At 53.9% G+C, this 57,671-nt stretch carries 41 protein-coding genes and 1 pseudogene (1 of these 42 running past the window's edge); 30 read left to right on the forward strand and 12 right to left on the reverse strand.

Features of this window, described 5'->3' with window-relative positions:
- The first annotated feature begins 343 nt into the window (after positions 1–343).
- The 29 genes and pseudogenes from JKV55_RS10450 to hepT all read left to right on the forward strand — a co-directional run bounded on the left by JKV55_RS10450 (position 344) and on the right by hepT (position 41,954).
- A complete protein-coding gene (locus JKV55_RS10450; protein WP_202084979.1) occupies positions 344–2,062 on the forward strand; it encodes a polysaccharide biosynthesis/export family protein in 1,719 nt (572 codons plus the stop codon).
- A gap of 56 nt (positions 2,063–2,118) precedes the next feature.
- Entirely contained in the window at positions 2,119–2,859 is a 741-nt protein-coding gene (locus JKV55_RS10455) for an ABC transporter permease (RefSeq protein ID WP_255511268.1), read from the forward strand.
- Positions 2,781–3,530, forward strand: a complete 750-nt coding sequence (locus JKV55_RS10460; RefSeq protein ID WP_237332811.1) for an ABC transporter ATP-binding protein — start codon at positions 2,781–2,783, stop codon at positions 3,528–3,530. Before JKV55_RS10455 ends, JKV55_RS10460 begins: the two co-directional genes overlap by 79 nt.
- A 342-nt stretch (positions 3,531–3,872) precedes the next feature.
- A complete protein-coding gene (locus JKV55_RS10465; RefSeq protein WP_202084983.1) occupies positions 3,873–4,955 on the forward strand; it encodes a KpsE/RkpR family capsule polysaccharide export protein in 1,083 nt (360 codons plus the stop codon).
- Positions 4,956–4,968: 13 nt separating this feature from the next.
- Positions 4,969–5,883, forward strand: a complete 915-nt coding sequence (gene galU, locus JKV55_RS10470; protein ID WP_202084985.1) for a UTP--glucose-1-phosphate uridylyltransferase GalU — start codon at positions 4,969–4,971, stop codon at positions 5,881–5,883.
- A 140-nt stretch (positions 5,884–6,023) separates the two neighbouring features.
- Positions 6,024–8,018 carry a coiled-coil domain-containing protein gene (locus tag JKV55_RS10475; RefSeq protein WP_202084987.1) on the forward strand — a complete coding sequence of 665 codons (1,995 nt, stop codon included), beginning with the start codon at positions 6,024–6,026 and terminating at the stop codon, positions 8,016–8,018.
- 20 nt (positions 8,019–8,038) lie between these two features.
- The gene (locus JKV55_RS10480; RefSeq protein ID WP_202084989.1) at positions 8,039–8,347 is read left to right on the forward strand and encodes a hypothetical protein; all 309 of its coding nucleotides are present in this window, start codon (positions 8,039–8,041) and stop codon (positions 8,345–8,347) included.
- Between the two features lie 16 nt (positions 8,348–8,363).
- Positions 8,364–9,476 carry a non-hydrolyzing UDP-N-acetylglucosamine 2-epimerase gene (gene wecB / locus JKV55_RS10485; RefSeq protein WP_202084991.1) on the forward strand — a complete coding sequence of 371 codons (1,113 nt, stop codon included), beginning with the start codon at positions 8,364–8,366 and terminating at the stop codon, positions 9,474–9,476.
- A gap of 176 nt (positions 9,477–9,652) precedes the next feature.
- The gene (gene wecC, locus JKV55_RS10490; RefSeq protein ID WP_202084993.1) at positions 9,653–10,933 is read left to right on the forward strand and encodes a UDP-N-acetyl-D-mannosamine dehydrogenase; all 1,281 of its coding nucleotides are present in this window, start codon (positions 9,653–9,655) and stop codon (positions 10,931–10,933) included.
- A gap of 187 nt (positions 10,934–11,120) precedes the next feature.
- Positions 11,121–14,222 (forward strand): glycosyltransferase, encoded by a 3,102-nt coding sequence (locus JKV55_RS10495; RefSeq protein ID WP_202084995.1) that lies wholly within the window; start codon positions 11,121–11,123, stop codon positions 14,220–14,222.
- Between the two features lie 23 nt (positions 14,223–14,245).
- Positions 14,246–15,751, forward strand: a complete 1,506-nt coding sequence (locus tag JKV55_RS10500) for a hypothetical protein (protein WP_202084997.1) — start codon at positions 14,246–14,248, stop codon at positions 15,749–15,751.
- Positions 15,748–16,935: a glycosyltransferase gene (locus JKV55_RS10505; RefSeq protein WP_202084999.1), complete on the forward strand. Its 1,188-nt coding sequence runs from the start codon at positions 15,748–15,750 to the stop codon at positions 16,933–16,935. The genes JKV55_RS10500 and JKV55_RS10505 overlap by 4 nt, the downstream gene beginning before the upstream one ends.
- A gap of 311 nt (positions 16,936–17,246) precedes the next feature.
- Positions 17,247–17,484: pseudogene (locus JKV55_RS10510) on the forward strand (transposase family protein); the annotation flags it as partial.
- 240 nt (positions 17,485–17,724) lie between these two features.
- A complete protein-coding gene (locus tag JKV55_RS10515; protein WP_202085001.1) occupies positions 17,725–20,259 on the forward strand; it encodes a heparinase II/III domain-containing protein in 2,535 nt (844 codons plus the stop codon).
- A 269-nt stretch (positions 20,260–20,528) separates the two neighbouring features.
- Complete coding sequence (gene glmM, locus JKV55_RS10520) at positions 20,529–21,851, forward strand: phosphoglucosamine mutase (protein ID WP_202085002.1); 1,323 nt, start codon at positions 20,529–20,531, stop codon at positions 21,849–21,851.
- Between the two features lie 79 nt (positions 21,852–21,930).
- On the forward strand, positions 21,931–24,009 hold the full coding sequence (locus JKV55_RS10525; protein ID WP_202085004.1) for a glycosyltransferase family 2 protein: 2,079 nt from the start codon (positions 21,931–21,933) through the stop codon (positions 24,007–24,009).
- Entirely contained in the window at positions 24,006–25,031 is a 1,026-nt protein-coding gene (locus tag JKV55_RS10530) for an ATP-grasp fold amidoligase family protein (protein ID WP_202085006.1), read from the forward strand. The genes JKV55_RS10525 and JKV55_RS10530 overlap by 4 nt, the downstream gene beginning before the upstream one ends.
- A 2-nt stretch (positions 25,032–25,033) precedes the next feature.
- The gene (locus tag JKV55_RS10535) at positions 25,034–26,065 is read left to right on the forward strand and encodes an SGNH/GDSL hydrolase family protein (RefSeq protein ID WP_202085008.1); all 1,032 of its coding nucleotides are present in this window, start codon (positions 25,034–25,036) and stop codon (positions 26,063–26,065) included.
- A gap of 15 nt (positions 26,066–26,080) precedes the next feature.
- Positions 26,081–26,641, forward strand: a complete 561-nt coding sequence (locus tag JKV55_RS10540; RefSeq protein WP_202085010.1) for a hypothetical protein — start codon at positions 26,081–26,083, stop codon at positions 26,639–26,641.
- 81 nt (positions 26,642–26,722) lie between these two features.
- Positions 26,723–29,176 carry an acylphosphatase gene (locus tag JKV55_RS10545; protein WP_202085012.1) on the forward strand — a complete coding sequence of 818 codons (2,454 nt, stop codon included), beginning with the start codon at positions 26,723–26,725 and terminating at the stop codon, positions 29,174–29,176.
- Positions 29,177–29,222: 46 nt separating this feature from the next.
- Entirely contained in the window at positions 29,223–30,017 is a 795-nt protein-coding gene (locus tag JKV55_RS20230; RefSeq protein ID WP_369409640.1) for a polysaccharide lyase, read from the forward strand.
- 29 nt (positions 30,018–30,046) lie between these two features.
- Entirely contained in the window at positions 30,047–31,213 is a 1,167-nt protein-coding gene (locus JKV55_RS10555; protein WP_202085022.1) for a nucleotide sugar dehydrogenase, read from the forward strand.
- Between the two features lie 389 nt (positions 31,214–31,602).
- Positions 31,603–33,498, forward strand: a complete 1,896-nt coding sequence (locus tag JKV55_RS10560) for a coiled-coil domain-containing protein (protein ID WP_202085025.1) — start codon at positions 31,603–31,605, stop codon at positions 33,496–33,498.
- A complete protein-coding gene (locus tag JKV55_RS10565) occupies positions 33,498–36,338 on the forward strand; it encodes a glycosyltransferase (RefSeq protein WP_202085027.1) in 2,841 nt (946 codons plus the stop codon). The genes JKV55_RS10560 and JKV55_RS10565 overlap by 1 nt, the downstream gene beginning before the upstream one ends.
- Positions 36,339–36,348: 10 nt before the next feature.
- A complete protein-coding gene (locus JKV55_RS10570) occupies positions 36,349–37,827 on the forward strand; it encodes a class I SAM-dependent methyltransferase (protein ID WP_202085029.1) in 1,479 nt (492 codons plus the stop codon).
- A 9-nt stretch (positions 37,828–37,836) separates the two neighbouring features.
- A complete protein-coding gene (locus tag JKV55_RS20235; protein ID WP_202085031.1) occupies positions 37,837–39,924 on the forward strand; it encodes a glycosyltransferase family 2 protein in 2,088 nt (695 codons plus the stop codon).
- Positions 39,925–39,989: 65 nt separating this feature from the next.
- Complete coding sequence (locus JKV55_RS10580; RefSeq protein ID WP_369409641.1) at positions 39,990–40,853, forward strand: glycosyltransferase family protein; 864 nt, start codon at positions 39,990–39,992, stop codon at positions 40,851–40,853.
- A gap of 289 nt (positions 40,854–41,142) precedes the next feature.
- Positions 41,143–41,538 carry a type VII toxin-antitoxin system MntA family adenylyltransferase antitoxin gene (gene mntA, locus JKV55_RS10585; protein ID WP_202085035.1) on the forward strand — a complete coding sequence of 132 codons (396 nt, stop codon included), beginning with the start codon at positions 41,143–41,145 and terminating at the stop codon, positions 41,536–41,538.
- Positions 41,535–41,954, forward strand: a complete 420-nt coding sequence (hepT, locus tag JKV55_RS10590; protein WP_202085037.1) for a type VII toxin-antitoxin system HepT family RNase toxin — start codon at positions 41,535–41,537, stop codon at positions 41,952–41,954. Before mntA ends, hepT begins: the two co-directional genes overlap by 4 nt.
- A gap of 185 nt (positions 41,955–42,139) precedes the next feature.
- On the opposite strand, the gene JKV55_RS10595 is transcribed toward hepT, so the two are convergent.
- From JKV55_RS10595 to JKV55_RS10635, 9 genes are all read right to left on the reverse strand, one after another.
- A complete protein-coding gene (locus JKV55_RS10595) occupies positions 42,140–42,460 on the reverse strand; it encodes a helix-turn-helix domain-containing protein (RefSeq protein ID WP_202085039.1) in 321 nt (106 codons plus the stop codon).
- Entirely contained in the window at positions 42,460–43,815 is a 1,356-nt protein-coding gene (locus JKV55_RS10600; protein WP_202085041.1) for a type II toxin-antitoxin system HipA family toxin, read from the reverse strand. Before JKV55_RS10600 ends, JKV55_RS10595 begins: the two co-directional genes overlap by 1 nt.
- A 388-nt stretch (positions 43,816–44,203) precedes the next feature.
- Positions 44,204–45,883: a glycoside hydrolase family 13 protein gene (locus tag JKV55_RS10605; protein WP_202085043.1), complete on the reverse strand. Its 1,680-nt coding sequence runs from the start codon at positions 45,881–45,883 to the stop codon at positions 44,204–44,206.
- A 214-nt stretch (positions 45,884–46,097) separates the two neighbouring features.
- Positions 46,098–47,768: a glycoside hydrolase family 13 protein gene (locus tag JKV55_RS10610; RefSeq protein ID WP_202085045.1), complete on the reverse strand. Its 1,671-nt coding sequence runs from the start codon at positions 47,766–47,768 to the stop codon at positions 46,098–46,100.
- A gap of 30 nt (positions 47,769–47,798) precedes the next feature.
- The gene (locus tag JKV55_RS10615) at positions 47,799–48,911 is read right to left on the reverse strand and encodes an ABC transporter ATP-binding protein (RefSeq protein ID WP_202085046.1); all 1,113 of its coding nucleotides are present in this window, start codon (positions 48,909–48,911) and stop codon (positions 47,799–47,801) included.
- A 230-nt stretch (positions 48,912–49,141) separates the two neighbouring features.
- Complete coding sequence (locus JKV55_RS10620) at positions 49,142–50,503, reverse strand: family 4 glycosyl hydrolase (RefSeq protein WP_202085048.1); 1,362 nt, start codon at positions 50,501–50,503, stop codon at positions 49,142–49,144.
- A gap of 37 nt (positions 50,504–50,540) precedes the next feature.
- Complete coding sequence (locus JKV55_RS10625) at positions 50,541–51,386, reverse strand: carbohydrate ABC transporter permease (protein ID WP_096779310.1); 846 nt, start codon at positions 51,384–51,386, stop codon at positions 50,541–50,543.
- Complete coding sequence (locus JKV55_RS10630) at positions 51,383–52,384, reverse strand: carbohydrate ABC transporter permease (RefSeq protein WP_202085050.1); 1,002 nt, start codon at positions 52,382–52,384, stop codon at positions 51,383–51,385. The genes JKV55_RS10625 and JKV55_RS10630 overlap by 4 nt, the downstream gene beginning before the upstream one ends.
- Before the next feature lie 61 nt (positions 52,385–52,445).
- Entirely contained in the window at positions 52,446–53,711 is a 1,266-nt protein-coding gene (locus JKV55_RS10635; RefSeq protein ID WP_202085052.1) for an ABC transporter substrate-binding protein, read from the reverse strand.
- A gap of 320 nt (positions 53,712–54,031) precedes the next feature.
- On the opposite strand from JKV55_RS10635, the gene JKV55_RS10640 reads away from it, so the two are divergent.
- Complete coding sequence (locus JKV55_RS10640) at positions 54,032–55,015, forward strand: LysR family transcriptional regulator (RefSeq protein WP_237332813.1); 984 nt, start codon at positions 54,032–54,034, stop codon at positions 55,013–55,015.
- 235 nt (positions 55,016–55,250) lie between these two features.
- Here the strand turns inward: JKV55_RS10640 and JKV55_RS10645 are convergent, their stop codons facing one another.
- The 3 genes from JKV55_RS10645 to JKV55_RS10655 all read right to left on the reverse strand — a co-directional run.
- On the reverse strand, positions 55,251–55,529 hold the full coding sequence (locus JKV55_RS10645; RefSeq protein WP_202085054.1) for a PTS sugar transporter subunit IIB: 279 nt from the start codon (positions 55,527–55,529) through the stop codon (positions 55,251–55,253).
- Between the two features lie 120 nt (positions 55,530–55,649).
- Complete coding sequence (locus tag JKV55_RS10650) at positions 55,650–56,630, reverse strand: alpha-E domain-containing protein (RefSeq protein ID WP_202085056.1); 981 nt, start codon at positions 56,628–56,630, stop codon at positions 55,650–55,652.
- Positions 56,631–56,632: 2 nt separating this feature from the next.
- Positions 56,633–57,671 carry the 3' portion of a circularly permuted type 2 ATP-grasp protein gene (locus JKV55_RS10655; protein WP_237332814.1) on the reverse strand. Its footprint extends 416 nt past the window's final position, so only the last 1,039 of its 1,455 coding nucleotides appear in the window; the start codon falls outside the window, past its right edge — the gene reads right to left on this strand; its stop codon occupies positions 56,633–56,635.

A 57,671-nucleotide genomic window follows, 5' to 3' on the forward strand; every position in this document is an offset into this window, starting at 1 on the left:
CCTACGGAGACCCCCTACACCGGGCCAACCGTAGGGTCCATTTCAATGGACCAATCCGCCAACGGCGCCATGGTTCGGTCGAATAAATTCGACCCTACGGAAACCCCCTACACCGGGCCAACCGTAGGGTCCACTTTAGTGGACCAATCCGCCAACGGCGCCGTGGTTCGGTCGAATAAATTCGACCCTACGGAAACCCCCTACACCGGGCCAACCGTAGGGTCCACTTTAGTGGACCAATCCGCCAACGGCGCCATGGTTCGGTCGAATAAATTCGACCCTGCGGGCCCCACCCCGGCAGCGTGTTTACCCTGAACAATCAAAAATTCGAGAAAAAATGCCCATGTCACTAAAAAAACTGGCTGTTCACACCGGCCTGTTCGCCCTGCTCACCCTGGCCACCCAGGCCCAGGCCCAGCTGATTGGCGCCGGTGCCGGCGAACTGCCGGCCGAGCAGCAAAGCCGCTTTAACGCCCCGTCCGAGGCCGACCAGGCCAGCACCAACCAAAGCACCAACTGGCAAAGCGGCCGCTACGGCCCGCCCCAGGCCAAACCCGGCCAGGCCCTGCCCGCCCAGGCCATTCCCAGCTTTGGCGCCCACCTGTTTACCGGCGGCTTTCGCGGCATAAGGGCGGACGGGCTCAACCCGGATTACGTGATCACCCCCGGTGACCAGGTCACCCTGCGGGTGTGGGGCGCGGTAGACATAGACCGGGTGCTGCCGGTGGATGCCCAGGGCAATATCTTTATTCCCGGCGTGGGCCCCATCAAGGTGCAGGGCATTCGCCACGGCGAGCTGGACGGCCGGGTACGCGCCGCCGTTAACTCCATCTATTCCAACAACGTACAGGTATACACCAACCTGCAGGGCGTGCAGCCGGTCTCCGTGTTCGTTACCGGCTATGTACAAAATCCCGGCCGCTTTGCCGGCACCCCCAACGACTCGCTGCTGTATTTTCTGGACCAGGCCGGCGGCATAGACGACGCCGTGGGCAGCTACCGCAAGGTGCGGGTGGTACGCAACGGCAGCACCATCGCCAGCGCCGACCTGTACGACTTTTTAATTAACGGCAACCTGCCCCGCCCGCAATTCCGGGACGGCGACACCCTGGTGGTGGAAGAGCGCGGCCCCACCGTAACCGTGGAAGGCGACGTGGCCCGCCCCTACCGCTACGAACTGACCCCGGGCGCCATGAGCGGCCAGGATCTGCTGCAACTGGCCCGGTTGCAATCCAACGTTACCCATGTGCTGCTGCGCGGCGCCCGCAGCCAGGGCCCCGTTTCCAGCTACCTGGACCTGGCCGACTTTTACCAGCAACCGCTGCAAAGCGGCGATCAGGTGCTGTTCAGCAGCGACCTGCGCGACGACACCATAGTGGTGACGCTTGAAGGCAGCTACTACGGCCCCTCCCGCTTCGCCCTGCCGCGCGACACCCGGCTGCACGAACTGCTGGACGCCGTGGCCGTGCCGGCGGACATGACCGACGTAACCAGCATCTCGCTCAAGCGGCAAAGCGTGGCCGAGCGGCAACGGCAGGCGCTGGAAGAAAGCCTGAACCGGCTGGAAACCACCTACCTGGGCGCCTCTTCCGCCACCAACGAAGAAGCCCAGATCCGGGTGCGCGAAGCCGAGCTTATCAGCCAGTTCATCGAACGCGCGCGCCAGGTGGAGCCCAACGGCCGCCTGGTGCTGGCCAACAACGGCCAAATCAGCAACATCCGCCTGCAAGACGGCGACGTGATCACCATTCCGGAAAAATCCGATGCGCTCTTGATCAGCGGCGAAGTGCTGGTGCCCCAGTCGGTGGTGTTTGCTCCCGGCCGCAGCGCCCAGGACTATATAACAGGCGCCGGCGGCTTTACCGACCGGGCCGATAAAAAACGCATACTGGTGGTGCGCCAAAACGGCGAAGTGCGCGAAGCGGCAGACGTAACCCTGAGCCCGGGCGACGAAATTCTGGTGCTGCCGGCCGCACCCACCAAAAACCTGCAGCTGGCCAGCACCCTCACCCAAATCCTTTACCATATAGCCATTGCCGCCAAAGTGGCGATAGACCTGTAATGAGCGCAACCCAACCCCGCACCAACTGGCAGGTAACCCGCAGCGTATGGTTTGCCATGTTTATGCGGGAGGCTGTGTCCCGCACCATGAAAGATCGTATGGGCTGGTTCTGGATGATCTTCGAGCCGGTGGCAATGGTTACTATCGTAATCCTTGTACGTACCCAAATACGGGGAACAAACCGGTTAATTATTGGTGCCGACTTTATCCCCTGGATGATAGTGGGCATGATGGGTTTTTTTTTGGTGCGGGAAGGGCTAAACCGCAGCCAAGGCGCCATTGACGCCAGCCGGGCCCTGTTTGCCTATCGTCAGGTACAACCGGTAGACACTGTGCTGGTGCGCGGCTTTGTAGACGGCATGCTCCGCACCTTTGTATTTATGCTGTTTATTGTGGGGGGCCTGGGCCTGGGGTTGAAGATTTTCCCCGATAACGGCATTTACGCCTTGTTCGGTTGGATTACCGTATGGGCCCTGGGCCTGGGCTTGGGACTGGTGATATCGGTAACGGGCACCCTGGTGCCTGAAATTAACCGCATCATCAGAATGCTGAGCCTGCCACTGATGATCCTCTCCGGGGTGCTGATCCCCATCAATACCCTGCCCCATGCCGCGCTTGAGCTGTTAATGCTCAACCCCATAGTGCATGCCCTGGAGCTGCTGCGCCTGGGCTTTTTTGAAAACTACCGGGTAGTGGCCGGCACCAGCGCCGTTTATTTATGGCTTTGGATCCTGGCGCTGAACGCCCTAGGGCTGCTGATGCACTTGCGTTACCGAGACCAGTTGAAAGCAAAATGATCCATATTCAAAACCTTTACAAGCGCTACAACAACCGCGATGGCCGCGAAAGCCCCTGGGTGCTGACCGACATCAATCTTACCATTCCCAAGGGGGTAAGCGTGGGGCTGATTGGCCAGAACGGCGCCGGCAAATCCACCATGCTGCGGCTGATAGCGGGCATGGACAACCCCGAACGCGGCAAAATAGAACGCTTTTGCCGGGTATCCTGGCCTATCGGCCTTTCCGGCGGTTTTCAAAGCAGCATGACAGGGCGGCAAAACGTAAAGTTTGTAGCCCGGGTGCATGGCGGCGGCCTTAACGTGCAGCGCATTATCGACTATGTAGAAGACTTTGCCGAACTGGGCAGCGCCTTCGACCGGCCGCTAAAAACCTATTCCTCCGGCATGCGTGCCCGGCTGAATTTTGGCTTGTCTCTGGCCTTTGACTTTGATGTATACCTTTCGGACGAGGCCACGGCGGTAGGCGACCGCAACTTCAAGGCCAAGGCCAGCAAAGCCTTTAAAGACAAGGTAGGCCAATCCAGCCTGATTATGGTTTCGCATGGAGAGGGTATATTAAAAGAGCTATGCCAAGCCGGCATTTACCTTAAAAAAGGCCACGCTACCTGGTATGACGACATCAACGACGCCATTGCCGCCTACCACCAGGATGCCGGCACCCGCGCGTAACCCAAACCACAACACCGATGCCGAAGCGCCTCGTAGGGTCGAATTTATTCGACCAAACCACAACACCTATGCCGAAACACCTCGTAGGGTCGAATTTATTCGACCAAACCACAACACCGATGCCGGAACACCTCGTAGGGTCGAATTTATTCGACCACACCACAACACCAATGCCGAAACACCTCGTAGGGTCGAATTTACTCGACCAAACCACAACACCGATGCCGAAACACCTCGTAGGGTCGAATTTATTCGACCAAACCACAACACTGATGCCGAAACACCTCGTAGGGTCGAATTTATTCGACCAAAAATGACTCTTTCATACTTGGCAATTAAACAATGAACCGCTTTATCAAACAACACCCCCACTGGGCACTGGCACTAGCAGCCATTATCGCCGTTGCCTTTTACTGGTTTGCCTGGGCCGAAGACCGCTATGTTTCCCGCGCTACCGTGGTGCTGGAAAGCCCGCAAATCGCCCCGGCCGAATTCAACTTTTCCAGCCTGCTCAAAAGTGGCGGCGGCAATGGTGATCTACTGCTGCTGCGCGAACACCTGCTTTCGGTGGATATGCTGAAAAAAGTGCAGCAGGAGCTGCCCTTTCGCCAGCACTACAGCGAGAACGGCGACCTTTTCGCCCGGATGTGGGATGCCGACGCCCCTATAGAAGAAGTGCACAAATACTTTAAAAAACGGATAAAGGTAGAGCTGGACGAATACGCCGGTGTACTCAATATAGAGGTACAGGCCTTTACCCCGGACTTTGCCCATGTAATGGCGCAACTGTTGCTGCAAAGCGGCGAGGCCCATATGAACAACATGGGCCAGCGCCTGGCGGAAGAGCAGGTGCGCTTTTTGGAACGCCAGCTGGAGCGGCTGGAGCACAGGCTGGACGACGCCCGCGCCGACCTGCTGACCTACCAGAATGAGCACGGCTTGATCTCCCCCCTGCAAACAGTAGAAAGCCTTAACCAGGTAGTGGGCACGCTGGAAGGCGAACTGGCCCGCATGCAGGCCAGGCTGAGCGCCGCCCAAAGCTACCAGAGCACCCGCTCCGCCGAAATGGTGCAAATAAAAAACGAAATCAATGCCCTGCAAACCCAGATAGAGCGCGAGCGCAACCGCCTGGCGCAAGAAACCGGCAATGCCCTTAACCGCATTTCCGCCGACTATCAAACCCTGGAGCTTAAGGCCCAGTTTGCCCAGCAAACCTACTCCAGTGCCCTGGCCGCGCTGGAAAACACCCGCATAGAGGCCGCCCGCAAACTCAAGCAGGTAAGCGTGCTGCAAAGCCCGTTGCAACCCGAATATGCCACTCAACCCGAGCGGCTATACAACACCAGTGTATTTGCCATTATTGCGCTGTTTATCGCCTTTATAATCAATATGCTGCTGCTAATAATAAAAGATCACAGAGACTAAGCAGGGAAAAAACATGAAAGCCATAATCCCCGTTGCCGGCTTGGGCACACGCATGCTGCCCGCCACCAAGGCCATCCCCAAAGAAATGCTGCCGATTGTAGATAAACCACTTATCCAGTATGTGGTTAACGAAGCAGTAGCCGCCGGTATCAAAGAGATTGTACTGGTCACCCACTCCAGTAAAAACGCCATAGAAAACCATTTTGATACCAGCTTTGAGCTAGAGGCCACCCTGGAAAAGCGGGTAAAACGACAGTTGCTGGCCGAGATACAATCCATTTGCCCTAGTGACGTAACCATTATGCATGTGCGCCAAGGCGTGGCCAAAGGATTGGGTCATGCCATTCTTTGTGCTCGCCCGCTAGTGGGTGATAACCCCTGTGTGGTAATGCTGCCCGATGTACTGATTGATGAAGCCGCCAGTGATAGCACCAGGGACAACCTGGCACAAATGCTGGCTCGCTTTAATGAAAAGCAGGTCAGTCAGATCATGGTTGAACCGGTAGATCTTGAGCAGGTGCACCAATACGGCATTGCCGACTGCATGGGCCACCAAGTGGGAACAGGCCACAGCAAGCCAATAACGGCCATAGTAGAAAAACCCAAACGAGAAGAAGCCCCTTCCAACCTCGCGGTGGTTGGCCGCTATGTACTAAGCCGGGCCATTTGGCCGCTGCTGGAAAAAATACCGCCCGGCGCCGGCGATGAAATTCAGCTTACCGATGCCATTGCCGCACTGATGCAGCAAGAGCAAGTAGAAGCATACCGCATGGTAGGAAAAAGCCATGATTGCGGCAGCAAACTGGGCTATATGCAGGCTAATGTAGAATACGCTTTGCGCCACCCCGAACTGGCCCAAGACTTTGCTCGCTATCTGGCCAACCTTGATAATCTGAACGAAAACAACATCAAATTATCCGGTAGTTAGTACTGCCAGACTAAATGGCTATTTCTAGTAAAGATTGACGCATCCCAACGGGTCTCTTGACTTAGCCGCTGCTATAACTATGCATTAGCCCGGCACCAATCATATATGTATGCCAACACCACGGGCAAAAAGGAAATGGAATGACCAGCAATAACGTGCACACCCTGGTACACATAGGTGCCGGCAGCCAGTTGCCGGATTACCAGCATCTGCAACCACAACGGCTAATACTGATAGAGCCGCTGCCCGCTCAAGCCGAAGAATTGTGCCGGCTTGCCGCCGATATGGCCAATACCGAGGTATGGGAGCTGGCAGTTAGCTGCGAGGGCAATAACCAAGGCTCCCGCTTTACCGAATATAACCTTGTCGACTACAGCAGCCTGCATCCGGCAGAAGGTTTGGCCACCCTTTATCCCGGTATCAAAGCGATACGCGAGCATCAGGTGGCCACCCTTACTCCCGCTTCTCTTATGGAGCAAGTACAATTGCCCGATAATGAGCAGCACTGGTTGGTGGTGGAAGCCAATGGTGAAGAAACAGCTATTATCCAAGCATTATTGCAGCAGCAGCAACTTCAACAATTCAGCCGGGTTCAGATCAGCCTGCCCACCCACCAGTTGTATCAAGGAGCCTATAACCCCGAACAACTGGCAAGTGAACTGCGCTCCCAAAGCTTTGAGCTGGTGCAAAACAACACCGACGATCCCGACATATCGGTGCTGGTTTGGCAGCTAAACCCATTAAAAATAAAGATAGATAACCTTAACCAGTGCATTACTGAGCTGGAGCAAAAACTGGCCGAAAGCCAAACTACCTGTAGCGCACAACAATCCAGACTGGCCGAGCAAGACAACCTGGCCAAGAAGCAGCAAGAAAAACTAGCCCAGGCCCAGCAACAGAACAAAAATCTGGAAGAGCAAGTCAACAGTCTTACCAGCACCCATACAGAGTGCACAACCAAGATTGCCCAGCAGGAACAACAACTGGCCGAAAGCCAAGCCTCCAACACCAAGCTAAAGAAACAACTGGCCGATGCCCTGGCGCAACAGGAACTACAAGCAAAACAGCGTCAGCAATACCAGCAAGAGTTGGCAGCAGTTCAAGAACAGCTAAACACCAGCCAAGAAGACTTGGCAAAATACAAAAACTACTTTGCCAACAGAAAACAGCAACACGAGGCCGCGGAAAAGCGCATTGAAGAGTTAAATCAAAGCCTGGCAGAAAACACAGCTCAGTTGGCCACAGTGCGCGAGCAGTTGCAAAACCAGCAGCACAGCGCCAGCAAGTTCAATCAACTGGAGCAAAAAATGGAGCAATTGTTTGCCAACCAGGCCGAGCAAATGCTTCAAAACACCAATGCTCTGGGACAGCACGTAACCAAAATGCAGACCAACAGCAACCGCCAGTGGCAGGCCACCCTGGCGGTACAACATAGCCTGCACCATGGCGAGCTGCCTCTGCAATACGGTGATGCCAGCATCAGCCCAGAGCTTGCACAACAACTGGTCAGCCTGGTGCAGCGCAACAACTATGATCTGATCATCGAGTTTGGCAGCGGGACATCCACACTTTTGCTGGCTCAGGCCCTGTTAAGCCGGACCCGGTTATGGCAACAAAACACCCGGGCCATTGCCCATAAAAACAAGGGTAGCAACCAGGAACTGCCCAGCGAACAAGACCTGCCCAAGCGCATCATCAGCTTTGAGCACAACAAGCAGTACTACCGGCAAACCCAGCAAGACATTCAACAGCAGGGCCTGAGCGAAGTAGTGGATTTGGTGCTCTCCCCCTTGGTTGACTACCCGGACCCGGCACAGCCTTCACTGTTTTATGACTGCAGAACCAGGCTGGAGCAACTGGCCACAATATTCAGTGGCCAGGAAAAACACATACTGGTGCTGGTAGACGGCCCCTCAGCCAGCCACGAGCAGGTGAGCCGTTACCCTGCCCTGCCGCTACTGCTGAACCATTTGGCGGCTCACCGGCTGGATGTGATACTGGACGACTATCACCGCCCAGATGAACAAAACAGTGCAGAGCAATGGCGCCAGCAGCTGACCCAACGCAGCCTTGACTTTAGCGAGCGCGAATGGGCCGGGGATAAAAGTGCCCTGTTTATTTCAATCAACGCATAACCCGTTTAAACCAACTCATTATGAAAAATCAATCCACGAAGAACCAATCTACCTGGGTGGCACAAGCGGCACAACACTACCGCCAGGGCGACTTTGAACAAGCCTTGCACTGTTACCAGCAGGCAGCCGATAAATATGGCCAGCATCTATTTAAAGCCAATTTGCAACTGTGCCAGCAAAAATTGGATGGCCGTAATACATCAGCATCCATACCTATGTTGCCAAACAGTGAAAACAATATCGCACTGCAGCTAAAACATACCCAGCAACTGCTTGAACACTATTACAACCGTACCCAAGAGCTGGAGTACCAGCTACTGGATCGCTAACCGCACAGGATAAAATATGAAAGTTTTAACCGTTTTTGGCACCCGCCCCGAGGCCATAAAAATGGCACCTCTGGCCCTGCAGCTGGCCGCGGATGAACGCTTTGACGCCAAAGTGTGTGTTACCGCCCAACACCGGGAAATGCTGGACCAGGTGCTGGAGCTATTTGAACTCAAGCCCGAATTCGACCTTAACCTGATGAAACCCGGGCAGGATTTGACCGACGTTACCGCCGGCATTCTGCAAGGCATGAAAGGGGTATTCAGCGAATTCCGGCCCGACATTGTGCTGGTGCACGGCGACACCGCCACCACCTTTGCCACCACCCTGGCCGCCTATTACCAGCAAATTCCGGTAGGCCATGTAGAAGCAGGCCTGCGCACCGGCAACATCTACTCCCCCTGGCCGGAAGAAGCCAACCGCAAGCTGACCGGCGCCATTGCCGCCAAGCACTTTGCCCCCACCCAAACCTCCCGGCAAAACCTGCTGCGCGAAGGGGTGGATGACACCGCCATTTTTGTAACCGGCAATACCGTGATAGATGCCCTGCTCGATGTGGTGAGAAAGCTGGACACCAACCAGCCCCTGGCCACCGAGCTGGCCGCCCGCTTCGATTTTTTGGATGCCAGCAAAAAAATCATCCTGGTTACCGGGCACCGCAGAGAAAGCTTTGGCGGCGGTTTTGAACGCATTTGCCAGGCCCTGGCCAACACCGCCAAGCAACACCCGGACGTGCAGATAGTTTACCCGGTGCACCTTAACCCCAATGTGCGCGAGCCGGTAAACCGTTTGCTTTCCGAGGTGAACAATATTCACCTGATAGAGCCGCTGGACTACCTGCCCTTTGTATACCTGATGAACCGCGCTCATATCATCCTTACCGACTCGGGCGGCATACAGGAAGAGGCGCCCTCGCTGGGCAAACCCGTGCTGGTGATGCGCGACACCACAGAGCGCCCCGAAGCGGTGGAAGCCGGCACCGTAAAACTGGTGGGCACCCAGATAGAGGCGATCACCCAGGCGCTGCATACCCTGCTGACCGACAAAGCCGCCTACCAGGCCATGAGCTTTGCCCACAACCCCTACGGCGACGGCAAAGCCTGCCAGCGCATAATGGACGCACTGCTCTAAAAACAAAACGCCAAAGGTCCGTTGTAGGGTCGACTTCCGTCGACCAAAACAACCTCGCAGGGGCTGCTGTAGGGTCGACTTCAGTCGACCAAAACAACCACACAGGTCCACCGTAGGGTCCACTTCAGTCGACCAAAAACAACTTTCATTAAAAATAAAAACTTCAGGACAACCACATGAGCTTTAACACCATCTCCGTTATCGGCCTGGGCTACATAGGCCTGCCCACCGCCGCCGTGTTTGCCTCGCGCAAGAAAAAAGTGATTGGCGTAGACGTAAACCAGCACGCGGTAGACACCATCAACAAGGGTGAAATTCACATAGTAGAGCCGGAGCTGGACATTGTAGTGCATGCCGCGGTAACCGAAGGCTACCTGCGCGCCACCACCAAACCCGAGCCGGCCGACGCCTATTTGATTGCCGTGCCCACCCCCTTCTACCATGACGAAACCGGCAGCAGCCACAAGGCGGACCTGAGCTATATCGAAGCAGCCAGCAAAGCCGTAGCCCCGGTGCTGAAGGCCGGCGACCTGGTGGTGCTGGAATCCACCTCTCCGGTGGGCGCCACCGAGCAAATGGCCGCCTGGCTGGCGGAAGCCCGGCCTGACCTGACCTTCCCCCAAACCCATGGGGAAGACTCGGACATTCGCATTGCCCACTGCCCCGAGCGGGTATTGCCCGGCCACGTGATCCGCGAACTGGTGGAAAACGACCGCGTGATTGGCGGCATGACCCCCAAGTGCAGCCAGGCCGCCAAGGCCCTGTACAAAATTTTTGTGGAAGGCGAGTGTGTGATCACCAACGCCCGCACCGCTGAAATGGCCAAGCTCACCGAAAACAGCTTTCGCGATGTAAACATTGCCTTTGCCAACGAGCTTTCTGTTATTTGCGACAAGCTCGACATTAACGTATGGGAGCTGATCGCCCTGGCCAACCGCCACCCGCGGGTAAACATTCTGCAACCCGGTGCCGGCGTGGGCGGCCACTGCATAGCGGTAGACCCCTGGTTTATAGTGGACAGCTGCCCGGAAGAGGCCAAGCTGATCCACACCGCCCGCCTGGTGAACGACGGCAAACCCCAATGGGTGCTGGAGCAAATCCGCAAACAGCTTGATGCCGTTCACTGCACCCACCCCGGCAAAACCCGCAGCGATATTACCGTGGCCTGCTTAGGGGTAGCCTTTAAGCCGGACATAGACGACCTGCGCGAAAGCCCCGCACTGGGGATTGCCCAGCAGGTGGCAACGCTTGGCTGCAAGGTACAGATTGTAGAGCCGAACATCGAGGCACTGCCCGCCAAACTGCAGGCCAGCAATGTAGCCCTGACCCCCCTGCACCAGGCCCTGACCCAAGCGGATGTGGTGTGTGTGCTGGTTAAACACAAGCCCTTTATCGAGCATGCCGACCAGGTACGCGAAAGCAAACACCTGGTAGACGCCGTAGGCCTGCTGGGCTAACACGGTTGTCATTCCCGCCTTCCCTTCGTCATTCCCGCCTTTCCTTCGTCATTCCCGCGAAGGCGGGAATCCATGGAATAACGCAGGAATTCCAGCCAAAGGCAACCACAACAAACAACACCGTCACTCCCACATAGCCGGGAGTCTTTATATAAAACGCAGCCAACAACCAGTAAAAGCGACGGACATGGACCAACTAATAGAACACGCCATCAGCCTTGCCAACCAACCTGCAATACCCCTGCTTGCCCCCATAAAAAACCGTATTGCCTATGTGGTTAGCCATGGTCAGAGCTACGCCAGTAACGGCTACGCTATTCGCACCCAGGGTGTAGCCAAGGCGCTTAACGGACAAGGCTTTGAAACCCTCTGTTTCGTACGGCCAGGCCGCCCTTGGGATCTAGGAGTTGAGAAAGGCAGTATACAACCTGAGATGCAGGTTGACGGGGTCCGCTACATTCATAGCCGCTGGCTGCAAGATAAACGTCCAAAGGGTAAGATAAATTTATTCAATGCCACTGTTGACCGGCTAGTACACCTGCTGCGATTGTATCGGCCATCCGTTGTATTGGCAGCCTCCAATCATGAGATTGGCCTTCCTGCCTGGGCCGCGGCTAAGCAGCTTGGCCTTCCATTCCATTACGAAGTACGTGGTTTTTGGGAAGTATCCCGTGCGTCACGTCAACCAGGTTGGGAAAAAACCGACGAATACCAGCAACACTACACACACGAAAGTTTTCTTGCGCAGCATGCTGACCAGCTTTATACCCTCAACTCGCACATGCAACGGGAATTGGTCCAGCGTGGTGCAAAGCCTGGCAGCATTCATCTAGTGCCAAACAGTGTCAGTGAGCTACCCCGTACACACACAACAAATAGCTCTTCAACAAGAAAGCAGTTGGGGATTCCAGAAAATGCGTTTGTGCTAGGATACATTGGCGCCATTACCGAGTATGAAGGACTGGAGCAACTGCTGGAGGCACTGGCCGAACTCAAGAAAACACCAGTAACACAGCCGGTACATGCTTTAATTGTTGGCGGTTACAGTCCAGTCAATCAGCAGGCGCAGCCTGAAAAAGCAAGCATCCTTGATGAGTTGAAAACCAGAGCAAAACAACTGGGGGTTTCGTCACAAATAACCTGGACTGGTCGGGTAGAGCATGGACAGTTACCAGCATATTTTGCAGCCGTGAATGCTACTGTGATACCGCGCAAACCCTTGCCTGTATGTGAACTGGTCAGCGCCATCAAACCTCTAGAATACCTATCCTACGGCAAACCTATCATTGCATCCAATGTGGCACCTCAAGCAGAGCTTCTACAACAGGGTAAACTGGGCTGGCTGTACCAGAAAGGTGATGCTAAGGCGCTCGCTGCCATGGTTCTCCAAGTTCAGCGAGCCAATAAGGAAGAGATTAAAGTTAAAACTGAAGCGGGTATTATTGCCATAAAATCATATTATTTATGGCACCAAAGCATTCAGCCACTGGTAGCCGGACTCAACATGGCCCAAGCGCCTCGACAGGAAGAACTATCAGAACTAAAAAAACAAGAACTATCGGTAGGAAGTGTCGAAAAAACCATACCAGATGACCAGCCATCCAGTTTATGTGTACAGCCAATACCTTTGCCGCCTGGTAAAAACACAGTGACAGCTGAGCAAAAGCTATTGCTTGATGAAAAGTTAAAGATAGTTTATCAAGCTGATGGATTTAAGGGCGTACATGAATTCATTAAAATGCAAACCGCGGGAAGAAATGAAAAATTTTTAGCATTCTGTCAGGTGAAAGGCGCAAATGTAGTGCTAGCTGGAGGAGATGCCGAACAAGCTTGCTTACTGGCTGAGCAAGCACTAAAAACGGATCTATCAGCCACAACATTACGCAGCGCGGCAAGAGTATTTTATAATGCAGCAAAAATTAAGAGAGCAATAGAACTTGTAGATAAATTAGAGAGCTCCCTTGGCAAAGCTAATGACAATGATGCCAAATTTATATCGGAAGTACGGGGTAGAGCAAAGCTTATCGAGTGGGCAGAGATGCCAGCATCCAAAAGAGTCCAACCAAAGATAAAGCAACGGGTGCTCAATGTACTTGCATTTAGCCTCCCTTACACCTCCGTTGGCTATGCTACTCGTTCACATGGTTTAGCAAGAGGCATTAAGAGGGGAAACTGGGATGTACGCCCTTATACTCGCCCTGGGTTTCCATATGACTTCAAACCTGAACTTGTTGGCAACATTTTACCAGAAAAAGATGATATTGATGATATTACTTATCACCGCATCTTAGAAAATTCTCGCACAGAAAAAAATGAAGTTGAATATTTAATTGACTCAATATCATATTGGGAAAAAATCATAGATTCAGAGCAACCTGAAATCATCCACGCTGCATCAAATTATGTAACAGCCCTACCTGCATTAATCGCAGCACGCCGCAAAGGTGTACCATTTATTTATGAGATCCGAGGATTCTGGGAAGTGACTCGTTCCTCGAGAGATAGCAGCTTTGCCAACACAGCAAAGTACCGATACATGCAGCTTTTTGAGAGGTTGGTTGTAAACCAATCAGACCGAATAATAACAATAACAACAGCTATGAAAGAGCTATTAGTTAAGAATGGTGCGAAAGAAGATAAAATCGCTATTGCTTTTAATAGTGTTGATCCTGATCGTTTTTTGCCACGAGCACCAAATAAAACTCTAGCTAGCAAGATAGGAATCCCAGAAAATATTCCTGTAATAGGATACATTGGTTCTTTTGTTGACTATGAAGGACTAGATGATCTGATTGAAGCTGTATCTTTTTTAAGAGATGATGGAGTAGAATGTCGCTTACTCTTGGTCGGTGACGGTGCAATCACGGAATCATTGAAGCATAAAATTATTGATTTAAAATTGCATGACATTGTTTTAATGACCGGAAGAGTTCCTCATGACGAGGTAGAAGATTACTACTCACTGATAGATATTGCACCATTTCCAAGAAAACCATGGGAAGTTTGCGAGCTTGTTTCCCCACTCAAACCATTTGAAGCGATGGCACTGCAAAAAGCAGTAGTGGTGTCAAATACCCGCGCACTGAATGAAATCGTCAAAGATGGGTATAATGGGATAGTTTTCAATAAAGGTTGCTCTATCAGCTTAAAAAATTCTCTCCTGACGTTAATCAAAAACAAGGCTTTGCGAGCTGAAATTGGAGAAAACGCACGTAATTGGATTATTGATGAACGGAGCTGGAATGTGGCAGGAAAAGCCTGCATTGAAGAATACTCAAAGCTGATTTAATTACTAACTATAGAAATAATACTATGAACCTACAAGAAGTATACGAATTAGTCATGAATGAGCTTTCAACCTTTCATGAACCATCAAGGCTAGTAATCTACTCTGAAAAGAAATATCATTTTTTTGATAAAAGTTTTAACCTTGAAGATCTCAATGGGTTAAATATAAGCTTACTTAATGCAAAATATAAAATACAAATAATCGAGCATGGTAAATTCGTTGACGCAACAAAATATAAATGGCTTACCCATCAAGGAACAGCATTAGGGAAGTTCACTCCATTAGATTTAGAAAATACTGACAAAATAAGAACAATAGAGTCCCTCTATTTGCTAAACGAAGACAAAAGTATAAATTCGTACTTTAAGCAGTTTTTTTATTTTTACTTTAGAAACTCTCTTCCGAAAGAGAATAGCGTTTTATCATTAAGTATAACGAACCATCTAGAAGCATTAATTAAATCAAGACTTAAAGGTTATGATAAGTTAGATTTTTTTTACAGCTATAACTATTGCATGTCAAACCTAATTGATAGAAATAACGCTTCATATTTCCCTTTGGATTCGTCGAAATTTAACAATATTGCTAAGGATTTAGGAAGTAGGGTTGCGGACAAAAAGATATCAGATTCCGTAGTTTCATTTTTTTATGGGCTTTATTACTCAGGGCAAGCCAAAAGAGAAAACGCTGTGCAATGCTTTAATGTTGCAAAAAGTCTTGCTGGAGATTTATATAACTTTTATGGGGTTGACACAGGAATAAATACTTATCTAAATGAAGATGAAATTGAAGATGAAATTGAAGTGCATAAATTTTGTAATACCGAAAAATACTTAATAGAAACAAAGAAAAAAAACAATATATGCTTAGTGCTTTCAGTGGATGAAAGATTCTTGCGTATATATGGCTCTCAAATCGTCAACTATATATCAAACTTACGCGAATATGACTTCCACATTGTTGTAATTTGCCCATCAAGCTCAGTGGAATCAGTTTACCAAAACTTTTTTGATTACTGCTGTGCATATGAAAAATTCACTCAAACGACTGTATTAGACAGAGTGTCATTCTCTTATTTCCCCCCTCACAGCTCCTTTAGTGACATAAAAACTTTTTATGCAACAGCTAGATTTTTCTCTGTTGTGAAGCTTCTTGAAGAATATAACTATGTTTATGTCATGGATGCAGACCTAACCATAGAAAAAGATCCTCACAATTACTTATCCAGTCTAACATCCAAAGATTTATCTCTCAGTTTTACTAAAGGATTAATGTCGATATTTCCTTGGAGGAAATATTTAGCAGGAAATGTAATGTTCTCTCGGAAATCATTACCACTAGCTATTAAGTTATGTAGGTACATACTAGCTGGATTAAAACTTAAAAACTCATGGATGCTAGACCAAAATGCTTTTGAGTACATAATAGATGGCTCACCTAATCTTTATGATATTTATGATAACTACAAAAGCGACAAGCCATTCACACAAATTCAATTCAGACAGATAATGGAAAGAAACCAAAAATGAACGCACGCATAAATTTAAACAGCAACAGCTTCGATTTCTTTATATTCACTCGTTTTGGCATTGATGTAGAAGATCTGGAGTGGTTCGAGAACAGGTTCAGAATATTCGAAGCCATCACATTATCTTCAATGAAGAACCAAACTGACACAAATTTCACATGGATAATATTTATTGGCGAAAAATTCATTGACAGTATCAATGCACGCTTAACTGACCTTTTGGCTGGAAGCCAATTTAAGTATGAAATTGTTAAAGATAGACAATGCAATGAAACAATAAAAAATGCAATAGCGAAGCACGCCACAAATGATTACATTATTTCCGGACGTATTGATGATGATGACGCCTGGTCTATTAACCACATTAATGAAATAAAGCAAACCTGTCTTTCTCTTATAAAAAAAGGGAAAGAAAACTTTGGTTTTTCTTATGAAGATGGTGTTGAATGGCTCTACACCGACCTTATAGATATAACAAAACTACATAATGATGGACAAAGAATAGTGAGGAAGGAAGGTTGTTATCCATACAACTGCCCCTTCCATTCAATGTCTTCATTTGTTTTAGTAAAAAAAGGTACTGAGTTTCCATTTTTCAATAGAATACACGGAACCAGGGGGGATATTCTCTTAGAGTATAACTTTGGTAAATATACTTTCAAAACTGAAAAGCCTTCATGGTTATACTTCAGACACCAACAAACAAACTCATCCACTCACAAAGCTCACAAAATGCCCAAGCTAGATATTAGCTTACAATCATTATGCTCAACATTTGGTTTAAATCTTGAAAAAGTTGAAGATTTAATTTCAGATGCAAGTAACATAAAATACCCAATGAAGAAAAGACGTCATGGTGACGAGAACAAAGGAAACATTCTTCTTGATATATCGATGGGACAGAATTCTGGGAGTGATGCCATGCCCATCATTACTTACACCACTGCTGGCTCAGTGATGTCTTTCAAAATTGAAAACATCAAATTTAGTGGTGAGTCTCGTGCATGCATATACGACCGTGAGAATAAAGTTTATGTTCATTTCACACCTTTTACTGGTGACACTATAACTTCATCCTTTATCCTAGAAGGAAAGCCTTCACGTTACATGCTCAAAATCCAGGTGAAGGAGGATAGAAAATGGAAAGATAAATTATTCTCAGGTAAAAAATTCATTGAAATATAGCTTATTCCAATAAAGTTTCTTTGTAGACCCTCTTTTACCTTGAAAGTTTATCGCCTCTTTAATTAAAAAATATTTCCACTTCACGCTATTAACCCGACTTGCACCTAGGTCACATTGAAACTCAATACTCTCAATATCTTACATTTATAAAAGTGAACCTATTTGAGATCCGGATTAATAGCACCGTGCAGAATGCCGGTTGTATATCGGAACACGTATTTTTTGAAGAAAAATCTAGATATTGAAGGATCGCTTTGACGATCAATGCCAGCTGTGATCATATGCTGTCTTTTCAACGACAGATGATCGCCATGAACGGACTCGGCTTCTTGCAGCACCTCTCCATCATCAGTGACCCGCGCCAGCAATGGAAAGTGGAGCACAAGCTCTCGGTCATCCTTTTCCTCACCATCGTGGCCGTGATCGGCGGCGCCGAAGGGTGGGAGGAAATCGAGGATTTCGGTGTCGATCATCTCGACTGGCTGCGCCAGTATGGCGACTTCGAGAACGGCGTGCCGGTGCACGATACCATCGCCCGGGTGATGGGCATGCTCTCGGCCACGCAGTTGCAAAACTGGCAGCTTGACGTGGGCATGCGGGAAGATGACTGCCGTGAACAGGCTGGCGAGAATACGGCCACGATTCGGCATATTGCGTTCAATGCATTGAAGGGAGACACCAGCTTCAAGGCCAGAATGAAACGCAATCAACAAGGCCTACCGTTCTGGAATACCCTGCAACTTAAAAACCAAAATATATTTCAATCTAAAATGATAGGTTTACACCCAAATGCTCCCATATGAAGATTTATCAAATGTTGACATTGAGAAATCAATTATTGCAGCAAACAATACACTCACAATCGGTTGGAGCAGAAGAGGCTATGATAGAATATTCATCAACCAAATCCCATGGGAATTAAAAGATCCAAAGGAAAGATCTTGGAACTTCTTAATACATTGCTGGGATATGTTAGATAGTTTATTCAAAGCCTATCAAGAAACTCAGAATGAATTATATATAAGAAACTGCCTGTCCGTTGCACTAGACTGGACTAATTATGTACATAGCACACCTCAGCACAGTATATCGCCAATGGTCTGGTATGATATGGCTGTTGGCATAAGGAGCTATAGACTAGCTTATCTGATTGATGTATTATCAGAAAAAAAATTAGTCTCCGAAGATATACTCGCAAGCTTGTGGGATGTCCTTGAGCAGCATAGACTTTACCTTGAGAATGATGAGAATATAATTTTCCATAACAACCACGGCCTTTATCAAGCTGCAGGGCAAATTGCAATGGGCCGAAGATTTTGTCAAAAATCAGTAAACATGGAAAAAGCGTATACTCAAGGGAAAAAACGCTTAAGATTCATGTTAATGCAGCAATTTTGCACTGACGGTATACATAAAGAGCACTCACCTGACTATCATAGAATGGTATATGAAACCATCAAAGCTCTTATTGATGCCGGCTTAGTTGATGACCAAGAAACGATAATTTTTTCAAGGGTAATAGAAGAATCACTGTCATGGTTTATTTTACCTGACCAACATATTACTAACTTTGGTGACTCTGATTATCGCCTAATGAGCAGAAAGCCAGATGAAGCAATTAGGAAGTGGAATACACCTGAAATGCAGTATGTCGTTTCAGGCGGAATGATAGGTAAAAAACCATCTAAATCATCGTCAAACTTTAGTGAAGGCGGCTATTACGTTGTAAAATCCCCATCTAAATATAATCCAGATAGCTTTTCTCAAACAAGTTATCTCGCTCAAATAGCGGCATTTCATTCGCGTGCACATAAGCATGCTGATGACTTAAGCTTTATATGGTCAGACAGGGGCTTTAATCTTTTAGTTGATGCAGGCCGGTACGGTTATATTGGAAAAGCAGAACAAGGTTCGGAGCTATGGCTTGATGGCTACTGGTATTCAGATGTGAACCGTGTTTATTGTGAATCGACAAGGGCACATAACACTCTTGAGTTTAACGATAAAAATTTTCCTAGAAAAACTGCAAAACCGTATGGCAGTGCAATAAGACGCGTTATTGAGTTAGAACAAGATATCTATGCAATCGAAACTGAATGCAAACACTTCAAATCAATAAGACATGCACGTTTAATTATTTATAAGCCTGCTCAATGGTTATTGGTTTTTGACTGGTTTCATGATAATGCCAATGAAACTCACCAAGTAAAGCAATGGTTCCATATAGATAAAAAACTACAAGCAAATATTTGCGAAAACGGATACACTATTCCTTTGTCACCCCATAGCGAACCATTACAAATTGCAAGCCTACTCAAAGGTCCAACTCCGTCTAAGATATATATTGGAGAAGAAGACCCTATAATGCAAGGATGGTGGTCTGGACAGGAAAGAGAAATTGAAGAGAACCCTGCCTTCTATTTTGAACTAGAAAACGCTGCAACAGGAAATTTTGCTACACTTTTTACGTTTTCTAACTTATTACACCCTGACAAACAATGGTCAAAATCTAACACATCTGGACGTAAAGGACAATTCAGATGGATTGATGAATGTGGCACTCACGAACTCTACTTTGAACGTCCAAAATCTGGCAACATAAGCATTGACTACAAACTAACAAACTTAACAGAAAAAAACATAACACTATTTCAAAATGACCAGCTGAATGATTTATCAAAAAAAATAACTCGCATATCATCACACCCCCCATCATCAATGGATCTTTTATTACGCCTATATGTATCTTGCACAAGAAAAAAACCTAATTTAGTTGTTGTATTAGGCGGTGGATTACCTGTGCTATCTATTGCAACAGCCTTGAAAACAAACAATTTTGGCAAGTTGATTTCTTTTTCACGCTCCGAAAATGAAGAGTTGACAACCAGAGAAATGTTGTTGTCTGAAGACCTATCATCTTGGGTAGAGTCACACCTGTTAAAACCAGCCCCAAAAAACATTGATATTAAAAAAAACAAAGAAGATCATTTTGAACTTACAGTCAACTCAACTCTAAAAAACGAACCAAAAGTTGACATAATTTTACTAGACACTCCATACTGCATAAATATCAAAGAAAATCTAAATAGTTTCATAAAAAACCTAACCTCCGGCTCACAAATATGGGTGCGGAAATTTATAAACCAAGATGAGCTAGATGGTTTCAGAACACTACTAAAACACTATAAGTTTGATTTTACTTGCTCAAATCTAGAAAGTGAAGGTTGTATATTTGTGTTAGAATCAGGAAAAACCTCGCTAACAGAGACAAAAAACAGAAAAGCAAAATTTAACTTTTCCATCGATGATAAATATCAAGGTTAATCTTCGGCAGACTAACCTTTCGCATTATTTTTACGGCAAACAACATAAAAGCAAATAATTCATAAGCAAAAATATCAAAAAGCAGAAATCAACTACAGTTCATCTACATTCTACATAGCAATGTTATGATTCACACACCTATCTGTGACTTGCTATTAACCCAGCTCGAATCTATACCACATTGACATTCAACAATATCAAAATTTTATATTGGAAAAAGTTAACCTATTTGAGAGCCGGATTAGTATTTACATAATGGATAATGCTATATGACCAGAAAACACTTCGGCACCGACGGCGTTCGCGGCAAGGTCGGTCAATTTCCTATTACACCCGATTTTGTAATGAAGCTGGGCTGGGCCGCCGGCAAGGTGCTGTCGCAAACCGGCACCAAAACCGTGTTGATCGGCAAAGACACCCGTATTTCCGGCTATATGCTGGAGTCGGCGCTGGAAGCCGGGCTTTCCGCCGCCGGGCTTAACGCCGCCCTGCTGGGCCCCATGCCCACCCCGGCCATTGCCTACCTTACCCGCACCTTCCGGGCCGAGGCCGGCATTGTGATCAGCGCCTCGCACAACCCCTATTACGATAACGGCATCAAGTTTTTCTCCCACAACGGCACCAAGCTGCCGGACGAGGTAGAGCTGGCCATAGAGGCCATGCTGGAGCAGCCCATGGACTGTGTGGCCTCCAATGCGCTGGGCAAGGCCCGCCGCATTACCGATGCCGCCGGCCGTTATATCGAGTTTTGCAAAAGCACCTTTCCGTCCGAACTCAGCCTGGAGGGCCTGCGCATTGTGCTGGATTGCGCCCACGGCGCCACCTACCACATTGCCCCGGCGGTATTCCAGGAGCTGGGCGCCGAGGTCATCACCATCGGCGCCAGCCCGGACGGCCTGAACATCAACGCTCAGGTCGGCTCCACCGCCCCCGCCGCCCTTATCGCCGCCGTTAAGCAATACCGGGCCGATATCGGCATCGCCTTCGACGGCGACGGCGATCGCCTGGCCATGGTGGACCACAGCGGCCAACTGCTGGATGGGGACGAAATCCTGTTTATTCTGGCGCAACACGCCAGCCGCCTGGGCACCCTGGGCGGCGGCGTGGTGGGCACGCTCATGACCAACATGGCGCTGGAGCTGGCCCTGGCCGAGCGGAACATTCCCTTTGTGCGCGCCAAGGTGGGCGACCGCTATGTGATGGAGCAGTTGCAGCAGCACGGCTGGAAGCTGGGCGGCGAAAATTCCGGCCACATCATCAGCCTGGATCACAACAGCACCGGAGACGGCATTATCGCCGCCCTGCAGGTGCTGCGTGCCGCCGTAGGCCAGGGGCTGAGCTTAAAGGAGCTGCGTACCGGCCTTGCCCTGTTCCCCCAGCGGCTGGTGAACGTGCGCTTTGCCGCCGGCAGCAATCCGCTGGAAAGCCAGGCTGTTCAACAGCGCGTAACCGAGGCGGAAGGTAAACTGGCCGGCAACGGCCGGGTGCTGCTGCGCAAATCCGGTACCGAGCCGTTAATCCGCGTGATGGTGGAAGGTGCCGAAGTCCAGCAGGTGAATACCCTGGCCGAATATATTGCCGAGGCCATTTGACTAACCACTCGGGCTGAATATTCCGCAGCCCGGTTGCTCCCTTTTATCTCCACTTCATTTTACTGATCAAGGAACTGCAATGAATCATGCTGTAACTTTTCCATCGGACTTTGCTAAAGGCAACGCCTTGTTGCGCCGGGGTAAGTTATCTGGTGCAATCGATGCCTTTCTTAAAGCAATCGATAGCAATCCGGGCTTTGTACACTATTATCTGAACCTTTCCTGGGCACTGTTACCCGGCGATATTCAGGCTAAGGATGTCAACGACGTATTGCGTAGCGTTACAGCTCATGGCAAACCGCTGGTGTCTTCAAACACTTATAAGCTTGTGCAGCAGTCCCAAATGGTAAACGGTAAGTGGTATGTAACGGAGTACCGCCACTGGCTCCCAGAGGGAGTCGATCCTATTCTCCACTATCTTATTTTAGGCTGGCGATTGGGCTTAAACCCCTGCAAACGGTTCGATACCCAGTTTTATCTGCGCGCACATGCCAGCGAACTGGCAGAGCGCGAAAACCCACTGCTGCACTATTTACGGGTCGGCCAAAAAAAGGGCAACCCCATCAAAAGTCAGTCACTAAAAACTCATGTGGCGGTTAACCTGTGGGGCGGACATTCAGTCTCTGCCCTAAAGGAGCTTTCAACCATCTACACGGATGAAAGCGTCGACAAGGCACAACGCTGGTGGGCACTTTGGCACACTGCCCGCTGGCGTTATTTTTGCGGAGAATTTGAGGAAGCAGAGCGCTTGTCCAAAGAAATGGACCTGATGGGCAGCATCTATCAGAAACTCAAAGAAAGCGTATACCTGCGCTATTTCTGCCAGCTACTGCAAGGCCGGCATCAAGATGCACGCAGCACTATGGAAGCCTACCTGCAGCGGGCGCCTAAAGATGCAGATGCGCTCCTGGCTTACAGCAACAGCCTGCAAAGCGACGATAAACGCCTGGCGGTAATCAATCAGGCTTATGCCTTACATGACCTGGCCGGTATGCAAAGGCTGGATACCAGCAAGCCTCTCGCTATTGATAACATCAAAAGCCAGCCCGTAAAGGCCTGCCAGGAAAATATTAAAGTTTCAATCATCATGCCCATCTATCAGGCAGAAGATCAGGTAGAAATTGCTATTCGCTCGCTGCTTTCTCAAAGTTACCGGAATATCGAAATCATCGCGGTGGATGACTGTTCGCCCGACGGCACTTTTTCTGTGTTAAAACGCCTGGCCAAGCAAGATGCGCGGATCAAGGCCGTGCAGCCTCCCCAAAACGGTGGTGCCTACGCGGCTCGCAACTATGGCCTGGGCTTCGCCACTGGTGATTTAGTCACCACCCACGACAGTGATGACTGGTCGCACCCACAAAAAATTGAAATCCAGGTACGCTATCTGCAAGCTCATCCAAAGGTCAAGGGCTGTGCCGTTCACTGGATCCGCGCTCAGCAGGACTTGCGTTTCACTCAAAACTGGCGCCCCAACAACGTGCTCACTCATTGGAGCCAGTCCTCTTTCATGTTCAGACGCGAGATTTTGGATGCCATCGGCAACTGGGATCATGTCCGCATTGGTGGCGATACCGAGTACATTTGGCGTATGCAGGCCCACTATGGCAAGGCTTCTTTTGCCAAAATACTGCCCGAGATCCCGCTGGCATTCGCACTGGATGAAGAGTCATCTCTTACCCGAACCAAGGCCACCCATGTACGTACTGTCTACTATGGTCTGCGGCATATTTACCGTGAGTCTTGTGCCTGGTGGCATAGTACCGGCAAGAACCTGCATGTATCCGATGCCAGTCAAAAGCGTACCTTCCCAGCTCCTCGCAGTATGTTCGAGCGGAGCGATCAGCCGTTGCACTACAACATTCTAATAGCCGGTGACTTCTCCCGCTTGGAAGACTGTAAAAAAATTGCCAAAAAAGTGCGGCAGCAAGGTAACCAAAATCAGCGTGTTTGCTTGTTCCACTGGCCGGATTTCAATAAAAAACCCGAACCATTGTGCAATCTTTACTTTGAGCTGCTCAAGCAAAACCGTGTTGAGCCTGTTGTAATGGGCCAGGTAGTTACCTGTAAAGAATACTTGATCACCGATATGGCGTTACTTCAGTACCCTCTGGATGGTTATCCGGAAATGCAGGAATTTGACAATTGGAAAGCACTATGAGCTTGAACAGTCAAGAAAGCATCGAGATGCTTCTGGATAGCATCAAGAATGAAGAGTTAAAAATAAAGGATCTTCAGGCCTATAAAGCGCGGCTCACGGAAAAATTGCTAAAAGAGCTCAACGGTCACGGTAAAGAGCATAAAACAGACACTTTAAAAAAACTCTCAGCACTGCTATCCGTTGACGAGCTGACGGAACCCGTTACTCGGCTGTTCAGTCAATCAAAGGTACCTCTTTACCAAGCGGCTTCATTTAAAAGACTATTGGTACAAGCAACTCGCAAACGGCAGCTGTATAATTTTCAACCAGAATGGAAACTTAACAACAAACGCTATGCTTATGAGTTTATTGATAAACTAGGCATCAAACGCCCTGAAACATATACACAGAAAGCATCATTGGCATCAATTACACTTCAACCTGGTAGTGTTTTGAAGCCAGAAAACGGGGCATCCAGCATTGGCGTTTTTATTATTGGTCATAATAATAAGGCGCAAGAGGTTCGCACCGGCGAACTGATGGATCTGGATCTAGTCATAGAAAAGGCTCGCCACTATCTCGACAAAAAAATGGTACAGAGTGATCAGTGGATACTGGAGGAGTTTGTTGGCGACTTTGAAGATGGGTCTCCGCTGCCGGCTCGCGATCTGAAATTCTATTGTTTTTATGGCGAAATTGGCTTTGTGCTTGAAGTTGATAGAACCAACAAAGCACGTTATTGCGAATGGATGCCCGATGGCACCCTGGCAGACACGGGCCGTTATGCTAGCAAGCGCTTTGATGGAAATGGCTTTTCACCTGAAGAAAAACACCTGGCCGAAAACATCAGCAAACAAATTCCCACACCTTTTATAAGAATAGATTTTTTAAAGAACAGCAACAGATTTGTATTCGGTGAATTCACCCCTCGCCCAGGGCAATTTTCGTCCTTTAGCCAAGATTTTGACCGGTATCTTGGCGAGTGTTATTTAAAGGCAGAGAGCAAATTAATGCAATCCATCCTGGACAACACAAAGAGATAACAATGAACGTATTATTTGTTGGCGGGAGCAATCTGGTTATTAAAAACGGCCTTTCGACCATTATCCCAAAAATATTAAGAGATAGTGGATTAGATATTGAAAATACTTACAATATCTCTGTCGGAGCAACCACGACTTTATTTGGATTGGAAAGCCTATCTTTATTTATAAAGAAAGACGTTGATTTGATTTTCATTGAATATGGAATCAACGACTTACCTCTATTTGTAAATGACAAAGCACTCTGGGATGCAGCGTTCACCTCACTACTTTCATTGGTCGCCAAGAAATATCCATCTGCACATATCGTAACCATCCTACTTGGAAGGCAGAAGGACAGATTCTGGAACAGCCAGAAAAAAATGCACCAAAGAATGAGGGAGATATCAAATAACTTCAATGCCTTGATAGTTGACATTGATTCACATTTAAAAAACAAAAGAGAATCTCTTTCCAACTTTTCAGACTTTTACCTTGATGAAAGTCATTATAAGTCCCCATCGGTAACTGGCTACATCTCCCAAACAATTGTATCAGACTACCTTCTAAACAAAGAACTGGGCTACTTTCGTGCGCCCCCCAGCAGAAACACATCAGAAAGCTTATCTGTTTATGGCATTTCGGGTGCGGTTAGTAGCTTCGAGAACTCCCGATTTCATAAGCAAACAACTATTCTTGAAAAAGAGAATTCTGTTGAAGTTTTTGTGAAAGGTAACCCTGTTGGAATCTCTTTCATATCCGCTTCAGATTCTTGCTCGTTACTTATTGAAAGTGAAGGCTTAAAGAAAATAATAAACACCAAAAGAAAAAAATCCACAGCAGGAAAATTCAGCTTTATATTAAAGCAAATACCCTTATATGGATTTTATAAAAAAGACACCAGTAAAAAAGATGTGAGAAAAATAAAACTCACCGCTTTAGATAACGGCTCCAAACTTTGGGACGCCGATGCGGTGCAGCGTACATATGGAATGGAACCCGCAAGTAAAGATAGTAAAGGCAGTGTCTACATATCTCACATATCATCATTCTAAAGAGAAGTTTAAGCTATGTCATGGTCTCTTAAGTTTATTGATGAAGCACGTTCTTTCGAAAGATGGGGCGTATTAAAACAAGAAATTATTACTCTTGAAGAGTTTGAGAAAAGAGATGGGTTGAAAAGTGGAATTTATTCAATTTATGCAAATGGCGCTCTTGTTGATATAAACATTGATATAGTTGAGAGTCTGCCATTGATCGTTTTCTTCAACGGCGCTCAAAAAAGAACTCCCGAGGTCACACTGCCTGTATTCTCTGGTCTGAATGTCACCCCCAAAGGCATGACAAGTAGGCTGTCAATCAATGACCCATCTCTTTACATGGGTGATGATATGTTAATGTCTTGGTATGCGGGTTCAAGATTTGTGCCTTTGCAAAAAGAAATCATCCCACGAATCATTTCTAAAGTAGTGCAATCAATAGATGCTAGCCGATTGATTTTCTCTGGTGGTTCGGCCGGAGGCTTTGCCAGCCTTTATTATTCAAAACATTTCAAAGATGCCATTTGCATCACTTCCAACCCTCAGACTTCCATAAGCACCAAGAGAGTTCTGGAGCAAGCTCATATATAACGTTGTTACCCATCATTCAATTGATGAGCTATTCTCCAGTCAATCCGCATCAGAGCTATTTGTCTAGAACAGAGAATAAGAATGAATATTTTAAGACAACCTGAGACACGACTTTTCGAAAGAATAAAGAACGAAAAAATTAACAGCTCATCCCTTTGCTGCCATGCAATCATGCTGAGCGCATTGAGTCGAGGGCTATCAGTTACAATATTATCCTCCCAGGAGATCTCGAATAGGTGCGAATTTCACGGCTTAAAATATCGCAACACCTATCATCAGGTTGGCCATGTATTCGAAATATCAGACGGAAAGAAAAATCACCTGTTGAACAAGAGCAAATTTTTTCATGATGACACAGGATTCAACTTTTCAAAAAAGAACATAAAGGATGATTCTGCTAAAGAAAAGATGAACTCTCCGAAAGGAGTTTCTTTCAAGAAAACGGATTTCAACTCAAAGTTTTTATCTTCACTTGAACTCACTTACCCTCTTGTACTTAAGCCTTTGTTCGGCAGCATGGGGCGAGGCGTATACACAAACATCAAAACACCAGAAGAACTGGAAAATATCGTACTATCTTCAGACGCAAAGGACTTGCTTGTAGAAGAGCATATTATTGGAGATGAATACCGCATATATATGGTTGCCGGAAAATTATATGGTTCTGTAAGGCGTAATCCGGTTCACGTAATTGGAAATGGAAAAGACGATGTAGAGTCGTTAATAAACAAAAAGAATAAGTCGAAAAAAAGCAAAAAAAGACCCCTTATTAACACACTAAAAGCTGAAGCATACCTTTCTTCAGTCAGTCGTTCAAAGCATGATATACCGCCAAAAGGAGAGCTCATAAAGCTAAGCGATATAATGGGCCGTTCTTCCGGCGGTGATATCACTGACACTTCAGACTCTCTCCCCGAGTATATTATTGAACGTGTTGACTGTTATGCAGATATGTTCAGTAAAAACCTTTGCATTGGTTTGGATGTCATTGGCAATGGCGAAGAAGCATTTATCTTGGAAGTAAATCGTCGGCCACAACTAAGTTCACTGCTAACACCGGACAATGGAGTAGGAAAAAACATTGCCGACGCTATTGTGGAACATCTATACCCTAATTCACGATTAGCTTACTTTTGCAAAGATGATATAGCAATCATCAAGAATGCAATTTCTCGAGCAAAGAGAAAAAATCAAAATGTCACGATAAATAACACAACACGTAAAAATAGAGTTATTGATTACATATGTAATGATGAGCACTACATTTACTATAAGTCGCCGCTAAACATTAACAGACTGATGTTGTATAGAGAGGCTAATGAGAGAGGCTTTTCTATAACTTCTTGGAAAAATAAATCTGGAAGTACTCGATGGTCCATAACCGGCAGCAAGAAAAGCATCACTTTCCGGGAAAACATGCCATCTATTACAACACATGCGACACGTCACCTGACAAACAACAAGGAAAAAACAAAAAATAAATTAATACAAAATGGAATTAAATGCCCTAACGGCATCATTATAAATCCATCCCAAACCGGCAAGGCGTTAGAATGGTTTGAATCTCAAGCAATAGACAGCAACTTTATGGCTGTGGTCAAACCTTTTAACGGCTCAGGAGGCCGGGGAGTCATATCAAAAATATCAGACAAAGCAACTCTTAAAAAAGCCATAAAGTCTCTCCCCGATGATAATATAATCATAGAAGAGCACATGAAAGGGAGTGACCATAGGCTATTTGTTGTTAACGGAAAATTTCATTTTGCAATAAAACGCCACCCAGCACATATTGTAGGCGACGGCGTATCCTCCATTGAGGATTTGGTCAAAATAAAGAACAAAGCACGGACATGCAATCCATACACAGGAAAATACCCAATCATCCTGGATGAGTCAACGCTCCAGCGCCTACAAGAAATCGGGTATAATGCAAGTGCCATTTTAAATTCTGGAGAAAAAGTTTATCTTCAGACCATTGCCAACATAGGTGCTGGTGGCGACAGCGAAGATATTACTGAAATAGTCCACCCAGAGTTCATAAAAATTGCGGAAGCAGTCCACAAGTCTTTCGAAGGTCTCGCTTTCTGCGGTATCGACTTGATTACTGACGATATCAGCCAGCCAGCTCAAAGCCAACAATATGCAGTTATTGAAGTAAACGCAAACTGTGATCTGGCCATGCATCATTTCCCAACTTACGGTTCTCCCAGGAACGCTGCCGGGGCTATCATTGACAGTTTATCATTAGGGGCTCAAGACCTTTCCATTCTGGCTAGGAAAATAACTATTTATGGAAAAGTACAAGGTGTCGGATTCAGACGATGGATGCTTAACAAAGCCAAGCAAAAGAGCATCAGAGGCTATGTAAAAAATCTTTCAGATGGTCGTGTAGAGGCTGTTGTTTTTGGCACAAACCTTGCCGTCAATGAAATAATCAGAGATTGTCACCAGGGTTGCACAGGTTCTTCGGTCAGTTACATATCGATTGAGGATTTTAATGAGGAAACAACCTTTGATAAATTCAACATCAGATAACACTTATTATTATATAACTGTGCCCGCCTCTCTGTAGTGATATGCAATGAAAATAGTATGGGTAACCCTGCCAATATTATTGTTCATACTGACCATATTTGAACCACCTTCGAGTCCAACCAATAAGGATTCATCGGTAGTTTATTCGGAGTCATTTGATGCAGCCTCCCTCACACCACAGGGACGTGCTATCACTGAGCATGCCCTTGCTCACCTCGTAGCAGATGAAGGGGTAGGAGGAAGCACTGCTCTTAGGGTAGACTACGTAGGCTATGAACGAGGTAGCCGCCGAGTGACTGTTTCTCCCCGCATTTCGTCCGCACCACGCTACAAAATTTCCTTTTGGGTTCGCTTTTGTGATGGATTCGATTTTTCCCGTGGAGGTAAGCTTCACGGCCTGGGACCATACAAACCCGTTACAGGGGGCGATATGTTAACCCCTGAAGGCTGGAGTGCGCGGCTGATGTTCCGGCGGAATGGCGGGCTTCAATCCTATGTTTACCATCAGAATCAAGCAGGTCGCTTTGGTGACACCACAATCGCGGATGGCTTTGCCTTTGAGCCCAATCGTTACCACCACCTTGTGATGCAGGTAGTGCTGAACACGCCTGCATCGGCAAACAATGGAAGCGTACTCGTTTGGGTCGATAGCAAACTGCTCATTGAGCATAATGGGCTACGTTTTCGCAGCAAGGAAACCCCTGCCAGTGAGATCCAGCGTCTGTTATTCAACACGTTTCATGGTGGAAGTAGCCCCGATTGGGCACCAAGGCATGCCGATGGCAGCTACAAGACCGATTGTGCATTTTTTGACAATCTTGAACTGACACAGAATTTTTGAAGAAAAATACAAATTGGAGATAAACCAGAATGAAGATTGCAGTTGCAGGAACAGGATACGTCGGTCTATCAAACGCCATGCTGCTGGCTCAGCACCATGAGGTTGTGGCGGTGGATATAATTCCAGAAAAAGTATCCATGCTGAATAACCGCATTTCTCCGATTGAGGATGCGGAAATCACAGCCTTCCTGACTCGCGAGGATCTGCACTTTAGCGCAACATTAGATGCCCAAGCTGCTTATGCTGGAGCGCAATTTGTTATTATTGCGACTCCAACGGATTATGATCCTGAAACCAACTATTTCAATACCAAAAGTGTTGAGGCAGTCATTCAGCAGGTAATCCAAATCAACCCGGATGCAGTGATGGTGATTAAATCCACCGTACCCGTGGGTTATACGGATGAAGTAAGCAAACGCTTGGGCACGCAGAATATTATCTTCTCTCCTGAATTTTTACGGGAAGGCAAAGCACTGCATGATAACCTTTATCCATCACGAATTATTGTGGGTGAGCGCTCTGCCCGGGCAGCTACTTTTGCAGAGATTATCAAGCAGGGGGCAGTAAAGCAGGATGTTCCCGTACTGTTTACCAACAGTACAGAAGCCGAGGCGATCAAGCTTTTTGCCAATACCTATCTGGCGATGCGGGTTTCCTACTTCAACGAACTGGATACCTACGCCGAAACCCATGGTCTGGATACCCGCCAGATCATTGAAGGCGTGGGCTTGGATCCTCGTATTGGCAACCACTATCACAACCCAAGTTTCGGCTATGGTGGTTACTGTCTGCCCAAGGATACCAAACAGCTGCTGGCCAACTATCGGGATGTACCCAACAACCTGATCCAGGCTATTGTGGAAGCCAACCGGACACGTAAGGATTTTATTGCCGACTCTGTTCTCAAACGTAACCCCAAGGTCGTTGGTGTATATCGGCTGATCATGAAAGCGGGCTCCGATAATTTTCGTGCCAGTGCCATGCAAGGTGTGATGAAGCGCATCAAAGCCAAGGGCGTGGAAGTTATCGTTTATGAGCCGGCACTGGACACAGACGAATTTTTCCATTCCAGGGTGATAAAAGACCTGGCAGCGTTCAAAAATGAAGCAGATGTGATCCTTGCAAACCGGCTAACGGATAACCTGAAAGATGTTTGCGAGAAGGTCTATACCCGTGACTTGTTTGGTAGCGACTAACGCCCAAAGCTCAACCAGCATCAGGTTTGTAGTTGATTTCGAGAACTGAAAGCCTTTTTCAGTGCAACGAAGTCAGCGGCATGGTCAACGGATTGCCACTGGCAATCCGTGCCTGTCATCTTCGATGCCAAGTGGTGGAAAATAAACCTGGCTCTTGCATGGCACTGTTCAGCTGATACGCAACCTGTATGAATAGTGATTATCCAGAGTAGGGCTAACTCAGAGCCACGAAACGAATAAAAAATGAGCGACCATATTCTCAGCTTGGGCAGCTGCCAATTTACAAGGCTACTCAAACACGGTATACACCCAGGGTCTTTTCAGCCAAGACCTAGTACAATGCCCCCGGTGGGACAATGCATAAAGACGTTAATTTTTCAGGAGCATACATGACTTTGACTATTGCTGCCGCGGCATTCTGTAACTGGCGCCAAGCAGAACCAATATGGCAACAACTGGGCCTAGGATCGTCTCAAGCGGCTATCGAGCTGGACACTGAGGCCGCCATGCAGCAGCTGGCCCAGTCACTTTCCTCCCCCGATAACGTCGCCATCGTGCTGTATGCTCCGCTGGATTTGGCTCTGGAACAAGCGGCTGTCACCGGCGTTGAGCCATCCCAGGCCATTACTCTGTGGCAACTCAACACCACTCAGCTGGTTCATTTTTGCAAGCAACAACGCGGTAAGGCTTTACTGTTCAATTTGGCAGATCTGCTTGCCGCCCCCCAGGTGTTCCAGGTTTTTTGTGCACAACACTGGCCGGATCTTGGCCTTGAGCATGGCCCAGTGCCCGCCAGCCAGCACCGGACACCCGTGCTTTATCGTTTATTGGCACAATTTTTACTTTCTAGTACACCTTCACTACGAGCACAGTCCCAACAGCTGGAAGCCTTGGCACAACCATTGATGCAGGAACCCACTCCCCCTGCTCTCGCTGAGCTCAACCAGCTCGTTACCGACCACCACGCCGGGACAGAGGCGCTGGCTCAACTGAGTGATATTAAGCAAGAAAGTACCCTGCTGCTTGACCAACTGCATCAGGTTCAGGGGGCCTTAGAGTCAGCCTTGCAAGAAAGCACCAAACAAAAGGCTGAATTCAAGGCAGAACAAAAGTGTGTTAAAGAACAACAAGCCAAGATACGCTCTTTGCAGCAGCAACTGCTGCTACTCACTCAAGAACATGATGTTGCTCTACAATTAGCCGGCACCAATTCCGATCTTCAGCAAGAAAATACCTTGCTTCTTGATCAGCTCCATCAGGTTCAGGAAGCCTTGGAATCAGCTTTGCAAGAGATTGCCAAACAACAGGCTGATCATAAAAAATCACAAAACCTGGCTAAAGAGTATCAAGCCAAGGCGCACACACTGCAGCAAGAAAAGACGCTGCTACTTGACGAATTGCAACAGGCTCAAAAAAAGCTGGCCTCAACTTTAAAGGAAAACACCCAACAGAAAACCGAAATCGAGAAAACACAAAAAAGCGTAAAAGACCAACAGGACAAGGTACACTCGCAACAGCAAGAAATCGCTCTGTTGATTGAGCAATTGCACCATGCCCAGGAAGAGCTGGGCTCAACCCTGCAGAGTAATAAAAATCAACAAACCGAACTCAAAGCAGAAAAAAATAACATCAAAAACCAACAGACCAAGATACACTCACTGCAGCAAGAAATGGCTCTGTTGTTTGAACAGTTGCACCATGCCCAGGAAGAGCTGGATTCAACCCTGCAGAGTAATAAAAAGCAACAAACCGAGCTCAAAGCAGCAAAAAATAACATCAAAAATCAACAGACCAAGATACACTCTCTGCAGCAAGAAATGGCTCTGTTGTTTGAGCAATTGCACCATGCCCAAGAAGCACTTGAAGCCAATTTGCTAGCGCAGAGTAAGGTGCCAGAGGCTGTTGTTGATACCTCTGCGTCAGGCCAAAATAATGCCGCCCTTGATTCAGTTCCGGCAGTAAGTACCTCTCTGCTAAAACAAAAGCTACAAAAACGAGCCGCGCAAAAGAGGCTCCAGCGTAAAGCTGCTGAGCTGTACAAATCGCCACTATTTGATGCCAAGTGGTACCTTGCACAGTATCCGGATGTAGCCGCCGATAAAGCGTTTAGCAAAAACCCGGCCTTGCATTACCTCAAATGTGGTGGCTTTGAAGGGCGTAATCCCGGTCCAGATTTCAACAGCCGGGCTTATCTGAACGCTAATCCGGACGTGGCTGCCGCAGGCTTTAATCCGCTTTATCACTATCTGCGTTTTGGCAAGGTAGAGAACAGGGCGCTGGGTTAATGAAGGCTAGTTTGTCAAATGGCGCAATAGATGAGCCATCCTATCGCGCTTTGTTCAATGCAGGCTGGTACCTTAGTCACTATCAGGATGTGGCCGCTGCCGGCATGGACCCTTGGCAGCATTTTATGCGTCATGGCATTGATGAGCAGCGGTCACCCTGCCCGGTGGAGGCTCTGTCTTTGGAAGAGCAGCTGTGGCGGGGGAATTCAGCCGTTCTTGGGCAATTGCAATCCCTGGCCGTGCAGCAGAGCCTGGAAGGCGCCGTGGCCGGTTGGGTACTGGCCCGCTGGCATGCATCTCATGGTAACCACGCTCAGGCAGAGCCTTTGCTTCGGCACTTTTTTTCCGATCCGGCAGCCCGCCTGCTGGTGCGCCACTCTGGCCCCTGGTTGTTGCTGTTCTCCGTACTCTGGCACCAGAGCAAGATGGACGAAGCGAAGGCTTGGTTGAATCATGCACACTGGCCACAAGTACCTGATCTAGACCTGGCTCGGTTTATGCTGCCCCAGCATCACCAGTTGGCCATGCTAAACGGCTTCTTTCAGGCCCAGGGTTTATGCCCGGTGGTGCTGCAACACCCTGCTGATGGAGTGCTGTTGGATAACCTTGCCGCGCCTTCCTTACCGGCTACTGTTCGCCGTTGGTGGCAGCGCCGGCCCCTGGTAAGCGTGATCATGCCTTGCTACAACGCCGAGGCCACCATTGCCACCGCTTTGCGCAGCCTGCAGCAACAAACTTGGCGAAACCTTGAGATTCTGGTGGTGGACGATGCATCAACAGACAACACCGCCGCAATCGTGGCCGGCCTGGCCGCGCAAGACAAGCGTATAACCCTATTGCGGCAAGATGTTAACAAGGGCGCCTATAGCGCACGCAACACCGCGCTGGCGGTGGCCAAGGGCCGCCTTATTACCACCCACGATTGTGACGACTGGTCTCATCCGCAAAAAATTGAGCGCCAGGCAAGCAAGCTGTTGTCATCGCGCCATGCCGTGGCCAGTATCAGTCATTGGGCTCGTTGCACCTCTGAACTGAACTTTACTTCATGGAGACAGACGGAAAGCTGGGTTTACCGAAACGTATCGTCGCTTATGTTTCGCCGCTTGGTATTGCGTAAGCTTGGCTTTTGGGACAACGTTTCGGTCAACGCCGATACCGAATATTACTACCGTATTATCAAACGCTTCGGTAACAAGGCTATTGCCGAAGTCATGCCGGGCATTCCGCTAGCGTTTGGCCGGTTTGATGAGCAATCACTTACTCAACAAAGCCAAACCCACTTGCGAACCCAGCTTCTTGAAAATGGCCTCCGCCGCCGTTATCACCAGGCTGCGCTGCAATGGCACAGTGCAGCAAGCGCCCGCGAACTGTATTTGCCGCAAACTCCCGTCCGGCGGCCCTTTGCGGTGCCTGCCGCCATGTGCCGGGGCAATATGCAGCAACAGGCGCACAACCTGGCGTTGCTGGCCGGCCAAAGCGGCCTGTTCAATGCCGGCTGGTATCTGCGCCGCTACCCGGACGTGGCTACCGCCGGCATGAAGGCCTGGCACCATTATCTGCATTATGGGTATGCCGAAGGGCGCGACCCCGGCCCCCGCTTCAGCACCTCCGGTTACTACTATCAGGTGCCGGAGGCGCGCGGGCAAAATCCACTGCAGCATCTTTTGCATGCCGATCATGCGGTGGATTATGCCTTGCCGGACCATCAAGGGCAGCTCGAATGGCAGGCCGGCAAGCCGGTGCTGCTGATGTGCGCCCACCAGGTAAGCGAACAGAACTACGGGGCCGAGCGCAGCTTTTTGGAGGTAATGCGGGCCGCGGCGGCGTTGTCTTTCAACCTGGTGGTGGCCTTGCCGTCGGCACAGTCGCAGGACTATGTAGAGCAAGTGCGGCAATGCTGCCATCAGTTGGTGATACTACCCTATGCCTGGTGGCATGGCCGCCGCCAGGCAGAAGCCGACACCCAGGCCGAGTTTGTGCGCATTATCGAGCGTTTTAAGGTTTCGCTGGTGTATTGCAACACCCTCGCCCTGTACGAGCCGCTGCTGGCGGCCCGCCAGGCCGGTGTTGCTTGCGTTACCCATGTGCGCGAACTGCCGGAGCACGACGCTCCCCTCTGTGCCGATATGCAAGCCGGCCCGCAGCAAATTCGTCAGCACCTGCTTGAGCATTCCGACTGCTTTATTGCCAACTCGCAGGTGGTGGCGGATTTTTTGAACGCGCCGGGGCGCGTGCACCTGGTGCCCAATACCCTGAATGCCGCTCAGTTCGAGCTGCCCTTTCCTGCCGGGCCCCGGCTGCAACTGGCCATGATCAGCAGCAACCTGCCCAAAAAGGGCCTGGATGACTTTGTAAGGCTGGCGGCGTTGCTGCATGAAAAAGCATTGCCGGTAGACTGCCTGCTGGTGGGGCCGGAGAACAAGCATACCCAGGCCCTGCAACAGTCGGCCATGCCGCCCAATTTAATCATGACGGGATACCTTTCCTCTTCGGCCGCCGCCATCGCCCAGGCCGATGTGGTGGTGAATTTGTCTCGGTTTCAGGAGTCGTTCGGCCGCACCGTGCTGGAGGCCATGGCCGCCGCCCGCCCCGTTATCTGTTACCGCTGGGGGGCATTGCCCGAGGTGGTAAGGCACCAGGAAACGGGTTTTCTGGTGCCCTTGGGGGATATTGACGCGGTGGCCGGCCATGTGGCCCAACTGCTGGAAGATAACGCCCTGCGCCAGCGCATGGGCCAGGCCGGGCGGGCCTGGGTTAAGCAGCATTTCAGCCCGGATGTGATGCAAACCGCACTGGCCAAGGCCTTGGCCCGCATTACGGACACCCATATTCAACAATGAGTAACAATAGATGCAATACCAGTCGTTCCCCGATGTAAGGGGTGGTTCAGAATCGTTACAGAAACTGTCTTCTCTGCGTTTGCCGCCGCTGGCGGGCAAGCGCTTTCTCGATGTGGGTTGCAACGAAGGCTTTTTTTGCGGCTACGCCCTGTTCGACGGCGCCGCGCACGTGGTGGGCATAGATAAATCGGCGGAGGCCCTCTCCCGGGCCAGGCTGCGCTTTGCTGCCGCGGAGTTTCTTAACCAGTCTTGGGATTGCCTGCCCGAAGGCCCCTTCGATGTGATTACCCTGCTTTCGGCCCTGCACTATGCCGAGGATCAGGCCGAGCTTATCCACCGGCTGATGGAGCGCCTGTCGGACAACGGCCTGCTGGTGCTGGAGATCAGCATGGCCCCGGGCCACCAGGATGAATGGATAAAGGTCAAGCGCGCCATCGACGAGCGCTACTTCCCCACCCGTATCAAGCTGGGCAAGGTGTTGAAAGACTATGCCTGGAAGGTGATAGGCCACAGTGTGAACCAGGCGGGGGACCCGCTGCAGCGCTATGTGGTGCATGTGCGCAAGCTCAAGCCCTATGCCTGGTTGCTGATGCAGCAGCCGGGCACCGGCAAGTCCACCATCAGCCGGCGCATTTTCAGCGGCAAGCCCAAGGTGCCCGTGGTGTCGGGTGATCGTACCTATCTGCAAATTACCCAGGGCAAGTTCGACATTTCCGCCGGGCTCCGGGAGGCGGTGAGCCAGGGTTTTACCACCGCCACCATAGACAAAACCACCCGCAGGGTTCTGGAGCAGGGGCTGGCGGCGGAGCTGGTGGAATTGTGGACCCGGCAGGCCGGGTACCGCGACTTTATACTGGACTCGTATGTGCCGGCAGAATTCCACCAACACATCAGAGACCAGCTGCATGCCTTGGGGTACTTCCCGGTGGATATCAGTTGGGATACCCCCTCCCCCCTGGTCCAGGCACGAGACGCCATCGGCAAGGCCAACAGTTACGAGGCCCATCTTAAAAAAACCGCGGTCGAGGCAACGGCCGGCCGGATCAGCATCCGCAAGTTATTGAAGCCGGGGCTAAAGTCGCTGGTGCGCTGGCACCTGGACTCGCCCACCCCGGGCCAGCTGCATGCCGGACCCAACGCCCTCAGGCTGTCGGGCTGGGCGCTGGGAAGCGAACGTTACCAGAGCGACTACCAGATTTACGTGAGTGGCCCCCAGGGCCGGCTGTTGTTCAGCCCCCGTAAGGTCCGCCAGGACGTGCTGACCACCTTGTTCGGCCAGGAGCAGGCCGCGCCGGAGTTTTGGCGCACCATGCCTTGCGGCTTTTCGTTCGAGCTGCCCCCCGCCTGGCTGGAAAACGCCTTTGAACTGGGCGTGCAGTTCAACGGCGAGCAGGTTCCCCTTGCCCGGGTATCCACAGATTCGGCCGAGTCTTCGTCCGGGTTTGGTACCCAGCTGTTGCGCAACCTCAAACGATACAGCGGCAAGTAAGGGGATTTTGTGACGGTATCGCCTTTAAAAAACGGGCATGTACAGTGCTTTGAGTTAACCCCGGCCCGGGGCCGGCTAAGCTCGGGCTGGGTGCTGATCACCGCCTTGCTGGAACACCAGGGCGCAACCCTGCAAGGTACCCTGGTAACGGAAACCAAAGCGGGTGAGCGCCGCTTTTCCCCCTTGCCCATTACGCTGAAGGGGCGCCTGCACGAGCTGGCCCGCCTTCCCGCCGGGGTGCGCAGCGCCTGGGTGGAGCTGGCCAGTTCGCTGCCGGTGCAGTGCAAGGTTCCTTTTCAGGTTCAGCCTATTGGTACCCTCGCCAGCCGGTATGTGATTTATCGCCGTATTGTGCATACCCCGGCATCACAGCGCCGCGCCCTGGGCATTACCATGGGCATGCAGCTTTTTCGGCCCTACCGGGCATACCGGCTGGCCGCCAACACCCGCTATTACATGGCATCGCCCACCTATGCCGAATGGATAGCCTTGTACGAGCGCTTTACCCCGGCCGATTTGAGCCGGCTGCAACGCGCCGTTAAAGGCCCCAGGCTGCGGGAGGTTGCTTTCGAGGTGGTCATCGACGCCTGGGAGCATGCCGATGCCAACGCCATTGCCAACAGCCTGCGCAGCCTTGAACGGCAGCATGCCTTTTCCTGCCGGGCCTGCATTCTGGTGGACGACAATGGGGCTGCAACGCTGCCGCCCTCTCTGCAAGAGCGGGCCCCGGTGGTCAACATGGCCGGGCTTGAAGCCCGGCTTGCCGCGGCCGGGCACACCTGGGTGTTTACCCTGCAGCCGGGCACCGAGCTGGCCCCCTGGGCCCTGGCCTGGATGGCGGTTGAGGCCGCCAAGGAAGAGACCCAGCTAATCTATTCCGACCATGATTATCTGCTGGCAGGCCAGCGGCAGGATCCCGTGTTTAAACCAGACTGGTCGGAAGAGCTGGCTCGCGCCTCGGGCTATGTGGGCACGGCCTTTGCCTTGCGCAGCGAGCTGCTGCTTAAGGTGTTGCGGCAGTCCGGCTTTGCCAGCGCCTACCAGCTGATGCTGGATGCCGCCGCCCTGGCCGGCGCCGGCGGGGTTTGCCATATTCCCGCCGTGCTGTGCCATCATGCCCGGCCGCTGCAACCGGTGCGGCCACAGCGGCATACGCTGGAGCAGCACCTGAGCCGGCAAGGAGTAACCGCCGGGGTGGAAGCGGTGGGCGATTACCTCCGGGTACGCTACCCCTTGCCAGCGCCCTTGCCCAGGGTGAGCATTGTGGTGCCCACGCGGGATGCGCTGAATTACCTGCAAACCTGTGTTGAAAGCGTGCTGGAAAAAACCACCTGGCCCCATTACGAGCTGTTGATAGTCGATAACCAAAGCAGCGATCCGGCCACCCTGGCCTACTTTGACCAGGTTTCGCAGGATGAGCGCATCCGGGTAGTGCCCTACGACCAGCCTTTTAATTTTTCCGCCATCAATAACTTTGCGGTGCAGCAGGCCAGGGGCGAGGTGATCTGCCTCTTGAACAACGACACCGAAGTGATCAGCCCGAACTGGCTGGAAGAAATGGTGTCCCGCCTGTTGCAGCCCGGGGTGGGCGTGGTGGGAGCCCGGCTGTATTTCGGTGATGGCCGGGTGCAGCACGCCGGTGACGTGCTGGGGCCGGGGGGCTGTGCCTCGCACCTGCACGGCATTTTGGAGGGGGATGATCCGGGCTATATGCACCGCGCGGTATTGGCGCAGGATCTGTCGGCGGTAACCGCCGCCTGTTTTGTTACCCGGCGGGCACTGTTCGAACAGCTGGGCGGGCTGGATGCCGACCACCTGTCGGTGGCCTTTAACGACGTGGATTACTGCCTGCGGGTAAGGGAAGCGGGCTGGCGGGTGATCTACACTCCTTACGCCGAGCTGTATCACCACGAGTCGGTTTCTCGCGGCAAGGACGATTCGCCGGAAAAACAGGCCAGGGCCAAGAGCGAGGCGGACTATATGCGCGCCCGCTGGGGCCATGTGATTGAGCGGGACCCTTTCTATAACCCCAATCTCAACTATTCGCAGCCGGATTTTAAACTGGGCAAAATTCCGCGGGTGGGCTGGCCTTGGTAGTGCCAGCCCCCCCTTCCCGCGCCCTTGTTGTCGAGCAGGGAGCCAACCCCAGCACGGATTTTTTTGTGCGCCCCCGGCTGCGTGCCAGCGGGGATGAGGTGCTGGCCCTGGGGCTTAACGCCACGCCGCCGGAAACGGGAACCCGCTTTGGCACCCTGGTGTTTGTGCGCTACTTAACCCCGGCCTGGCGCCGCTGGGTGGAGCAGAACCGGGCCGGGCTGGGCCGCCTGGTGTTTTTTATGGACGACGATCTGTTCGACCTGCGCGCCCATGCCGGCCTGCCCTGGCGCTATCGCTGCAAGCTTTGGCACCAGGCCTGGCGGCACCAGGCCTGGCTGAAAAAAATGGGGGCCGAATTGTGGGTGTCCACCCCCTGGCTGGCGGAAAAATACGCCCACTGGTCGCCGCTGGTGTTGCCGCCCGGCTGCCCCTATGGCAACGCCCGGCCGATGAACACCCTGTTCTACCACGGCTCGGCCTCGCACCAGGATGAAATTCGCTGGCTTTATCCCGTGGTGGAAGCGGCGCTAAGCCAGGATCCGACGCTGTGTTTTGAAATCATCGGCAACGCCCGGGTGCGGGCGCAGTTTGCGGCCTTGCCCCGGGTGCACGTGCTGCACCCCATGAAATGGCCGGCCTACCGGGCGCTGCTGGGCCGCCCCGGCCGCACCATTGGCCTGGCCCCCCTGCTGGCAGGCCCCTTTAACGCCGCCCGCTCCTGCACCAAGTTTTTTGACATTACCCGGGCCGGCGCCGTGGGCATTTATGCCGACCACCCGGTTTACCGCCCCGTGGTACGCCATAGGCAAAACGGCCTGCTGCTGCCCATGGACCAGCAAGCCTGGGTGGACGCCATTCTGCGGCTAAACGCCGGCGAGGAAGAAAGACGGGCGATGCTGTACCATGCCCAAGCCACGGTAACCGGTTAACAACCGCCGGCCGTAGGGTCGAATTTATTCGACCAAACCCCCGCGCCGTTGGTGGGACGGTCCGTTGAAACGGACCCTACAACAGAACCCCGGGGCCGACCGTAGGGTCGAATTTATTCGACCAAACTACCGCGCCGTGGGTGGGATGGTCCGTTGAAACGGACCCTACGGCAGGCCCTGGTGTAACCCCTTCCGCCTTGATGATGCCCCTTCTCATACAAAGCCTGCTGCCCGAACTTCAATTCGATATACTGTTTCACATCACGCCTTAAGCGGAAAAGAGATCGGCATGGAGCAACTTGCAAAGATTGTTGAGCTGGCGCGCCAGCGGCCGGATATTGCCGCGCTGTGGCTTTATGGCTCGCGGGCAAGAGGGGATCACCATGCCGCCAGCGACTACGATTTGGCGGTGGTGTTTACCAGTTGGCTGCCGGATGCGCTCTCCCGCCGCCTCAGGCCGGAGGAAGTGGCGATAGACTGGCAACATCGGCTTGCCATGCCGGAAGGCTCCATCAGCGTGGTGGATCTGGCCATTGCCCCCATCCCCCTTGGCTGGAGTGTGCTGGATCAGGGCAAGTTGCTGCTGGATCCCTCCCCTGCCCACCGCATGCGGGCGGAGCAGCGCATTTATTCCATGTGGGAGCTGGACTATGTTCACGCCAACAAAACCGGAGGACTGGCATGAGTAACCACGGGCCCAATGCCTATTTGAATGCGCAAAAAGAGCATGTCGACCAGTGTGAGCTGGATCTGGCCGAGCTTCAACGACGGCTGCAACAGGGGCCCTGGAGCCGGTTTGAGCAAAGAGCGGCCGAGCGGACGCTTCAGGTACTTATTGAGTCTTGCATTGGCCTGGCCAAGCACTGGGCCAAAAAAGAAACCGGCATGGCCAGCAACGAAGCGCTCACCGCGTTCAACCGGCTGGCTGAAAAAGGGGCGATCGACAAAAACACGCCCTGGCGCAAGGTGATTGGCCTGAGGAATGCGCTGGTGCACGATTACCTCGAGGTCGACCCCGCCATAGTGCACGATGTGGTGTTATCCGGCTATCACCAGGCCTTGCTCGACTTTGCCCGCCAAGGCATCAAGGCTTTGGGTTAATCCCACCCTCTGAGGGGTTCGTAATCTTGCCCTGGGGACGGTCCGTTGAAACGGACCCTGCGGCAGGCCAGGCGTAGCCGGCGACCGTAGGGTCGAATTTATTCGACCGAACCCCGGCGCCGTGGGCGGGATGGTCCGTTGAAACGGACCCTACGGCAGGCCCGGCGCCGGCCGTAGGGTCGAATTTATTCGACCACCCCCGGCATCTCGCCGGCCAGCATTTTTTTCATCAGGGTCGGGCTGCGGGGCAACAGGCCGGCCCTGAGGCCGAAGGGTTTGAAAATGGCGTTAAGCACCGCCAGCGTTGGGCTGCCGGTGTCCCGCTCCACGTCCGACAGGGTCCGCCGGCTCACGCCCACCAGGGCTGCGTATTCGGTTTGCGACATGTTCAGCAGCTCTTTTCTCAGGGTACGCAGCAGTTTTCCTTCGGTGATCTCGCCGCTGAACAGTTGGGTAAGCAGGGCTATCAGCAAGGCTTCCCGTTCGGTAGGGCTCGGCTTTTTCATCAAAGTAATTTCCAGCTTTCCAGTTTGGCATCCAGGTAATCAAACCCCATCACCGGCATCTTGATGATGCTGTCGGGCACGCCCCGGTTTTGCAGGCGCGGCTTGAGCCCGACCAGTTTTCGGGCCAGTTCGCCCAACTCATCCAGCAGCTGCGCCGGTTCAACCAAATCCGCCAGCTCTTCGGCAATGGCCTGCCAGTGGAAATGGCCGCCTTCTTCCAGCGGGCTGCCCCAGGTGGTGGCCCTGGGCACCGTTTCCGGGTCGGCCTTCATGGGTGCAAAGTCGTACACCGGCGAGAGCCAGATCCCTTCGGGCCTTTTCAGCAGGGCGGTGTTGCGGCCGTGGTTGTCCGAATTGCCAAAGGCCACGTTCAACAGATCCCGCTTTACCCACTCAATCACAAATGCCTGCCGCTTAAACTTTTCACCCAGCTCCGTTACCCGGTGTTGCTTTTCCAGCAGCGTAACCAAACTCCGCAGTACATCCTGGTGCTTTAAATAGCTCCCCGGTGCCTTGTTGAACACAGAGTAAACGGATTCCAGCCCGTAGCGGATCTGGCGGCTGTTTTCCATGGCCACATCAAAGCGGGGCAGCCACAGGGAAGGAAAGCGCTCGCCTTCCAACAGCCGCATGCCTTTGGTGCTGATGGTGTTCACGCCCAGGCTGTGCAGCTCCTGGTAATAGTGATATTCGGCGCGCAGAATGTCGCAATCGATGGGGCCGCGGTTGTTGCGCGGAAATTTAACCAGGTAGTGGCCATCCGGGTTGTGCGAGTCGTCCTGAAAGGTGTCTATCCACACTTCATCGTTGCTTGAACAACGCAGCAGCAGCTTGGGCGCTTCCCCGCCGGCACCGGTGGCGCCCCCGCTGGCCGCGCCCATTTGCTGGGCATATTCCAGAAAGTCGGTGTCGCGCTCCACCACGTCCTGCACGGAAAAACGCCGCTGCTTCAGGCCGCTGCCGGCGGGCAGCTCGGGCAGGGCTTCCTTGATGCGCAGGTTGCCAACCGGCGCTATGGTGCCCTGGCGCAGCAGCTCGGTGTCCTGCCGTTCCGGCGGCATATTGCCCAGCCCCAGTTGGTTCACCCAATATCGGCGGGCCGCGCCGGCGGGCATGATGTCGTCCAAAAAGCCGAACCAGGTGGGCGAGTCGTGCGGGATCATCAGCTCAACGGGCAGGGCAAGGCCGCAGGCATGCTCGTCGTCCCGGTACTGGAATTGAATGGCGTAGTCGAAGTCGTATCCCAGCCGCACCGGCCCGCCTCTGCCGAGTTGGGGCTGCGCTATGATCAGTTCGGCCGCGTCCTGCCAGTTCCCCTGCTGATAAATCTGAATGGTGAGCTTGATGGGTTCCACACCGGGTTACCTCGCAAGACGGTGAGAATTATATTGCTCAACAATAGCAAGGAAAGTCTTTATTGAGCAATAAAATACCCAAATTATGATTGCTCAGCTTATTTTGAGTGATATTTTGCACATTTCGGTCAACCCGTCTGCTCAACCAGGGCCGCCGGAAGCAAAAAAGGTCGGCTGGCCTCGACCCACCAAGGCTCTCAGGCTCTTTGTGCAGGTTGAGCTGGCGCGCCGTGGGTGGGATGGTCCGTTGAAATGGACCTACGGCAGGACCCCGGCGCCGGCCGTAGGGTCGAATTTATTCGACCGAATCCCGGCACCGTGGGTGGGATGGTCCGTTGAAACGGACCCTACAACAAACCCCGTGGATCCGGTGTCCGCCCCTCGCCGCTCACTCCAGCCGGTATATCCGGGCCTCGAAGGGCCGCAGGCTGTTGCCCTCTGCCATGGTCTGCGGATAGTTGGCCAGTTGCGGCCCGGCCGCCGGCAGCGCCTCCTCCAGCAGCTGACAGTCCGCCGGCTGCCCGCTCAGGTTGACCAGCACCAGCCAGCGCTCGTCCCCCAGGGTGCGACGGTAGGCGTAGATCTGCGGATGCTCCGCCAGCAGCAGTTGGTAGTCGCCGTAGATCAGCGCCGGCGCGGCCTTGCGCAGGCGGATAAGGGCTCGGTAGAAATTGAGCACCGAGTCCGGGTCGCCTTGCTGGGCGGCCACGTTGATGGCCCCGGCGTTGGGGTTGACCTTGAGCCAGGGCTGGCCGGTGGTAAAGCCCGCCCCGGGGCCGGCGTCCCACTGCATGGGGGTGCGCGAGTTGTCCCGCCCGGTACGCGACAGCTGCGCCAGTATGTCGGATTCGGCCCAGCCCTGGCGCTGCAGTTCGGCATACTGGTTTTTGGCGGCCACGTCGTTGAAATCGTCGAGGCTATCGAAAACCGTGTTGGTCATGCCGATTTCCTGGCCCTGGTAGATAAAGGGCGTGCCCTGCATCAGGAAGTACATGGCGGCGATGGCGGTGGCGCTTTCCCGCCAGTAGTCCCGGGTATCCCCCCATTTGGAGACGATGCGCGGGATATCGTGGTTCTCCACGTAGAGGGCGTTCCAGCCCCGGCCCTCCAGCCCGCCCTGCCAGCGGCCGAAGATATCCTTGAGCGCCAGCAGGTCGAGGCGCTGGTGCGGGTTGGCTTCCCACAGCTTGACGTGTTCGAACTGGAAAATCATGTTGAGCCGGCGACGCTGCTCGCCCACCCATTGCTCGCCCGCCACCGCGTCGGCGCCGTTGACCTCCCCCACCGTCATGATGTCGTAGTGGTGGAACACCTGCCGGCACATGTCGTCCACATAGTCGAACAGCCCTTCCGCGTTCATGTGCTTGTCGAAGGAAGGCACATAACGCAGCCCTTGCGGGTTGGGCATGTCGGACAGTGCCGGCTCCTTCTTCATGTGGCAGATGGCGTCGATGCGAAAGCCGTCGATGCCCTTGTCCAGCCACCAGCGCATCATGTCGTACACCGCATCGCGCACCTCTTGATTTTCCCAGTTCAGATCCGGCTGCTTGCGGGAAAAAAGATGCAGGAAGTACTGGTCGGTGCCCTGGTCGTACTCCCAGGCCGAGCCCTTGAAGATGCTCTCCCAGTTGTTGGGCTCGGCGCCGTGCTTGCCGTCGCGCCAGACATACCAGTCGCGCTTGGGGTTGTCTTTGGAGGAGCGGGATTCGAGGAACCAGGGGTGCTCGTCGCTGGTATGGTTGACCACCAGATCCAGGATAAGCCTCATGCCGCGGGCATGCACCTCGGCCAGCAGCCGGTCGAAGTCGGCCAGAGTGCCGAACTCGGCCATGATGCCCTGGTAGTCGCTGATGTCGTAGCCGTTGTCGTCGTTGGGGGACGGGTACATGGGGCAGAGCCAGATCACGTCCACCCCCAGCTCTTTCAGGTAGTCCAGCTTGATGATGATGCCGTTCAGATCGCCGACACCGTCGCCGTTGGAGTCCATAAAGCTGCGCGGATAGATCTGGTAGGCAACGGCTTCCTTCCACCAGCTGCGCTGCAGCTGGCCGCTTGTTGTGGTGGTCATCTTTTTCACCTCGGGTAGGGTTTATTGATAAGGCTTTGTTCGGATTAAAGAAATATTCCGCTTGCTGGCAAATGCGACTGTCGGCTCGGATGCAGTGCCGGCCAAAGGGTCTACTCCTCCGACACGCCACGAGTACATCCCTGTAGGCTCGGACATGCCATCCCTGGCATGTCACGGTCGGTGGAGCAGCCCCCTTTGTCCTCCTTTGGGCTTCTCAGCCGACTGAACAATCCGCTTCGTCCAGCAGCACCATAAAGGCCTCATAGGGCTGCAGCTCCAGCTCGCCGCGCCAGTGGTCGCGGGGGGCGTAGTTGCTGATCAGCACCTCTCCCGCCTGCTGCTGCAGCGCGTCGGGCAGGGCAAGGCTGGCGCGGCCGGCGAAGAAGTTGCACAGCACCAGCAGCAGTTGGTCGCCGAGCCGGCGCTGGTAGGCGAACACCCGCGGGTGCTCGCTCAGCAGCGGCTGGTAGTCGCCGTACACCAGCACCGGATGGGCCTTGCGCAGGCGGATCAGCCGCTGGTAGTGGTAGAAAACGGAGTACGGATCGTCCAGGGCGGCGGCCACGTTGATCTGGTCGTGGTTGGGGTTGACCTCGATCCAGGGCGTGCCCCGGGTAAAGCCGGCGTTGGCCTCGCCGCTCCACTGCATGGGGGTGCGGGCGTTGTCCCGGCCGTTGGCGTGAATGCCGGCCAGCATCTGCTCATGGGGCACGCCGGCGGCGGTGCGCTCCCGGTAGAGGTTGAGGCTCTCGATGTCCCGGTACTGGTCGATGCGCTCGAAGCGCACGTTGGTCATGCCGATCTCCTCGCCCTGGTAGACATAGGGCGTGCCCTTGAGGCCGTGCAGGGCGGTGGCCAGCATCTTGGCGGACTCGACCCGGTAGCGCCCCGGGTCGCCGAACTTGGACACCGCCCGGGGCAGGTCGTGGTTGTTCCAGAACAGGGAGTTCCAGCCGGTGTCGGCCAGGCCCAGCTGCCACTTGTCGGTGATGGCCTTGAACGCCGCCAGGCTGAAGGGCCGGCTGCGCCACTTGCCTTCTTCCTCGTCCCAGGTCTGGGTGATGTGCTCGAACTGGAACACCATGGACAGCTCTTCCCGCGCCGGATCCGAATAGAGCTTTGCTATCTCGGGGGTGGCGCTCCAGGTTTCGCCCACGGTGAGCTGGTCGCGCCCGCCGAAGGTGGCTTTGTTCATCTCCTGCAGCAGCGGGTGCAGGCGGGCACCGTTGGTCATGATCTGGGCGTCCACTTCCTTGCCGATAAGATCGATCACGTCCATGCGAAAGCCGCCGATGCCCTTGTCCAGCCACCAGTTCATCATCTTGTGTACCTTGGCCTGCACCCGGGGGTTTTCCCAGTTCAGATCCGGCTGCTTGCGCGAGAACTGGTGGAAGTAGTACTCGCCGGTCGCCTCGTCGTATTCCCAGCCGCTGCCGCCGAAGTAGGAGCGGAAGTCGTTGGGCGGGCCGCCGGCCGCCGCCGGCCGGCGCCAGATGTAGAAGTCCCGGTAGGGGTTGTCGAGGGAGCGGCGCGACTCGACAAACCAGGGGTGTTCGTCGCTGGTGTGGTTGACCACCAGATCCATCAGGATGCGGATATCGCGCTGGCCGGCCTCGGCGATCAACTGCTCCATCTCGGCCAGGGTGCCGAACTCGGGGGCGATGTCCTGGTAGTCGGAAATATCGTAGCCGTTGTCGTCCATCGGCGAACTGAACACCGGCGACAGCCAGATGACGTTGACGCCGAGCCGCTGCAGGTAGTCGAGCCGCTGCACAATGCCCGCCAGATCGCCGATGCCGTCGCCGTTGGCGTCCATAAAGCTGCGCGGGTAGATCTGGTAGACCACGGCGTCGTGCCACCATTTTTTGTCTGTTGCTGGGTTCATGTCCGGTTCCGTCTCAAAAAGTGAAAGCAATCAATGCTGGGCGGTGGGCAGCAGGCGGTCGAAGGCCCGGCCCTCGCGATCGAACAGGTAGCAGCAGGCCGCCGGCAGGCGGATGCCGACCAGGGCGCCCGCCGCTATGGGCGAACGCTCGGCGTTGCGCACCACCCAGGGCTCGCCGGCGTTGCCGTTGTCGAGGTAGAGGTAGGTCTCGTTGCCCATGTGCTCGACGAACATCACCTCCCCCTGGTACTCGCATTGCTCGAGGTCGCCCCACTGGACGTGCTCGGGGCGGATGCCGAGGTTGACGCTCTGGCCTTCGGCCTCGGCCGGGGTGGCGATGGGCAGCGCCAGGGTCTTGCCGTTGTCGAGTTCGACCAGGCTCTGCTCGGCCCCGGCACGCTTGAGGATGGCGGGGATCAGGTTCATCTTGGGCGAGCCGATGAACTGGGCCACGAATTCGTTGGCCGGGTGGTCGTAGAGTTCGAGCGGGGTGCCCACCTGTTCGATGTTGCCCTTGTTCAGCACCACGATGCGATCGGCCAGGGTCATGGCCTCTACCTGGTCGTGGGTCACGTAGATGATGGTGGAGCCCAGCCGTTGGTGCAGGGTGGCGATTTCCATACGCATCTGCACCCGCAGCGAGGCGTCCAGGTTGGACAGGGGCTCGTCGAACAGGAACAGCTTGGGCTCGCGCACGATGGCGCGGCCGATGGCCACGCGCTGGCGCTGGCCGCCGGACAGATCCTTGGGCTTGCGCTCCAGCAGGGGCTCGAGCTGCAGGATCCGGGCCGAGTCGCGCACCTTCTGGTCTATCTCCTGCTTGGGGTGGCCGGCCAACTCCAGGGCGAAGGCCATGTTCTGGTACACGCTCATGTGCGGGTAGAGGGCATAGGACTGGAACACCATGCCGATGCCGCGCTCGGCGGGGGTGTCGTCGTTGACGTACTGGCCGTCGATGTACATGCTGCCCGCGCTGATCTCCTCCAGCCCCGCTATCATTCTGAGCAGGGTGGACTTGCCGCAGCCCGAAGGCCCGACGAACACCACGAACTCGCCGCTGTTGATCTGCAAGTCCAGCGATTTGATCACCTCGGCCGCCTTGCCGTAGCGTTTTTGCAGTTTTTCCAGTGTTAATTGCGCCATGTTGTTACATCCTGTTTTCCGAGAGGCGGGAAGCCCCGCCCCAGCTTGATGACAAAGTCCATTACCTGCTTTTTGCCAGACATTTCCCTTTATCACCCCGGTTCAACTGCCGTCATCTCCGCGAAGGCGGAGATCCATGACATATGGCACTGGACTCCCGCCTTCGCGGGAGTGACGACAGAGAACGGCTAAGGTTTGTCAGCAGCCTGAGACTGGGCCCCGCCCCGGCCTTACTTGAGGTAATCCAGATAGGGCCGCTGGCGGTCTATCATCAGGTCGACCATTTCCGGGATACGGCGGCACTTGTCGTTGACCGAGTCCACCAGCAGCGCCTGGATCACCAGATCCCGCGAGCCCTGCAGCACCGCCTCGGCGGTGAGGTCGTGCACCGCCACCTGGTTGCAGAGCAGCCCCGCCACCCCGGCCGGCATGTCCAGCCGGATGCCGTGCACGCCCTTGCGGTCGATGATGGCCGGTACTTCCACCGCCATAAACTCGGGCAACTGGCGGATAAAGCCCTGGTTGGGGATGTTGACCGCCCCTTCCTCGTAGCCGGCGTCGGTGAGCATGCCTTCCATGATGGGCACCACCCGCTCCTTGAGCTTGAGTTCAATCACCGGCTCTACCTGGCCCAGGTAGTTGCGGTAGAAGCTGTAGAAGTCGAGGATGCCGCGGTGGTCGCTCACCTCATGGGCCCAGCGGATGTACTCGCCGAAGTGGCTGTCGCCGGTGATGGGCAGGTGGTGGAACTTCTCGAGGATTTCCCGGAACAGGGTGCGATCCGCCCAGGGGTAGCGGCTGTCGGCGCCGCCCAGGGCGTCGCGCTCGGTGCTGCCCTCGGTGTCCACCAGCTTGCCGTGGGTGCGGGTGTATTCCAGGATGTCGCTGTAGCCCGGCAGTTTCTCGAAATAGCCCGGCGCCTTGGCGCGGATGTCGGCGTAGGCGTCCTTGCCGCTGTCCCGGTAGCTGGCCTCGAGCAGCACGCTGAAGTGGTTGAGGCCGCCGGCGCGCAGGGCCAGGTTGCTGAAGGGGGTGTCCAGCATTTCCGGCAGGTAGCGTTCCAGGGAGGCGATTTCGTGGCACATGCCGACGAAGTTGAGCCCGGGAAAGCGGCGGTGCACCGTGGTGCAGATCCGGCTCATGGGATTGGAGTAGTTGAAGGTCCAGGCATCGGGGCAGATGTCGGCGATATCGGCGCAGATCTCCAGGATCGGCGGTATGATGCGCAGGGAGTGGAACAGGCCGCCGGGGCCGCCGTTCTCGCCGTAGACCTGCTGGATGCCGTACTGCAGCGGGATCTGCCAGTCCTGATCCCAGAGCGCGAAGCGGTCGCCCACCTCGATGGAGATGATCACGAAGTCGGCACCCAGCAGCGCGGCCTTGCGATCCACGGTGGCGCTGACGGTGAAGGGCAGGTCCCGGGCGGCGAGAAAGTCGCGGGCGGTCTGCTCGGTGGCCGCCAGGGCGCGGGGGTTGATGTCGTGCAGCACGATTTCGCTGCCGGCCAGGGTGGCGCTCTGGAAGATGTCACCCAGGGTGCCGTAGCCGAACTGGGCGCTGCCGGCGCCGATCAGGACGATTTTGGTAGCCATTCGTTTTCTCCTTTTTCAGACACTGTTGTTAAGTGGATCAACCCTTGACCGCACCGCTGGTCAGGCCGCTGACGATGCGTTTCTGGAAAATCAGTACCAGCACGATGATCGGCAGCGTCACCACCACCGAGGCGGCCATGATGCTGCCCCAGGGCAGTTCGTACTGGGAAGCGCCCTGGAACATGCCGATGGCCACCGGCACGGTGCGCTTGCCGCTCGAGATCACAAAGGTGAGCGCGAACATGAACTCGTTCCAGGCGCCGATAAAGGCCAGCAGGCCGGTGGTGACCAGCGAGGGCCCCATGATGGGCGCGAAGATGCGGGTGATGATCACCCAGGTGCTGGCGCCGTCGACGATGGCCGCCTCTTCCAGCTCCACCGGCATGGATTTCATAAAGGTGGTCAACACCCAGACGGTGAAAGGCAGCGAGAAGGTGGTGTAGGACAGCACCAGGGCGCCCAATGAGTCGTACAGCCCCATAAAGCGCACCAGCTCGAACATGCCCGACAGCACCGCCACCTGGGGAAACATGGACACGCACAATATGGTGAACAGCAGGTACTTGCGCCCGCGGAAGGAGATCCGCGCCAGGGCGAAGGCGGCGGTGATCGACACCAGCAGGCACAGCCCCACGGTGACGGTGGCCACCAGCACCGAGTTCAGCAGGCTGCGGGCGATGCCGTTGTCCACCAGGGCGCCGATGTAGTTGTCCCAGTGAAAGCCCGAGGGCAGGTAGTTGGCCAGAAACAGCTCCTGGCCGGTGCGCAGCGAGGTGAGCACCGCGTAGTAGAAGGGGAACACGCAGATCAGGCCGGCCAGGGCGGCGCCGGCGTAGATCAGGCCCTTGTGGCCCCATTCCCGTTGCTGACGACCGAGCTTCATGCCTTGTTCTCCTTGTCATTGAAACGGCCCACGTAGAGGAAGCAGGCGGCGATGCCGGCCACCATCATGAACACCAGTACCGAGGCGGCGGAGCCGAAGCCCATTTCCTGGTAGCTCACCATCTGATCCCGGGCGTAACCGGAGATGGAAATGGTGGCCTCGCTGTTGGAGGTGAGCACATAGATGAGGTCGAATACCCGCAGCGCATCCATCACCCGGAAGATCAGCGCCACGATCAGCGCCGGCATGATCAGCGGCAGGGTGATGCGCCAGAAGCGCTGCCAGGCGTTGGCGCCGTCGACCCGGGCCGCCTCGTACAAATCCTTGGGGATCAGCTGCAGCGCGGCCAGCAGCATCAGCGCCATAAAGGGGGTGGTCTTCCATACGTCCGCCATCACCACCGCCCACATCGACAGCGACGGGCTGGCTATCCAGGCCAGGGGCTGGTCGATCAGGCCGGCGCGCAGCAGCAGATCGTTCACCACCCCGAACTGGTCGTGGAACATCCAGCCCCACATCTTGGCGGTGACTATGGTGGGAATGGCCCAGGGCACCAGTATGGCGGTGCGCACCAGGCCCTGGCCGCGGAAGGTCTGGTTCATCAGCAGCGCCAGCAGCATGCCCAGCACCAGCTCGAGCGACACCGACACCCCGGTGAACCAGAGGGTGTTGCCCACCGCCTGCCACCACAGGGGATCGGCCAGCACGCCGTAGGCGCCGCTGTCGGTCAGCTCCAGGTAGTTGGCCAGGCCGACGAAGTTGTATTCGTGCGGCGCGTCCAGGGCGGCATCGGTCAGGCTGTAGAACAGGGTGCGCAACAGCGGCCAGCCGGCCACCGCCGCCAGCAGCAGCAGCGCCGGGGCGACCAGCACCCAGGCGACGCGGGCGCGCCGCTGCTGGTGGTTGAGCTTGCGCCGCCCCGCCAGGCCGGGCGCCGCCGCGTTCGCGGCCGCCTTGGCGCGCTCCGTCGGGGTCAGGGTCTTGGTGTAGTGTTCCATGGATTACTCCGTGTCATTCAGATCGGCAGGGAAAGCGGGCCGCACGCGGCCCGCCCGGGCATCAGCGCCACTCCTTGCCCTTGATACGTTCCAGCCGCGTCTGCAGATCCGCTACCGCCTGTTCGCCGCTGCTGCGCCCGCTCAGCACGTTGTAGGTGGCGTTGTAGATGGCGTTGGACACCCGGGCATACTGGCCCTTGGTCTGGGTGGCCGGCCGCGGCCGGGCATTGGCGAAAATGTCCCTGAATTCGGCGAGGTAGGGCGCCATGGCCAGCACTTCCGGATCCTCGTACAGGGCCACGCGCGAGGGGGCGACCCCGACCAGTTGCAGCGCCTTCTTCTGGGCCTCGGCGTCGCTCACGATTTTCAGCAGGGCCACCGCCGCCTCGGGGTTCTTGCTGTAGGCGCTCACCGACCACTGCCAGCCGCCCAGGGCGGCCACCGACTCGCCCTCGGCCCCGCTCGGCAGCGGCATTACTCCCACCTTGCCCTTGACCGGGCTGTTGTCGGCCTGGGCCAGCACATAGGCATAGGGCCAGTTGCGCATAAACAGGGCGCCGCCGTTCTGGAACACGGCGCGGGCCTCTTCCTCCATGTAACCGAGGGCGCCCTGGGGCGCTATGGTGCCGACCCAGCCGGCGGCCATGTCCAGGGCCTGGGCGGCGCGGGCATTGTCGATGGTGACCTGGCCGTCGCTGTCGACGAAGTCGCCGCCGCCATGGGAGGCCACCCACTCCAGGGCGTTGCAGGTCAGTCCCTCGTAGGACTTGCCCTGGAATACCAGGCCCCAGAAGTTACGCTGGCCGGCGGCCCGCTCCCCTTCCTGGATGCGGGTGGCGATGCGGGTCAGCTCCTCCCAGCTGGCGGGCGGCTGCTCGCCGTATTTTTCCAGCAGATCCTGGCGGTAATAGAGGGCGCCGGAATCCAGGAAGGCCGGCACCGCCTTGACCCGGCCGTTGACGATGTTGTTCTGCCAGGCGCCGGGGAAGAAGTCGGCTTCCAGCTCGGCCACCTGCTCGGTCAGATCCAGGGTGTGGCGGTCGAGCAGGCCCACCCAGACGGTGTCGGCCTGGAACAGATCCACGGCGTTGCCGTCCCGGGCGGCGAACAGCTGCTGGAACAGGCCCAGTTTTTCGTCGGACGACGGCGGAAACTCGATAAATTCCAGGGTATGGCCGGTCTGCGTTTCGAAGCGCTCCTTCACATAGTCGCAAAACTCCTTGCCGGCGCCGGTGGGCGCGCATTCCATGCGCAGGGTATCGGCCTTGGCCGCGTTCAGGGATGCGGCCACCAGGGCCGCCACCATGCCGAGCGTACGTACTTTCATCTTGACCTCTCTTCTTCCTGATTGGAGGGATAAGGGATGGTGTTAACCATCCGTTAACTTTAGCTGTGTCCATCCTAGAGGAGACGGAGAGATAAAAAGAAATGCTTTATTTCATGATCAATATAGAAAACATCTATATCAAAAGGGACCTTAGTGATCCGTTTCACAGTTCTGGCCCACTGCCGTCCACGGCCAGGTGCGGATCTGTGATCGCACCGCAAAAAATCCTGCGCCCTGGGCTTGGTCCTGCCCCGACGCCGGACATCATCATTACCCGAAGCTATATTTTTAAAGCGCTTTGGTTCGAAGGATTGACAAAAATGGCCAGGCTTTTAAGCTCTGCGATAGAAAGTATCTATCACCAACAAGGACGTATCGTGGACAAGCTGTTGCGCCAGTTTATCGAGGTGGGCACCCTCAAGAACGTCAGCCATGCGGCCAACCGGTTGTGCCTGAGCCAGCCGACCCTGACCCACAACATGAAGAAGCTGGAAGAAAACCTGGGGGTGCAGCTGCTGGTACGCAGCTCCAGCGGGGTGACCCTCACCGAATACGGCGAGCTGCTGCTGGAGCAGGCGCGGATGATGCAGCGCATCTACGACAATACCCTGATCAGGATGGACCTGCTCAAGGAGCGCCAGGAGCAGAGCCTGAAGATAGGCACCGGCCACGCCTGGTGGCACATGTTTCTGCGGCAGAGCTTCGAGGCCCACCGCCGCCAGTACCCCACCGCCAATGTCCATATCGATCTGGGCAACCACCTGCGGCTGATGGATCTGCTGCTGAGCGGCGATATCGATCTCTTTATCGGCCACGAGATCCAGGGGCTCAACCCCAAGGCCGGGGTCAGCTTCCTGCCGCTGCTGAGTTCGACCGATGCCTGCTATGCGCGCACCGGCCATCCGCTGCGCGGGCGCACCGTCGGCCCGGAGGAGCTGCTGGCCTACCCCCATATCGAACTCACCCCCGATGAAAGCCGCTACCAGCACGTGATGGAAGACATGCAGCCCAAACGCCGGGAGCGGCTGCAACTGCACATGACCGAGCGGGTGGTCTATTCCACCAACTCCGTCGCCACCGCCGTGGACATGCTGGCCGCCACCAACGGCATCATGGTGTTCCCCAGTTGCATGCAGGATTATTTCGCCCGCTTCGAGGTGCTCCCGCTCAGGCTGAAAGAGCCCCTGCGCAAGGGCATAGTGGGCATTTACCTGATGAGGGAAAAAGGGGAAGACCCGCATATCGCGCAGGTGATCGAGCTGATACGCGGGCATATGGAGCAGAACCGCCATCTGCTGGAATAACGAGGGGCCATGCCGGCCCCTTCGCTTGATGACAAAGTCCATCCTCCGCTTTTTCGCCAGATATTTCCCTTTATCAATGCGGTTAAACTGCCGTCATCTCCGCGAAGGCGGAGATCCATGACATAGTGCACTGGACTCCCGCCTTCGCGGGAGTGACAACAGAGAACGGCGGGAGTGACAACAGAGAACGGCGAGGGTTTGTAAGCAATCTGAAGGGCCATGCCGGCCCCTTCGCTTATCGGTCTTCGGCTACCAGCCGTTCCAGGCCGCCTGCCGCCACCAGTTGCTGGTAGAGCGGCCTGGCCTTGCCCGGCCCCAGCACCAGCTGGTGCTCGCCACCGGCCCCCGCCACCAGGGCGCGTACCTCGCCCAGCTGCGCGATGCGCGCCCTGTCGAGCAGGCCCTCGTTGTGCAGGCACACCCGGACACGGCTGGCGCAATAGCGCAGTCGCGCCAGGTTCTGTTTGCCGCCCAGGGCGCCCAGCAGCGCCTCCGCCAATGGTTTATCTTCCATCACCGCCTCCTGAATCAAATGGGATCTTGCCACCGGGATCATAGCGAGGGACATTCGGATAAATAAAATCGATTTTTACCGGCTCAACATAGATGTGCTCTATATTGAGCCGGTCCGGGCTCAGCCCTGCTGGCTTTGCACCTGCAGGGGGGCCCAGGTGTCGGTTTCAAAAGGCGCGAACCAGCTGAGGCAGATTTCCCCATGCAGTTCACTGAGGGCTATCTGTACCAGGTCGATAAAATCGTGCAGCCGATCGGGTTCGCCCGCCAACTTGTCGATGCAGGCCCCGCTCAGCAACCGTTGGCAGCGTTCCGCCGCCGCCAGCGCCGGCTGGTGTCGCGGCAGGCTGGCCAGCTCCCGCGACAGCTGGTCGATACAGCAGGCCACCGCCCTGGGGAAGGACTCGTCCTGCAGCAGGAAACGCAGCACATCGGGCCCGCGCACCGCCAGCCGCACCTGCTGGCGGTACATCTGGTAGCCACTCAGGGATTTCAGCACGCTCATCCACTGCAGGGTTTCGAACGGCTTGAGATCCTCGGCGCTGCGCGGCAACAGGTTGGCCGAGCGCACGTCTATGATGCGGGTGGTCATGTCGGCCCGCTCCAGCTGCCGGCCCAGGCGCAGGAAGGTGCGCACCTGGGTGTGGCTGAGGGTGCCGGCGATGATGCCGTTGACGGTTTCGCAGCTGCGGATGACCCGGGTGAGAAAAGCGTCCCGCTTGCGGGGCGCCAGGCCCTGGGCCTCCAGCTTGCAGATCCCCAGATACAGCTGGTTGACTTCCTCCCAGATGCTGTTCGGCATCACGTCCCGGGTGGTGCGCAGGTTCTCCCGCGCCGCCGCCAGCGACGACAGTATGGAGCCCGAATAGCGCCGGTCCATGCACAGGAAGTTCAGCACGCTGACTTCGTCCGGCTCCTGGTAATGCTGGTTGAACAGCGCCTCGCTGCCGGTGATGGTCACCAGCGACGACCAGCCCAGGCTGGTGGCCTGGGGGAAGTCCAGCAACAGGTGGCTGTTCACGCTGATCAGGCGCGCCGTGTCTTCGGCCCGTTCCAGATAACGGGCCAGCCAGTAAATGTTTTCAGCTACTCTCGACAGCATGATCAGTTCCCTCCCACGTCTACTATCCAGGTGTCCTTGCTACCTCCACCCTGGGAGGAGTTCACCACCAGCGAGCCCTTGGTCAGCGCCACCCGGGTCAGGCCGCCCATGGTCACGTAGGTCTGCTCGCCCGAGAGGATGAAGGGCCGCAGATCCACGTGGCGCGGCTCCATCTCGTGCTCGCACAGGGTAGGCGAGGTCGACAGGGCCAGGGTGGGCTGGGCCATGTAGTTACGCGGATTGGCCTTGATCAGCTCGGCAAACTGCTTCTGCTCGGCGGCGGTGGAGTGAGGCCCGACCAGCATGCCGTAACCGCCCGACTCGTTGGCGGGCTTGACCACCAGCTTGTCGAGATTGGCCAGCACATAGTCGCGATCCTGCTCGAACATGCACAAATAGCTGGGCACATTGGGCAGCAAGGGCTCCTCGCTCAGGTAGAAACGGATGATCTCGGGCACGAAGGCGTAGATGACCTTGTCGTCCGCCACCCCGGCGCCGGGCGCGTTGGCCAGCGCCACCTTGCCCCGGCGCCAGGCCCGCATCAGGCCGGGCACGCCCAGCATGGACTCCGGGTTGAAGGCTTCCGGATCGAGGAACATGTCGTCGATACGGCGGTAGATCACGTCCACCCGCTTGAGGCCGTCCACGGTGCGCATATACACGCAGTCGTCGTCCAGCACCACCAGATCCGGCCCTTCCACCAGCTCCACCCCCATCTGCTGGGCCAGGTAGGAATGCTCGAAGTAGGCGGAGTTGTAGATGCCCGGGGTCAGCACCACGATTTGCGGATCCTCTCCCGGCCGGGGCGACATGCTGGCCAGCATGTCGTAGAGCTGGGCCGGGTAGTCGTCCAGGGGCTGGATGCGACCGGTGGCGAACAGCTCCGGCAACACCCGCTTGGTGACGTTGCGGTTCTCCAGCATGTAGGACACTCCCGAGGGCACCCGCAGGTTGTCCTCCAGCACGTAGAGGGTGCCGTCCTTGTCGCGCACCAGATCCGAGCCGCAGATATGGGCCCACACCCGGTGCGGCGGCGTGATC

This window comes from Zobellella iuensis, from assembly GCF_016746085.1.
Classification (GTDB): domain Bacteria; phylum Pseudomonadota; class Gammaproteobacteria; order Enterobacterales; family Aeromonadaceae; genus Oceanimonas; species Oceanimonas iuensis.

Bases quoted from the DNA above. Each gene is read 5' to 3' on its own strand.
- JKV55_RS10525 (WP_202085004.1), top strand. From the start codon at position 21,931: ATGAATCATGCTGTAACTTTTCCATCGGACTTTGCTAAAGGCAACGCC.
- JKV55_RS10460 (WP_237332811.1), top strand. From the start codon at position 2,781: ATGGCTTTGGATCCTGGCGCTGAACGCCCTAGGGCTGCTGATGCACTT.
- JKV55_RS10545 (WP_202085012.1), top strand. From the start codon at position 26,723: ATGAATATTTTAAGACAACCTGAGACACGACTTTTCGAAAGAATAAAG.
- JKV55_RS10465 (WP_202084983.1), top strand. From the start codon at position 3,873: ATGAACCGCTTTATCAAACAACACCCCCACTGGGCACTGGCACTAGCA.
- glmM (WP_202085002.1), top strand. From the start codon at position 20,529: ATGACCAGAAAACACTTCGGCACCGACGGCGTTCGCGGCAAGGTCGGT.
- JKV55_RS10540 (WP_202085010.1), top strand. From the start codon at position 26,081: ATGTCATGGTCTCTTAAGTTTATTGATGAAGCACGTTCTTTCGAAAGA.
- JKV55_RS10645 (WP_202085054.1), bottom strand. From the start codon at position 55,529: ATGGAAGATAAACCATTGGCGGAGGCGCTGCTGGGCGCCCTGGGCGGC.
- JKV55_RS10530 (WP_202085006.1), top strand. From the start codon at position 24,006: ATGAGCTTGAACAGTCAAGAAAGCATCGAGATGCTTCTGGATAGCATC.
- JKV55_RS10495 (WP_202084995.1), top strand. From the start codon at position 11,121: ATGGACCAACTAATAGAACACGCCATCAGCCTTGCCAACCAACCTGCA.
- wecC (WP_202084993.1), top strand. From the start codon at position 9,653: ATGAGCTTTAACACCATCTCCGTTATCGGCCTGGGCTACATAGGCCTG.
- hepT (WP_202085037.1), top strand. From the start codon at position 41,535: ATGAGTAACCACGGGCCCAATGCCTATTTGAATGCGCAAAAAGAGCAT.
- JKV55_RS10595 (WP_202085039.1), bottom strand. From the start codon at position 42,460: ATGAAAAAGCCGAGCCCTACCGAACGGGAAGCCTTGCTGATAGCCCTG.
- JKV55_RS20230 (WP_369409640.1), top strand. From the start codon at position 29,223: ATGAAAATAGTATGGGTAACCCTGCCAATATTATTGTTCATACTGACC.
- JKV55_RS10480 (WP_202084989.1), top strand. From the start codon at position 8,039: ATGAAAAATCAATCCACGAAGAACCAATCTACCTGGGTGGCACAAGCG.
- JKV55_RS10650 (WP_202085056.1), bottom strand. From the start codon at position 56,630: ATGCTGTCGAGAGTAGCTGAAAACATTTACTGGCTGGCCCGTTATCTG.
- JKV55_RS10505 (WP_202084999.1), top strand. From the start codon at position 15,748: ATGAACGCACGCATAAATTTAAACAGCAACAGCTTCGATTTCTTTATA.
- JKV55_RS10535 (WP_202085008.1), top strand. From the start codon at position 25,034: ATGAACGTATTATTTGTTGGCGGGAGCAATCTGGTTATTAAAAACGGC.
- JKV55_RS10615 (WP_202085046.1), bottom strand. From the start codon at position 48,911: ATGGCGCAATTAACACTGGAAAAACTGCAAAAACGCTACGGCAAGGCG.
- JKV55_RS10565 (WP_202085027.1), top strand. From the start codon at position 33,498: ATGAAGGCTAGTTTGTCAAATGGCGCAATAGATGAGCCATCCTATCGC.
- wecB (WP_202084991.1), top strand. From the start codon at position 8,364: ATGAAAGTTTTAACCGTTTTTGGCACCCGCCCCGAGGCCATAAAAATG.
- JKV55_RS10610 (WP_202085045.1), bottom strand. From the start codon at position 47,768: ATGAACCCAGCAACAGACAAAAAATGGTGGCACGACGCCGTGGTCTAC.
- JKV55_RS10475 (WP_202084987.1), top strand. From the start codon at position 6,024: ATGACCAGCAATAACGTGCACACCCTGGTACACATAGGTGCCGGCAGC.
- mntA (WP_202085035.1), top strand. From the start codon at position 41,143: ATGGAGCAACTTGCAAAGATTGTTGAGCTGGCGCGCCAGCGGCCGGAT.
- JKV55_RS10515 (WP_202085001.1), top strand. From the start codon at position 17,725: ATGCTCCCATATGAAGATTTATCAAATGTTGACATTGAGAAATCAATT.
- JKV55_RS10620 (WP_202085048.1), bottom strand. From the start codon at position 50,503: ATGGCTACCAAAATCGTCCTGATCGGCGCCGGCAGCGCCCAGTTCGGC.
- JKV55_RS10450 (WP_202084979.1), top strand. From the start codon at position 344: ATGTCACTAAAAAAACTGGCTGTTCACACCGGCCTGTTCGCCCTGCTC.
- JKV55_RS10605 (WP_202085043.1), bottom strand. From the start codon at position 45,883: ATGACCACCACAACAAGCGGCCAGCTGCAGCGCAGCTGGTGGAAGGAA.
- JKV55_RS10570 (WP_202085029.1), top strand. From the start codon at position 36,349: ATGCAATACCAGTCGTTCCCCGATGTAAGGGGTGGTTCAGAATCGTTA.
- galU (WP_202084985.1), top strand. From the start codon at position 4,969: ATGAAAGCCATAATCCCCGTTGCCGGCTTGGGCACACGCATGCTGCCC.
- JKV55_RS10500 (WP_202084997.1), top strand. From the start codon at position 14,246: ATGAACCTACAAGAAGTATACGAATTAGTCATGAATGAGCTTTCAACC.
- JKV55_RS10455 (WP_255511268.1), top strand. From the start codon at position 2,119: ATGTTTATGCGGGAGGCTGTGTCCCGCACCATGAAAGATCGTATGGGC.
- JKV55_RS10630 (WP_202085050.1), bottom strand. From the start codon at position 52,384: ATGGAACACTACACCAAGACCCTGACCCCGACGGAGCGCGCCAAGGCG.
- JKV55_RS10625 (WP_096779310.1), bottom strand. From the start codon at position 51,386: ATGAAGCTCGGTCGTCAGCAACGGGAATGGGGCCACAAGGGCCTGATC.
- JKV55_RS10560 (WP_202085025.1), top strand. From the start codon at position 31,603: ATGACTTTGACTATTGCTGCCGCGGCATTCTGTAACTGGCGCCAAGCA.
- JKV55_RS10640 (WP_237332813.1), top strand. From the start codon at position 54,032: ATGGCCAGGCTTTTAAGCTCTGCGATAGAAAGTATCTATCACCAACAA.
- JKV55_RS10635 (WP_202085052.1), bottom strand. From the start codon at position 53,711: ATGAAAGTACGTACGCTCGGCATGGTGGCGGCCCTGGTGGCCGCATCC.
- JKV55_RS10555 (WP_202085022.1), top strand. From the start codon at position 30,047: ATGAAGATTGCAGTTGCAGGAACAGGATACGTCGGTCTATCAAACGCC.